The 56,808-nt window shown below is 59.9% G+C and carries 52 protein-coding genes (2 of these 52 only partly in view); 24 read left to right on the top strand and 28 right to left on the bottom strand.

The annotated features are described in order from the left end of the window. The 3 genes in view from xdhB to guaD are tightly spaced (each overlapping or abutting the next) and all read left to right on the top strand, a layout consistent with a single transcriptional unit that may run on beyond the window. Positions 1–1,249, top strand: partial view of a xanthine dehydrogenase molybdopterin binding subunit gene (gene xdhB, locus DWB67_RS08560; protein WP_119807221.1) — the 3' portion only. 1,058 nt of this gene lie to the left of the window's left edge; the window shows 1,249 of its 2,307 coding nt (coding positions 1,059–2,307); its start codon lies off the left edge, out of view; it ends in the stop codon at positions 1,247–1,249. Continuing rightward, a complete protein-coding gene (xdhC, locus tag DWB67_RS08555) occupies positions 1,246–1,980 on the top strand; it encodes a xanthine dehydrogenase accessory protein XdhC (RefSeq protein WP_119807116.1) in 735 nt (244 codons plus the stop codon). Before xdhB ends, xdhC begins: the two co-directional genes overlap by 4 nt. After that, positions 1,968–3,248: a guanine deaminase gene (gene guaD / locus DWB67_RS08550; protein WP_119807115.1), complete on the top strand. Its 1,281-nt coding sequence runs from the start codon at positions 1,968–1,970 to the stop codon at positions 3,246–3,248. Before xdhC ends, guaD begins: the two co-directional genes overlap by 13 nt. Here guaD and DWB67_RS08545 read toward each other — a convergent pair. The 4 genes from DWB67_RS08545 to DWB67_RS08530 all read right to left on the bottom strand — a co-directional run bounded on the left by DWB67_RS08545 (position 3,240) and on the right by DWB67_RS08530 (position 7,811). Beyond that, positions 3,240–3,731: an isoprenylcysteine carboxyl methyltransferase family protein gene (locus DWB67_RS08545; protein ID WP_119807114.1), complete on the bottom strand. Its 492-nt coding sequence runs from the start codon at positions 3,729–3,731 to the stop codon at positions 3,240–3,242. The two genes, guaD and DWB67_RS08545, sit on opposite strands and share 9 nt — an antisense overlap. After that, the gene (locus DWB67_RS08540) at positions 3,731–4,792 is read right to left on the bottom strand and encodes a type III polyketide synthase (RefSeq protein ID WP_119807113.1); all 1,062 of its coding nucleotides are present in this window, start codon (positions 4,790–4,792) and stop codon (positions 3,731–3,733) included. The genes DWB67_RS08545 and DWB67_RS08540 overlap by 1 nt, the downstream gene beginning before the upstream one ends. A 95-nt stretch (positions 4,793–4,887) precedes the next feature. Next, entirely contained in the window at positions 4,888–6,204 is a 1,317-nt protein-coding gene (locus DWB67_RS08535) for a sigma-54 dependent transcriptional regulator (protein WP_119807112.1), read from the bottom strand. Beyond that, entirely contained in the window at positions 6,201–7,811 is a 1,611-nt protein-coding gene (locus DWB67_RS08530) for an ATP-binding protein (protein ID WP_255418603.1), read from the bottom strand. The genes DWB67_RS08535 and DWB67_RS08530 overlap by 4 nt, the downstream gene beginning before the upstream one ends. 258 nt (positions 7,812–8,069) lie before the next feature. Between DWB67_RS08530 and DWB67_RS08525 the strand changes: the two genes are divergently transcribed. After that, the gene (locus tag DWB67_RS08525) at positions 8,070–9,437 is read left to right on the top strand and encodes a dicarboxylate/amino acid:cation symporter (RefSeq protein ID WP_119807110.1); all 1,368 of its coding nucleotides are present in this window, start codon (positions 8,070–8,072) and stop codon (positions 9,435–9,437) included. Between the two features lie 47 nt (positions 9,438–9,484). Here the strand turns inward: DWB67_RS08525 and DWB67_RS08520 are convergent, their stop codons facing one another. Next, positions 9,485–9,946 carry a DUF302 domain-containing protein gene (locus DWB67_RS08520; protein WP_119807109.1) on the bottom strand — a complete coding sequence of 154 codons (462 nt, stop codon included), beginning with the start codon at positions 9,944–9,946 and terminating at the stop codon, positions 9,485–9,487. Then, entirely contained in the window at positions 9,946–10,470 is a 525-nt protein-coding gene (locus DWB67_RS08515) for a redoxin domain-containing protein (RefSeq protein WP_119807108.1), read from the bottom strand. Before DWB67_RS08515 ends, DWB67_RS08520 begins: the two co-directional genes overlap by 1 nt. A 360-nt stretch (positions 10,471–10,830) precedes the next feature. Here DWB67_RS08515 and DWB67_RS08510 point away from each other — a divergent pair, with 360 nt between their 5' ends. From DWB67_RS08510 to DWB67_RS08500, 3 genes are all read left to right on the top strand, one after another. Then, positions 10,831–11,451: a GIY-YIG nuclease family protein gene (locus DWB67_RS08510; protein WP_182911531.1), complete on the top strand. Its 621-nt coding sequence runs from the start codon at positions 10,831–10,833 to the stop codon at positions 11,449–11,451. A 148-nt stretch (positions 11,452–11,599) separates the two neighbouring features. Continuing rightward, positions 11,600–12,751: an RsmB/NOP family class I SAM-dependent RNA methyltransferase gene (locus DWB67_RS08505; protein ID WP_119807106.1), complete on the top strand. Its 1,152-nt coding sequence runs from the start codon at positions 11,600–11,602 to the stop codon at positions 12,749–12,751. 86 nt (positions 12,752–12,837) lie between these two features. Next, a complete protein-coding gene (locus tag DWB67_RS08500) occupies positions 12,838–14,928 on the top strand; it encodes an ATP-binding protein (RefSeq protein ID WP_255418602.1) in 2,091 nt (696 codons plus the stop codon). A 6-nt stretch (positions 14,929–14,934) separates the two neighbouring features. Here DWB67_RS08500 and DWB67_RS08495 read toward each other — a convergent pair whose 3' ends face one another. After that, entirely contained in the window at positions 14,935–15,519 is a 585-nt protein-coding gene (locus DWB67_RS08495; protein ID WP_119807104.1) for a sulfotransferase family 2 domain-containing protein, read from the bottom strand. Positions 15,520–15,761: 242 nt separating this feature from the next. Here DWB67_RS08495 and recA point away from each other — a divergent pair, with 242 nt between their 5' ends. From recA to DWB67_RS08475, 4 genes are all read left to right on the top strand, one after another. Continuing rightward, complete coding sequence (recA, locus tag DWB67_RS08490; protein WP_119807103.1) at positions 15,762–16,835, top strand: recombinase RecA; 1,074 nt, start codon at positions 15,762–15,764, stop codon at positions 16,833–16,835. A gap of 169 nt (positions 16,836–17,004) precedes the next feature. Beyond that, positions 17,005–19,662: an alanine--tRNA ligase gene (alaS, locus tag DWB67_RS08485; RefSeq protein WP_119807102.1), complete on the top strand. Its 2,658-nt coding sequence runs from the start codon at positions 17,005–17,007 to the stop codon at positions 19,660–19,662. After that, a complete protein-coding gene (locus tag DWB67_RS08480; protein ID WP_119807101.1) occupies positions 19,659–19,958 on the top strand; it encodes a DUF1330 domain-containing protein in 300 nt (99 codons plus the stop codon). The genes alaS and DWB67_RS08480 overlap by 4 nt, the downstream gene beginning before the upstream one ends. A gap of 61 nt (positions 19,959–20,019) precedes the next feature. Next, a complete protein-coding gene (locus tag DWB67_RS08475; RefSeq protein ID WP_119807100.1) occupies positions 20,020–20,814 on the top strand; it encodes a class II glutamine amidotransferase in 795 nt (264 codons plus the stop codon). A gap of 4 nt (positions 20,815–20,818) precedes the next feature. On the opposite strand, the gene DWB67_RS08470 is transcribed toward DWB67_RS08475, so the two are convergent. Both DWB67_RS08470 and gatB read right to left on the bottom strand, forming a co-directional pair. Further along, positions 20,819–21,121 carry a hypothetical protein gene (locus tag DWB67_RS08470; RefSeq protein WP_119807099.1) on the bottom strand — a complete coding sequence of 101 codons (303 nt, stop codon included), beginning with the start codon at positions 21,119–21,121 and terminating at the stop codon, positions 20,819–20,821. Positions 21,122–21,202: 81 nt separating this feature from the next. After that, positions 21,203–22,714, bottom strand: a complete 1,512-nt coding sequence (gatB, locus tag DWB67_RS08465) for an Asp-tRNA(Asn)/Glu-tRNA(Gln) amidotransferase subunit GatB (RefSeq protein WP_119807098.1) — start codon at positions 22,712–22,714, stop codon at positions 21,203–21,205. A 225-nt stretch (positions 22,715–22,939) separates the two neighbouring features. On the opposite strand from gatB, the gene DWB67_RS08460 reads away from it, so the two are divergent. Next, complete coding sequence (locus DWB67_RS08460; RefSeq protein ID WP_255418601.1) at positions 22,940–23,632, top strand: transglycosylase SLT domain-containing protein; 693 nt, start codon at positions 22,940–22,942, stop codon at positions 23,630–23,632. A 53-nt stretch (positions 23,633–23,685) separates the two neighbouring features. On the opposite strand, the gene DWB67_RS08455 is transcribed toward DWB67_RS08460, so the two are convergent. Next, the gene (locus DWB67_RS08455) at positions 23,686–25,074 is read right to left on the bottom strand and encodes a dipeptidase (protein ID WP_119807096.1); all 1,389 of its coding nucleotides are present in this window, start codon (positions 25,072–25,074) and stop codon (positions 23,686–23,688) included. Between the two features lie 163 nt (positions 25,075–25,237). On the opposite strand from DWB67_RS08455, the gene hemA reads away from it, so the two are divergent. After that, complete coding sequence (gene hemA, locus DWB67_RS08450; RefSeq protein ID WP_119807095.1) at positions 25,238–26,467, top strand: 5-aminolevulinate synthase; 1,230 nt, start codon at positions 25,238–25,240, stop codon at positions 26,465–26,467. 109 nt (positions 26,468–26,576) lie between these two features. Then, complete coding sequence (locus DWB67_RS08445; RefSeq protein ID WP_119807094.1) at positions 26,577–27,887, top strand: helix-turn-helix domain-containing protein; 1,311 nt, start codon at positions 26,577–26,579, stop codon at positions 27,885–27,887. A 43-nt stretch (positions 27,888–27,930) separates the two neighbouring features. On the opposite strand, the gene DWB67_RS08440 is transcribed toward DWB67_RS08445, so the two are convergent. Further along, a complete protein-coding gene (locus DWB67_RS08440) occupies positions 27,931–28,980 on the bottom strand; it encodes a dipeptidase (protein ID WP_119807093.1) in 1,050 nt (349 codons plus the stop codon). 127 nt (positions 28,981–29,107) lie between these two features. Here DWB67_RS08440 and DWB67_RS08435 point away from each other — a divergent pair, with 127 nt between their 5' ends. Then, the gene (locus DWB67_RS08435; protein WP_119807092.1) at positions 29,108–29,440 is read left to right on the top strand and encodes an antibiotic biosynthesis monooxygenase family protein; all 333 of its coding nucleotides are present in this window, start codon (positions 29,108–29,110) and stop codon (positions 29,438–29,440) included. Between the two features lie 58 nt (positions 29,441–29,498). After that, complete coding sequence (parA, locus tag DWB67_RS08430; RefSeq protein ID WP_119807091.1) at positions 29,499–30,134, top strand: ParA family partition ATPase; 636 nt, start codon at positions 29,499–29,501, stop codon at positions 30,132–30,134. A gap of 3 nt (positions 30,135–30,137) precedes the next feature. Here the strand turns inward: parA and DWB67_RS08425 are convergent, their stop codons facing one another. Beyond that, positions 30,138–30,815 carry an NAD-dependent deacylase gene (locus DWB67_RS08425; RefSeq protein ID WP_119807090.1) on the bottom strand — a complete coding sequence of 226 codons (678 nt, stop codon included), beginning with the start codon at positions 30,813–30,815 and terminating at the stop codon, positions 30,138–30,140. Between the two features lie 9 nt (positions 30,816–30,824). After that, positions 30,825–31,127, bottom strand: a complete 303-nt coding sequence (locus DWB67_RS08420) for a hypothetical protein (RefSeq protein ID WP_255418600.1) — start codon at positions 31,125–31,127, stop codon at positions 30,825–30,827. Positions 31,128–31,329: 202 nt separating this feature from the next. Between DWB67_RS08420 and DWB67_RS08415 the strand changes: the two genes are divergently transcribed. From DWB67_RS08415 to lepA, 3 genes are all read left to right on the top strand, one after another. Further along, positions 31,330–32,025 carry an HAD family hydrolase gene (locus DWB67_RS08415; RefSeq protein WP_119807089.1) on the top strand — a complete coding sequence of 232 codons (696 nt, stop codon included), beginning with the start codon at positions 31,330–31,332 and terminating at the stop codon, positions 32,023–32,025. Then, a complete protein-coding gene (locus DWB67_RS08410) occupies positions 32,022–32,957 on the top strand; it encodes a DMT family transporter (protein ID WP_119807088.1) in 936 nt (311 codons plus the stop codon). Before DWB67_RS08415 ends, DWB67_RS08410 begins: the two co-directional genes overlap by 4 nt. Positions 32,958–33,133: 176 nt before the next feature. Then, positions 33,134–34,933 (top strand): translation elongation factor 4, encoded by a 1,800-nt coding sequence (lepA, locus tag DWB67_RS08405; protein ID WP_119807087.1) that lies wholly within the window; start codon positions 33,134–33,136, stop codon positions 34,931–34,933. A 43-nt stretch (positions 34,934–34,976) separates the two neighbouring features. Here lepA and DWB67_RS08400 read toward each other — a convergent pair whose 3' ends face one another. From DWB67_RS08400 to guaA, 8 genes are all read right to left on the bottom strand, one after another. Continuing rightward, entirely contained in the window at positions 34,977–35,360 is a 384-nt protein-coding gene (locus DWB67_RS08400; protein WP_119807086.1) for a hypothetical protein, read from the bottom strand. 171 nt (positions 35,361–35,531) lie between these two features. Next, positions 35,532–35,678 carry an entericidin A/B family lipoprotein gene (locus DWB67_RS08395; protein WP_119807085.1) on the bottom strand — a complete coding sequence of 49 codons (147 nt, stop codon included), beginning with the start codon at positions 35,676–35,678 and terminating at the stop codon, positions 35,532–35,534. A gap of 62 nt (positions 35,679–35,740) precedes the next feature. Further along, a complete protein-coding gene (gene rbsD / locus DWB67_RS08390; protein WP_119807084.1) occupies positions 35,741–36,124 on the bottom strand; it encodes a D-ribose pyranase in 384 nt (127 codons plus the stop codon). A gap of 4 nt (positions 36,125–36,128) precedes the next feature. Further along, entirely contained in the window at positions 36,129–37,313 is a 1,185-nt protein-coding gene (locus DWB67_RS08385; protein ID WP_119807083.1) for a dipeptidase, read from the bottom strand. A gap of 94 nt (positions 37,314–37,407) precedes the next feature. Then, entirely contained in the window at positions 37,408–39,231 is a 1,824-nt protein-coding gene (locus DWB67_RS08380; RefSeq protein WP_119807082.1) for a M3 family oligoendopeptidase, read from the bottom strand. Positions 39,232–39,319: 88 nt separating this feature from the next. Continuing rightward, entirely contained in the window at positions 39,320–40,120 is an 801-nt protein-coding gene (locus DWB67_RS08375) for a GNAT family N-acetyltransferase (RefSeq protein WP_119807081.1), read from the bottom strand. A 61-nt stretch (positions 40,121–40,181) separates the two neighbouring features. Continuing rightward, positions 40,182–41,705 carry a cryptochrome/photolyase family protein gene (locus tag DWB67_RS08370; RefSeq protein WP_119807080.1) on the bottom strand — a complete coding sequence of 508 codons (1,524 nt, stop codon included), beginning with the start codon at positions 41,703–41,705 and terminating at the stop codon, positions 40,182–40,184. 72 nt (positions 41,706–41,777) lie between these two features. Then, positions 41,778–43,337 (bottom strand): glutamine-hydrolyzing GMP synthase, encoded by a 1,560-nt coding sequence (gene guaA, locus DWB67_RS08365; RefSeq protein ID WP_119807079.1) that lies wholly within the window; start codon positions 43,335–43,337, stop codon positions 41,778–41,780. Between the two features lie 123 nt (positions 43,338–43,460). On the opposite strand from guaA, the gene DWB67_RS08360 reads away from it, so the two are divergent. Continuing rightward, complete coding sequence (locus DWB67_RS08360) at positions 43,461–43,976, top strand: CAP domain-containing protein (protein ID WP_119807078.1); 516 nt, start codon at positions 43,461–43,463, stop codon at positions 43,974–43,976. 33 nt (positions 43,977–44,009) lie between these two features. Here DWB67_RS08360 and DWB67_RS08355 read toward each other — a convergent pair whose 3' ends face one another. The 6 genes from DWB67_RS08355 to proS form a co-directional block, all read right to left on the bottom strand. Next, positions 44,010–45,341 (bottom strand): branched-chain amino acid ABC transporter permease, encoded by a 1,332-nt coding sequence (locus DWB67_RS08355; protein WP_119807077.1) that lies wholly within the window; start codon positions 45,339–45,341, stop codon positions 44,010–44,012. A gap of 13 nt (positions 45,342–45,354) precedes the next feature. Next, on the bottom strand, positions 45,355–46,362 hold the full coding sequence (locus tag DWB67_RS08350) for a branched-chain amino acid ABC transporter permease (protein ID WP_119807076.1): 1,008 nt from the start codon (positions 46,360–46,362) through the stop codon (positions 45,355–45,357). Between the two features lie 3 nt (positions 46,363–46,365). Then, positions 46,366–47,199, bottom strand: coding sequence for an ABC transporter ATP-binding protein (locus tag DWB67_RS08345; protein WP_119807075.1), 834 nt, complete (start codon positions 47,197–47,199; stop codon positions 46,366–46,368). Beyond that, entirely contained in the window at positions 47,196–47,978 is a 783-nt protein-coding gene (locus tag DWB67_RS08340) for an ABC transporter ATP-binding protein (protein ID WP_119807074.1), read from the bottom strand. The genes DWB67_RS08345 and DWB67_RS08340 overlap by 4 nt, the downstream gene beginning before the upstream one ends. Positions 47,979–48,092: 114 nt before the next feature. Next, positions 48,093–49,277 carry an ABC transporter substrate-binding protein gene (locus DWB67_RS08335; protein ID WP_119807073.1) on the bottom strand — a complete coding sequence of 395 codons (1,185 nt, stop codon included), beginning with the start codon at positions 49,275–49,277 and terminating at the stop codon, positions 48,093–48,095. Between the two features lie 184 nt (positions 49,278–49,461). Beyond that, positions 49,462–50,823 carry a proline--tRNA ligase gene (gene proS / locus DWB67_RS08330; protein WP_119807072.1) on the bottom strand — a complete coding sequence of 454 codons (1,362 nt, stop codon included), beginning with the start codon at positions 50,821–50,823 and terminating at the stop codon, positions 49,462–49,464. 153 nt (positions 50,824–50,976) lie between these two features. On the opposite strand from proS, the gene DWB67_RS08325 reads away from it, so the two are divergent. From DWB67_RS08325 to DWB67_RS08310, 4 genes are read left to right on the top strand one after another with little or no spacing between them, the layout of a single operon-like run. Then, complete coding sequence (locus DWB67_RS08325; protein WP_119807219.1) at positions 50,977–52,185, top strand: AI-2E family transporter; 1,209 nt, start codon at positions 50,977–50,979, stop codon at positions 52,183–52,185. 3 nt (positions 52,186–52,188) lie between these two features. Then, positions 52,189–52,902 carry a chromosomal replication initiator DnaA gene (locus DWB67_RS08320; protein ID WP_255418599.1) on the top strand — a complete coding sequence of 238 codons (714 nt, stop codon included), beginning with the start codon at positions 52,189–52,191 and terminating at the stop codon, positions 52,900–52,902. Positions 52,903–52,930: 28 nt separating this feature from the next. Next, the gene (locus DWB67_RS08315) at positions 52,931–55,096 is read left to right on the top strand and encodes an RNA degradosome polyphosphate kinase (protein WP_119807217.1); all 2,166 of its coding nucleotides are present in this window, start codon (positions 52,931–52,933) and stop codon (positions 55,094–55,096) included. 52 nt (positions 55,097–55,148) lie between these two features. Beyond that, the gene (locus DWB67_RS08310; protein WP_119807071.1) at positions 55,149–56,672 is read left to right on the top strand and encodes a Ppx/GppA family phosphatase; all 1,524 of its coding nucleotides are present in this window, start codon (positions 55,149–55,151) and stop codon (positions 56,670–56,672) included. A 126-nt stretch (positions 56,673–56,798) separates the two neighbouring features. On the opposite strand, the gene groL is transcribed toward DWB67_RS08310, so the two are convergent. After that, on the bottom strand, positions 56,799–56,808 hold the final stretch of the coding sequence (gene groL / locus DWB67_RS08305; protein ID WP_119807070.1) for a chaperonin GroEL. Its footprint extends 1,643 nt past the window's final position; only the last 10 of its 1,653 coding nucleotides appear in the window; its start codon lies beyond the right edge, outside the window; the stop codon is at positions 56,799–56,801.

Raw genomic sequence — 56,808 nt, 5'->3', positions numbered from 1 at the left:
CTTTGGCGGGCCGCAGGGTGTCATCGTGGCCGAACGCATGATCGAGGAAATCGCCTATGCCCTTGGCCGCGATCCTTTGGAAATCCGCCGTGCAAACCTGTATGAAAACGGGCAGCTGACGCCCTATCACCAATCGGTCGATGACCAGATCCTGCCGCGTATTTTGGATGAACTGGAGGCCAGCAGCGATTATCAGGCGCGGCGTCAGGCGGTGCTGGACTGGAACGCCAAGCGCGGGGTAATCCGCAAGGGCATCGCCCTGACGCCGGTGAAATTCGGTATCAGCTTTACCGCAACGTGGTTCAATCAGGCGGGGGCGCTGATCCATATCTATTCCGACGGCTCTATCGCGCTGAACCATGGCGGGACGGAAATGGGGCAGGGGCTGAACATCAAGGTCGCGCAGGTCGTGGCCGAGGCGTTCCAATGCGACATCAGCCGTATCAAAATTACCAAGACGACGACGGAAAAGGTGCCCAATTCCTCGGCCACGGCGGCGTCATCGGGGACCGATCTGAACGGCATGGCGGCGCTGGACGCTGCCAATCAGATCAAGGCGCGGCTGGTCGAATTTGTGGCCGAACGCTGGCAGGTCACACCCGATGCGGTAAGCTTTGTGCCCGGAAACATCATGGCAGGCGATACCGCCATCCCCTTTACCGAGGTGATCGCCGCTGCCTATATGGCGCGGGTGCATCTGTCGGCGGCGGGGCATTACAAGACGCCTAAAATCCACTGGGACCGTTCGACGGGGCGCGGCAGGCCGTTCTATTACTATGCCTATGGCGCGGCAGTGTCCGAGGTTTCAGTCGATACGCTGACCGGCGAATACATCATCGACCGCACCGATGTCTTGCATGACGTGGGGCGCAGTCTGAACCCCGCTATCGACAAAGGTCAGGTTGAAGGTGCCTTTGTCCAAGGTGCAGGCTGGCTGACGACCGAGGAGCTGTGGTGGGATGACAAGGGCCGCCTGCGGACCCATGCGCCATCAACCTATAAGGTGCCGCTGGCCAGTGATCGTCCGCGTATATTCAACGTCACGCTGGCCGATTGGTCCGTGGCTGCCGAACGCACCATCAAGCGGTCCAAGGCCGTGGGCGAACCGCCCTTCATGCTGGGCATCAGCGTGTTCGAGGCGATCAATATGGCCGTCGCCTCGATGTGCGATTACCGCGAACCTGCCCGCATCGACGCGCCTGCCACCCCCGAACGCGTGCTGATGGCCGTGGACCGCCTGCGCGGATGATCCGCGTTCGCGTCATATCCGCCCGTGGGTCCACCCCGCGCGATGTCGGGGCCGAGATGTTCGTCGGCCCCGATGCCGTGCAGGGCACGATTGGCGGCGGGCAGCTGGAATATATGGCGATCGACCGCGCGCGGGTCATGCTGGCGCAGGGCTTGGCGCTGGACCGGATGGATGTGCCGTTGGGACCTGAAATCGGCCAGTGCTGCGGCGGGCGGGTTGCGCTGGAACTGGACCGCCTTGGGCCAACGACGCAGGATCACCCCGACGCGCTGATCTTTGGCGCAGGCCATGTCGGGCGGGCGCTGGCATTGGCGCTGCAACCGCTGCCGGTGAATGCGAGTTTGATCGATCAGCGACCCGAGGAACTGGCGCTGGCCGCCAAGGGTGTCACCACCCATCTGACCCCGCTGCCCGAAGCGATGATCCGCGATGCCCGCGCAGGTACGGCGGTTGTCATCCTGACCCATGACCACGCGCTGGATTTCCTGCTGGCGACCGAGGCTTTGTCGCGCCCCGACCTGTCCTATGTCGGGATGATCGGCAGTGCGACCAAGCGCGCGCAGTTTCGTCGGTTCGCCAAGGGTATCGATACCTCGCGGCTGGTATGTCCCATCGGTGCGGGCCTGTCCCATGACAAGCGCCCCGAAGTCATCGCCGCCTTCACCGCCGCCGAACTGATCGGACGGCTGACCTCAGTCACTTTGCCAAGAAAAGACATATGCAACACCTGATCCGAGGCCGCGTTCTGGATTTTCACGCCGATCCGGCGGAATCCGACGACAACCACCGCTTTTGGGAAGACGGCGCGATTGTCGTTCAGGACGGCAAGATCATGGCTGTTGGGGATTATGCCGATCTGGCGCGTCCCGACCTGCCCGAAACCGACCACCGTCCGAACCTGATCCTGCCCGGTTTCATCGATCCGCATCTGCATTTCCCGCAGGTGCAGGTCATCGCCAGTTGGGGCGCGCAGCTGCTGGACTGGCTGAACACCTATACCTTCCCCGAGGAGGCGCGCTTTGCCGACCCCGATCACGCCACGCGCATGGCGGGTCTGTTTCTGGACCAGCTGACCGCGCATGGCACCACATCGGCGGTGGCCTTCTGTTCGGTGCATAAGACCAGCGCCGATGCCCTGTTCGCTGCCGCCCATGATCGCAATATGGCGATGGTTGCGGGCAAGGTGATGATGGACCGCAATGCGCCTGATGCGGTGCTGGACACGCCCCAGCAGGGCTATGACGACAGCAAGGCGCTGATCGGCGACTGGCATGGCAAGGGGCGGCAACGCTATGCCATCACGCCGCGCTTTGCGATCACCTCGACCCCTAAACAATTGGCAGCGACCGGCCAGTTGGCGCAAGAACACCCCGATTGCCACATCCAGACCCATCTGTCCGAGAATAGGGACGAGATCGATTTCACCTTAAGTCTGTATCCCAAGGCGCGGGATTATCTGGATATATACGAACAGAACGGTCTGCTGTCGGACAAGCTGCTGTTGGGCCATTCAATCCATCTTGAACCGCGTGAAATTGCGCGGATGGCCGAAACCGGCAGCCGCGCGGTCTTCTGTCCGACCTCGAACCTGTTCCTTGGATCGGGGCTGTTTGACGAGGCGGGCTTGCGGCAGGCCGGCATCGTCAGCGGGATTGCCAGCGATATTGGCGGTGGCACCAGCTATTCGATGCTTCAGACGTTGAACGAGGGGTATAAGGTTCTGCAGATGCGCGGGCAAAAGCTGCATCCGCTGACAGCCTTCCATTGGGCAACACGCGGCAATGCGGTTGCTTTAAGAATGCAGGACAGTATCGGCACTTTGGCGGTCGGGTCGGATGCCGATCTGGTGGTGCTTGATGCCCGCGCGACCAGCGCGATGGAATTGCGGATGGAGCGTGCCGAAACCTTGGCCGAGGAATTGTTCATCCTGCAGATCATGGGCGATGACCGCGCTGTCGCGCAGACCTATGTCGCCGGACGTCCTTGCAAGTCAGCGTAAAGGCGCTAGGGCGCGGTTTTCAGCCCTGATGCGGACATACAGCATCAGGGCATTCAGCACCGTGAACAGCGCGGCCACCCAGACTAGCCCCAACACCATTGGCGCGACGATAATCTCGGCCACGACAAGGGTGTAATTGGGGTGGCGCAGAAAGCGGAACGGCCCGCGTCGCACCAAGGGTTCGGGCAGGATGATGATCCGCGTGGTCCAGCGCGGCCCCAGTGTCCCCAAAATCCAGACACGCAGGAGTTGCAGGATGCCAAACAGTGCCAACCAGCCGTAATGAACCGGTTGATCATAGCCCCAGCCAATCAGAAAGATAAGCCACAGGGCATGCATGCCGACCATAAGCGGATAGTGAACCGCACCAATCTCATACGCGCCTTTGGTCAGCAAGCGGCGGGTGTTGATCCGTGCAATGACCAGTTCGGCCAGTCGTTGCAGCAGGACAAAGCCCAGAAACAGGATCGTTGCGGTCTGCATCAGGCAGCGCCCGAGACTTGGAAGGGCAGGAATGATCCGGTGAACCCCGGCCCAAGGGCGCAGGCCATCATCTGGCCGGTGGTTCCTGCCGCCAAAACCGATTTCATCACGAACATCACCGTCGGCGCAGACATATTGCCGGTGTCGCGCAGAACGTCGCGTTCGGCGTCCAGAATGCCGGATGGCAGGTCCAGCGCGGTCTCTATCGCCTCGACGACTTTGGCACCGCCGGGATGGCAGACATAGCGGTCGATCTGGTCGTGGCGCAATGATGATGCAGCCAGCGCTTGCCCCGCAGCATCTGCGAAATTTTCGGTCACAAAGGTGGGGATTGACCGGTCGAAGACCACGCCAAGGCCGGTTTCATCCACATCCCAGCCCATGATCTGCAAGGTATCGGGCCAGATTTTCTGATAACCCTTGCCTAGCTGCACAAAGGGGCCTGTGGCCGGATGATCCGCACTGATACATGCCGCGGCCGAGCCGTCACCGAATAGCACCGTCGCGATGATATCGGCCTTTTGCAGGCGGTCTGTGCGGAAGGAGAGGGAACAGGCCTCGATCACGACCAGCAGCACTTTTGGCGCGTCCTGTCCGCCCGCAATGGTTCGGGCGATCGACAGGCCCGACACACCGCCCGCACAGCCAAGGCCGAAGACAGGCACGCGCAGGATATCATCGCGAAAACCCATATCCGTAAAGACCCGTGCCTCGATCGTCGGCGTGGCGATACCGGTCGAGGAGACGGTGACGACGCAATCGACCTGATCGGCAGTCCAGCCCGCGTCGGCCAATGCGGCCGTCGCCGCGCGCAGGAACATATCCGAAGCCCCTGCCAGATAGGCATCATTGCGGTCCTTCCAGCCGTGATCCTGCGAAAACCAGTCTATCGGCATTACCGAATATCGCTGATTGATGCCGGATGTCTGGAAGGTCTTGGAAAGACGGTCGAACTGCGGATAGCGGTCCCCGAAAATCATCGCGGCACGGGCGGCGACGTCGTTCTGGTCAAGGCAATGGGGCGGCAGGGCGGTGGAAAGGCTGTGCAGGAAAACAGGCATCAATGATCCTTTCGCGCCACGGCGAAATGTTGTGATGAAATGCGGGGGTAATATCGACCCTTGGCGATAACCCCCCGTTATCGTCACGGGTTCCTTCACGTCCTGAAGTCTGCGGGGCGGATACCGTGACGGGTCAGCTTGTCATAGAAGGTCTTGCGCGGCAGCCCGAGGCGGGACATCGCCTCGGTCGCGTGGCCTTGGCATTCGCGCAGGGCATCGCGGATCAGCTCTGCCTCATAAGCCGCAACCATATCGGGCAGGGGCGGGCGGTCTTGGGGTTCCTGCGTGGTATTGGGGGTCAGGCCAAGGATGTGATGTTCGGCAAATGCTTGCAATTCACGCAGGTTGCCCGGCCACGGATGGGCTGACAGGCGGGCCATGACCAGATCGGTCAAGGGCGGCACGCCGCGCGACAGACGGTCGGCGGCAGTTTGCAGAAAGCTGCGGAACAGCGCGGGGATGTCCTGCATACGCTCTGACAGGGGCGGCACCCTCAGGACGGCGCGTGACAGGCGATAATACAGCCCCTGATGGAATGCCGCAGGATCATCATGATTTGCCGTTGCAATGATCTGGATGTCCAGCGGACGGGGCGCTGCGGTGCCTGCGGGCCAGTATTCGCCAGCCTCGATCAGGTTCAGAAGGCGGATTTGGGCGGCTTGGGGCAAGACGGTGACATCCTCAAGACACAGGATACCGCGATGCGCCTTTTCCAGCAGACCTGCGCTGCGGGGGTGGCGGGCGCCAAGGGCGGGCTGTTGCCCCAGCAGCATCGCCTCTAGCCCCGTGTCGGTGGTATTGGTGCAATCCAGCGTGACAAAGGCCTTGCTGCGGCGCGGACCCTGCCGGTGGATGGCGCGGGCAACCAGCGATTTCCCCGCACCACTTGGCCCAATAATCAGGGCATCGCTTTGCGCCTCGGACACGCGGGTCAGGGCGTCGCGCAGATGCACCATTGCCGGACTGTCCCCCATCAGCTGTGGATGCGCCAGCGCCGCATCATCGCCCACCTGCCGCAGGCGGCGGTTTTCCAGCACCAAGGCGCGTGTGGCCAATGCCCGTCGCAGGGATGCAGTCAGCACATCGCCGGCAATCGGCTTGGTTAGAAAGTCGTAGGCCCCCGCATGCAGTGCAGAGACCGCCATATCCACATCAGCGTGCCCTGTCAGCAGGATCACCGGCAGATCGGGATCCATGGCGTGTATGTGACGAAACAACTGGATGCCATCCATTCCGGGCATCCGCACATCGGTCAGCACAATACCGCGATAGTCGCGGTCCAGACCTGTCAGGGCGGATCTGGCGTCGGGAAAATCCTCGATCTCGATTCCTGCGATGTCCAGCATCTGGCGCTGGGCCATGCGCAGGTCGTCATCATCGTCGATAAGGCGGACGCGAAGGGAATTGGTCATAAGGCCCTCGGGATGGTCAGGCGGAAGGACGCGCCTTGGTTGGGTTCAGGTGGCAACAGGTCCAGTTCACCCCCGAAGTCGCGGGCAATATCACGCGAAATTACAAGCCCAAGCCCCATCCCCTGCGGTTTGTCGGTGGCAAAGGGGGTGAATATCTGCGTGGCCATATCGGGTGCGATGCCGGGGCCGTTGTCTGTAATGGTCAGGGTGACATCCTGCGCCGTCTGATCAACCCGCAGGCGGATCCACGGATCGGGGTGGCCTTCCTGTGCATCATGGGCATTGGTCAGCAGGTTGACCAATATCTGTTCCAGCCTGACGGATTCCGCCCGCACACATAGATTAGGTGGCAGCCGGGGCAGGTTGAACCGCATGGCGCTGGCACGGCGGCGGCTGGCCGTCAGCATCAGGGATGCCTGTATCGACTGATCCAGCGGCACAGCCTGCACCGCCCCGGTTGCCTTGCGTGAAAAGCTGCGCAGGCGCTGGGTGATGGTGGCGATACGGTCGGTCATGGCAACGATGCGGGACAGGTTGTCACGCGCGGGTTGGGGCGGCAGCAGATGGGTTCCGTTTTCCGCCAGCAGGCGGATGGTGGCCAAAGGCTGGTTCAGCTCGTGCGCGACGCCGGCGGTGATCTGGCCAAGGGTGGCCAGCTTGTTGGCCTGCACAAGGTCCGACTGCAAACGGATCAGGCGCTGTTCGGCGGTCTGGCGTTCGCGCATCTCGTCTGACAGATCGCGTGTGCGGGCGGCCACCGCGCGTTCCAGATCATCACGATAGGCGGCTTGGGCGCGGGCGATGCGGGCGGCGCGGCGCAAACGTGCCGTTACCAGCGCGGTCGCAATGCCGCCCAGCAGAACCACCAGAAAGGCGGTGCCTGCCGCCAGTCCTGCCAGCCGCTGCGCGCCGCTGTGGGGCGTCCGGACCACCAGCGTCCAGTCGCTGCGGCGAAGTGCGGCCTTGGTTGTCAGAAAACCCGATTGCTGCGGCAGCGGCTTAAACCGCAACGTGGGGGTGCTGGATATGACCACTGTCCCTTCGGCATCCAGAACATGGGTGTGGTCAGGGTCACGGGCCCATGCGGACTCTAGCGTGTCGAATTCGATCTTGACGACAATAACGCCGATCGGACGGCCATTGTCGCGGATGTCATGCGCCAGATAGAGGCCCGGTCGCCGGCTGACAGTGCCAAGGGCATATTCCTGACCTGTGCCATATTGCATCGCCTGCCGGAAATAGTCGCGGAACGCGTAGTCATAGCCCAGAAAGCTGGTCGGTTGGTCCCAGTTCGATGCAGCCACCGCGCGCCCTTGGGCATTAATCAGATAGACGACGCTGCTTTGGGTTTCTTCACGCAGCAAATCCAGTTTCGCCGATACGGCGTCATCGGCGGGGGTAACGTCGCGCAGGGTGGCGATCACCTGCTGGTCCACCGACAGGACAACCGCCACCGCGCGCTGGCGGTCAAGAATGCTGTCCAGTGCCAAGGCCCGGGTCTGCGCGCTGGCCATCGCCGCATCGTTCAACCGTGTCAGGGACGCGTCATAGGTGATACGTCCGACAATCAGTGGAACCGCGACCAATGACACGACCAGCAGCGCCACCCACAAACCCTTTCTGTGCAAAGGCTGATGCGAATCGTCCGGCTGTTGCATGGGGTCTGGCGCTTTCACGGGCTGTGTTTCGTTTTCCACACTAACAGTTCCGAACTGTGCGGGAAACCGCACATTCAGTCATGCGTCTGGTCTGCAAAAATATGTAAATTCAGATGGTTGTCCTAAATGCTGTCATCGCTTCGATGTGTTGTCAGAATGCCTATGCTGCGCGTCACATGACGACATATGCAGGTTGGAGGAGACCACATGCAGTTGGATCACACCGCGCAGCCCCATGCGCAGGGGTCAAAACCCGTTTACGCCCATCTCTATTTTCAGGTCATTTTCGCCATTATCTGCGGTGCGCTGATCGGGCATTTCTATCCCCAGACGGGCGAGGCGTTGAAGCCGCTTGGTGACGGCTTCATCAAACTGGTCAAGATGATCATCGCGCCGGTCATCTTCCTGACCATCGTGACCGGACTGGCCGGAATGGGCACACTGCGCGGCGTGGGGTCGGTTGTGGGCAAGGCTTTTGCCTATTTCCTGACGTTTTCAACGCTGGCGCTGGTTGTCGGGTTGATCGTGGCGAATGTTGTCCAGCCGGGCCGCGGGATGAACATCGACCCGACGACGCTGGATGCCAGCACGGTCACCGGATATGCCGAAAAAGCGCATGAGACGTCGCTGGTCGGCTTTGTCATGGATATCATCCCGACGACGCTGGTGTCGGCCTTTGTCGAGGGCAACATCCTTCAGGTGCTGTTCGTGGCAATCCTGTTCGGTATTTCGATGATCCTGATCGGTGATAAGGCAAAGCCGGTTCTTGCGGTCTTTGAAAGCGCCAGCCATGCGATTTTCCGTGTGGTCGACATCCTGATGAAGGCAGCACCCATCGGTGCCTTTGGCGCATTCGCCTTTACCATCGGCAAATATGGCATCAGCGCAGTTGCCAATCTGGCGGCACTGGTGGGGACGTTCTATCTGACCTCGGCCATTTTCATTATCGTGATTTTGGGGACCGTCTGCATGGTCAACGGATTCTCGATCTTCCGGCTGATCAGCTATCTGCGGACGGAAATTCTGCTGGTTCTGGGCACCTCGTCGTCGGAATCCGCCCTGCCGTCGCTGATGGAGAAGATGGAGAAGGCCGGTTGCGCCCGTCCCGTCGTGGGGCTGGTTGTGCCGACGGGGTATTCTTTCAATCTGGATGGCACCAATATCTATATGACGCTGGCGGCGCTGTTTATCGCGCAGGCAACCAATACCGACCTGTCGCTGCAACAGCAGGTGCTTTTACTGCTGGTGGCAATGCTGTCGTCCAAAGGTGCTGCGGGTGTGACGGGCGCGGGCTTTATCACGCTGGCCGCGACGCTGTCGGTTGTGCCGACGGTGCCGGTTGCGGGTATGGCGCTGATCCTTGGCGTAGACCGCTTCATGTCCGAATGCCGGTCGATCACCAATTTCATCGGCAACGCCGTGGCAACGGTTGTTGTCAGCCGGTGGGAAGGGGCTTTGGACCGAGACGCGCTGAATGCCGCACTTAGCGGTCGTGACAGGGGGCAAGTTGCGCCTGTTGCCGGTGTCCCGATGGCACCTGCCGGTTTGCAGGTCGGTGAAAGCAGCGCCGACTGAAACGGACAAAAAGGGGGCTGCGGTATGTCGCAGCCCCCTTTTCTATTCTATTCTTCGGCAATCGCCTTATCGGTCAACATGTTCAACGCATTCGACAGTTTATCCAATGCCTCGGTGGCGTCAGACAGGTCATAGCGTTCGGACAATGTTTCGGCTGACAGATAGCCAAGCTGTGTGCCATCGGCATCTTCCCAGATCAACACGCGGGCTGGCAGATCCATCGCGGATTTCGGATCGGCCTGCATCAGCGGCGTACCCAAGGCGGGGTTGCCAAAGATAAAGACAGTCGCCGGCTGCATTTCAAGTCCCGCATCTGTTGCGGACTGCTGGTGATCGACGCGGGCGACCAATGCGGCAGGGCTTCCCTCGATCACGCCTTCCAGACGGTCGGCGGTTTCCTGAACGTCATAGGGGCTGTGCTTGACGACCCATTCATCAGCCTGTGCGGTGGTTGCGGCCACCATCATGGCCGCCGCCGACATCATACAGCGCATCGGGGTCAACTGCATTATGCGGTCCCCCGGATCGGATAATCACGGCTAAGGATAAAGCCAAGACCGGTTAGCAGGTCATCCAGTGTGGGACGGGCGAAAGGAACGTTCTGCAGATAGAAGGCGAACAGGCGACCATCGGGCAGAACCAGCGCAATACCGGGTTCGGCAAACAGGGCAGGTTCGGCATCCTTCGATTTGGCGGACATATATAGACCCCATTCGCGGGCCGATGCTTCGCTCAGGTCATGGCCAATCGGCAGATTGCCGAATTTCCATTCTTCTTTCTGGCGACCATAGCGTTCTTCGTCGTCCATCGAGATGGCGGCAACCTCGACGCCCAGTTCCTTGAAATCATCCTGACGGCCTGCAAGTTCTTCGATCTGCTTATGGCACAGCGGGCAATGTACGCCACGGTAAAAGAAGATCGCCGTCATACGGGTATCGCCCGAAGTCGGAAGCGCAAAGGCATTGCCTTCGTCATTTTTGGCTTCGATCATCGGAACAAGTTGTCCGGGCATCAGCGTGCTATGACGGGTCATAAAGATCCTTTCAGGTTTCATTCAGTTGTATCGGTAACGTGGTTTGTCCATGCAGGTTTCGCAACCTTGATAACGTCGGTTCACGTTTCTGGGATGGTGCGTGCGTGTCAGCGTAATACAGCGCACAAACAATGCTGTGAATCGCGGGCTATGTTAACCATTTGTTCTTGCAGAGCAGCAAAGTTTTTTCTAATTCCACTCAAACCCCTATCGCCGGTTCCTGATACGTTCAAAGGCCGGTGGATAAAGGGAACAAGAAGACCCCCTGCGCGGGGGCGGAAGTGAAGGAAGCGGTCCTTGGCGATCAGAGGAAAAAAACTGAGGACGGTTCGTGGAAACTTCGATCTGTCCCGAACCGTAGTGGTCGGATCGCCGGCAAATCCCAATATCGTCTATGGCTATCGCTTTCCCAGCCACCCGCGCCGCATCAAGATCGGCTATTCCAGCCGCGGTTTGTCGCGTGTGGCAGAACAGGCAACCGCCTTTCCCGAAAAGCCCATCATCGAATTTGTCATCCATGACCGCCGCGCCCGCGCTATCGAAGGGGCGTTCCACCGCGCTTTGCGGGGACAACAGGCCGATACGATCGGCACGGAATGGTTCGATGCCTCTTGGGGGGATGTTCTGGCTGTCTCTCCGGCGCTGCGGAAAGCCAGCCTTGCCTATAGCATCGTGCTTGGCTGCAAGGTCGTGCTGTCAGGATTGCTAGGGATTGCGGGGCTGCTGGTCTATCCTGTTCTGCTGGCACTGATCGCAGCCATGCTGGCGGGGGCCGAGATCGGGCCGGTTTGGGACAACGGGCAGCGCTATCTTGGCGGTCTGGTCACCCGTGCGCCCTCGGCCAGCCTTGAAATGGCGCGCCACATGATCCGGCTGGCGGTCATGCGTGATGTGCCGGGTGTCATCCATGTGGTGGCACTGTTGCCGGTCCCTGCATTGATGTGGTGTCCGTTCGTAAGGTTGCGCGCGCAGGCGTTCTGACAAATAACGCGCCGTCCATCGTGATTTGCAGCTTTTCCGCGATTGAGCGCATGGTGACGCCCGTGATAAGCGGGACGACGTCCAGATCGGGCAAGCTGCAAGGGGGACAACTTATGTGCAACGGATTTTCGACCATCGGACCTATGCTATGACCCCCGCCGCCCGCGTTTCTGCGGCCATTTCGGTCTTGGATCAGGTTCTGTCGGGCATGCCTGCCGAACAGGCGCTGTTGCGCTGGTCGCGTGGCAGCCGTTTTGCGGGGTCCGGTGATCGCGCTGCCGTTCGTGATCTGGTTTTTGGTGCATTGCGCCAGCGCGACAGTCTGGCAGCCATCGGCGGATCGCTTGACGGGCGCGGGCTGATGATCGGTCATGCACGCCAGACGCAGCAGCCCTTGGGCAGCATTTTTTCCGGCGAAGGCCACGCCCCTCAACCGCTAAGCGCGGATGAGGCGGCTGTCACGCCCCCTGCCGATTTGCCGGACGATCTGCCCGATTGGGTCAGGCCGCAATGGGAAGCTTCGCTTGGGGATAATGCGCGGGCGGTGGCTGCAGCAATGGCGGATCGCGCGCCTGTCTGGCTGCGGGTCAATCTGGCATTGACCGATCCGGTCAAAGCCGCGCAGTCGCTGGCCGATGAAGGTATTCTGACCGAAGCCTTTGCCGATCTGCCATCGGCCCTGCGGGTTACGCAGAACGAACGACTGGTCGGGCGTTCGGCGGCCTATCGCGACGGTCTGGTCGAATTGCAGGATCTGTCACCCCAGCTGGCCTGTGCGTCGCTGCCCCTGCGGGCCGATGATCGCGTGCTGGATTATTGCGCGGGCGGCGGTGGTAAAACACTGGCGCTGGCCGCGCGCCAGCCCAAGGCGCGCTTTGTGGCCCATGACGCCTTGCCCGCCCGTATGGGGGATCTGCCGGAACGGGCCGAACGTTCGGGCGCACCGGTGCGTATAGTCCGCAAGCCGGAAGGGACCTTCGATCTGGTCGTGGCCGATGTGCCCTGTTCGGGCACTGGCACATGGCGCCGCACCCCTGATGCCAAATGGCGGCTGACACCGGAACAGCTGACCCGCCTGACCGAGGTTCAGGCCGAGATCATAGATCAGGTCGCCCGCCTGATCCGCGTCGGCGGGCATCTTGCCTATATGACCTGTTCGGTTCTGGATTCCGAGAATGCCGCGCAGGTCGCAGGCTTTCTGGAACGTCACCCCGGGTTTTCACTGGAAACGGACCAGTCGTGGACGCCACTGACGGCAGGGGACGGCTTTTATATGGCCGTTTTGGTGCGCAACGCCTGATGGCGCGGCAGCGCATCAAGGTTAACGCTCTTTTAAGGAAGGGTCGGATAGCAAGGGGATCGTCGCAGGGCAAAAGGACGATTCGGATGCTGCAGCTTGATGAAAAAGCGGGAATGCCCAAGGGCGCGCTTGCCGCACTGCCATTGCTTTTGACGCCGGTGGTTGCAGGGGCAGGGGTTCTGGCCGTTGCACCGGGCGCAGCCACCGGCTTGACGGCAGTGGCTGTCGGGACAGTCTCGGTCGCGTGGTATCTGCTGGGCGGGGCGGTGTCGTTGTCGCATCTGTCGCGTGGACTTGCTGCCCGCCGTGCCATGTCCGCCATCAAGGGTGAGGTTTCTGCCGCGCCTGAACCTGTCTGGCTGTGTGACAGCGACGGATTGGTCTTGTTCCAGAACCCCGCAGCGCATCACCGGTTCGAAGATATGACAGGCCGCAGCATCCTGTCGCTGATGGCGCGCCTGCGCGCCGATGCCCATGGGCAGTTGGCTGATATGACATCGCGTGCCATGCGGCTTGGCAATGCGGAAATGACGCTTGCAGATAACGATGTCCTGACGCTGAGCTGTCTGCCCGATGCACCCTTGCAGATCTGGTCCTATCGTCAGGCGGGCTATGCCGACACGGTACTGGCTGCACCCTATGATGAGGATGATGTTGATGATTTCGATGCCATCCCCGTGGCTTTGCTGCGGATCGAAACGGATGGCACCATCTGTCGTGCCAATATATTTGCCCGCAACCTGCTGGACGGTATGCTGACCGGCACCGGTGACCAGAATCTGGCTGAATTGCTGGATGGACCGGGGCGGCCCTTGCTGGATTGGCTGGCCGATATGTGCGCCGGGCGCGCCGTAAACCAGACCGAGATGCTGCGCCTGCGCCACCGCGACAGCCGAACGGGTGATATGCGCGACCGGCATTTTCAGGTCGGCCTTGCCCGCGACCCCCTTGATCCGGCCCGTATGATTGCTGTGCTGAACGACGCCAGCGCCCTTAAAACACTCGAGGCGCAATTTGCCCAAAGCCAGAAGATGCAGGCCATCGGACAATTGGCTGGCGGTGTCGCACATGATTTCAACAATCTGCTGACGGCGATCAGCGGGCATTGCGACCTGCTGATGCTGCGTCATGATAAGGGTGATCCCGATTTTGCCGATCTGGACCAGATCAGCCAGAACTCGAACAGGGCCGCGGCGCTGGTCAGCCAGTTGCTGGCGTTTTCACGCAAGCAGACGCTGAAAATGCAGACGCTGGATTTGCGTGACACATTGGCCGATCTGACGCATCTGCTGAACCGTCTGGTGGGGGAACGCGTCGGGTTGACCATCACCCATGATCCGGCATTGGCCGCCATGCGCGGGGACAAGCGGCAGCTGGAACAGGTGATCATGAATCTGGTGGTCAATGCCCGCGACGCCATGCCTGACGGCGGTGATATTACCGTCAGAACCCGCAATATCCGTCTGGCCGCGCCGGAAAACCGCGACAGTGTGACGCTGGCGCAGGGCGATTATGTTGCGATCAGTGTCAGCGACACAGGCTCGGGCATTGCGCCCGATCATCTGGGGAAAATCTTCGATCCGTTTTTCACCACCAAGCGTGCGGGCGAAGGAACGGGGCTGGGGCTGTCAACTGCCTATGGTATCGTCAAACAGACAGGCGGTTATATCTTCTGCGACAGCGAATTGGGGCGGGGCACGACATTCTCGATCTACTTCCCGGCCCATGCCATCACCGATATTGCGGCGAAGCCAGCCGCAGCCGTTGCGCCCGTCAAGCAATTCGTTCGCGGCAAAGTCCTATTGGTGGAAGACGAGGCACCGGTCCGTGCCTTTGCCGCCCGCGCGCTGAAACTGAAAGGCTTCGAGGTGGCCGAGGCGGCCTCGGGCGAGGCGGCGTTGGAAATACTGGAAAAGGGTGACCAGCAGATCGATATCTTCGTGACCGATGTCGTGATGCCGGGTTTGGACGGGCCGTCATGGGTGCGCGAAGGCCGCAAGCTAATGCCACAAGCCAAAGTCATCTTCATGTCCGGCTATACCGAGGATATTTTCGTGGATGGTCAGGTGCCTGTGCCCGACGCGGCCTTCCTTGCCAAGCCCTTCACCCTTAGCGAGTTGACCGAGCTGGTCCACCGGCAGCTGACGCGCCCCGATCAGGACGCGCCGCAAAGTTAGGGCAGGTCACAACGTATCGTATAGATCCAGATCGTTGGTCATGGCTTGCCGCAACTGGCGTTCGGATTGTGCATCCAGATGGACATCGACACTTGGTGGCACGTTGATGCGCGGCAGCTCGATCGCGCAATCCAGCCGGTTTTCAAGGAAATCGACGAAATCCTGAATACGCTCGTATTGGAACATGCAATCGACAGTACGCATGCGGTGGGTCAGGAAATCCGACTGGCTGGAAATGCCCAGCATCGGGCTGCCACCTTCCTGTGCGTATTCGGTGGCAAATTCCGAAAACGACATTCCGGCCATAGCGTGATGGGGATCTTCGTGATCATCACGCAATTTGAACCGATACCAGCTGCGCAGCCAGTCCACAGGTTCGCGCATCAGGGCGACTGTGGTGAAACGTTCGCCTGTCTGCGCCTCGAGCCACGGGCCAAGATGCTTGTTATAAGTACCGATATCGGTGTGTTTCAGCTGTGCAGGCCGCTGCAATGCCGCCGACGCCAAGGATTCAAGCGCCATTTCGACCGCACTAGAGCCTGTTTTGGGGTTCGCCAGAAAAACCAGCCGTTGGTCCCAGAATATCAGCATTCGCAGTCGCTCCGATCATATGGTTTGCTGCAATCGTGCCGTGGATACCGATACCGCCGCTTGGTGTAAACGCTTTGTTAACTGCTGCCGGATGATGATGCGGATAACGAATCGTTAATTAACCATGATGACCTTGAAAACCCGATGGGAATGGCGCATCTATGTGCGAACAGGACGTGAACATCCAGCCGGTTGAAGTGATTGCCCCGTCCGGTGGGCTGTGAAATAACGATGGGAATGACATGGCACAGGCGAGCATCTTCGACATGACCGACAAACGCACAGCAGATAAGCAAAAGGCTTTGGACAGCGCTTTGGCCCAGATCGAACGCCAGTTCGGTAAAGGGTCGATCATGAAGCTGGGCAAAGACAGCCCCGTGGCCGAGATCGAGGCGACCTCCACCGGTTCGCTTGGTCTGGACATCGCGCTTGGAATCGGTGGCCTGCCCAAAGGCCGCATCATCGAGATTTTCGGGCCGGAAAGCTCGGGGAAAACCACGCTAACGCTGCATGTCGTTGCCGAGGAACAGAAAAAAGGCGGCGTTTGCGCGTTTGTCGATGCCGAACATGCGCTTGACCCGCTTTACGCCAAGAAACTGGGCGTTAACTTGGACGAACTGCTGATCAGCCAGCCCGATACTGGCGAACAGGCGTTGGAAATTGTCGATACGCTGGTGCGGTCGGGCGCGGTCAATCTGGTTGTGGTCGACTCGGTTGCGGCCTTGACGCCGAAATCGGAAATCGAAGGCGATATGGGCGATATGCAGATGGGCAGTCAGGCCCGTTTGATGAGCCAGGCCATGCGTAAGTTGACCGCAAGCATCGGTCGCAGCAACTGCATGGTGATCTTCATCAACCAGATCCGCATGAAGATCGGCGTCATGTTCGGCAACCCCGAAACCACGACGGGCGGCAATGCGCTGAAATTCTATGCTTCGGTCCGTCTGGATATTCGTCGTATCGGCTCGGTCAAGGATCGGGATGAGGTTGTCGGCAACTCGACCCGCGTCAAAGTGGTCAAGAACAAGGTCGCACCACCTTTCCGTCAGGTCGAATTCGACATCATGTACGGCGAAGGTATCAGCAAGGTTGGCGAATTGATCGACCTTGGGGTGAAGGCCGGTGTCGTCGAAAAATCGGGCGCATGGTATTCCTATGGGGATGAACGCATCGGACAGGGTCGTGAAAACGCCAAGCAGTTCATGCGCGACCGTCCTGAAGTTGCCCATGCGATCGAGGATAAGATCCGCGCCAGCCACGGATTGGAGTTCGGTTCTGACGAAGGCGGCGACAATGATTCCCTGACCGAGGATTGATCGCAATTCTTCTTGGAGATGGAAATACAGCGCGCAGGGGCCATACCCCTGCGCGCTTCTTTATGTGCCGGACCTGCGATTGCTGGACAGGGATGCAGGCGGGCGATAGATAAACGTCAAGCCCGGCTTGACCGGAGACAGCAGAACATATTCGCGATGAAGGCCCGTCATGCCCAGTATGAACGACATCCGCTCTACCTTCCTTGGCTATTTCGAAAAGAATGGCCACCGTGTGGTGGACAGCAGCCCCCTTGTGCCGCGCAATGACCCGACCCTGATGTTCGCCAATTCGGGCATGGTGCAGTTCAAGAACTTGTTCACCGGTCTGGAAACGCGCGATTACAGCCGCGCCACGACTGCGCAGAAATGCGTGCGGGCAGGCGGCAAGCACAACGATCTGGACAATGTCGGCTATACCGCGCGCCACCATACGTTCTTTGAAATGCTGGGCAACTTCAGCTTTGGCGATTATTTCAAGACCGAAGCGATCCCCTATGCCTGGGAATTGCTGACCAAGGAATTCGACATCCCCAAGGACAAGCTGCTTGTTACTGTTTACCACAACGATGACGAAGCTGCCGATCTGTGGAAGAAAGTCGCCGGCCTGACCGATGACCGCATCATCCGCATCGCCACCAGCGACAACTTCTGGCAGATGGGGCCGACCGGTCCCTGTGGGCCGTGTTCGGAAATCTTCTTCGACCATGGCGACAAGATCTGGGGTGGCCCTCCGGGCAGCAAAGATGAGGACGGCGACCGCTTCATCGAAATCTGGAACATCGTTTTCATGCAGAACGAACAGTTTGAGGATGGCTCGATGCGGGCGCTGGACATGCAGTCGATCGACACAGGCATGGGGCTGGAACGCATCACGGCGCTGCTGCAGGGCAAGCACGACAACTATGACACCGACCTGATGCGTAGCCTGATCGAGGCCAGCGCAAATGTCACCAGCGCCGACCCGGACGGTCCGGGCAAGGTCCATCACCGTGTGATCGCTGACCATTTGCGCTCGTCCAGTTTCCTGCTGGCCGATGGCGTCATGCCCAGCAACGAAGGTCGTGGCTATGTCCTGCGCCGCATTATGCGACGCGCGATGCGCCACGCCCATATGCTGGGCGCGCAGGATCCGGTCATGCATAAACTGGTGCCGGAACTGGTTCGCCAGATGGGCGCGGCCTATCCCGAACTGACCCGCGCGCAGCCGATGATCGAGGAAACTTTGCGTTCCGAGGAAACCCGTTTCCGCCAGACGCTGGATCGCGGTCTGCGTCTGCTGGATGACGAACTCTCCAAGCTGCCCGAAGGCGCGAACCTGCCCGGTGAGGCGGCGTTCAAACTGTATGACACCTTCGGCTTCCCGTTGGACCTGACGCAGGATGCCCTGCGCGAAAAGGGCCGTGCGGTGGAAACCGAGGGTTTTGACAGCGCGATGGCCGAACAAAAGCGCATGGCACGTGCCGCATGGTCCGGTTCGGGCGAGGCTGCTGACGCCACCATCTGGTATGAACTGGCTGAAAAGCACGGAATTACCGAATTTCTGGGCTATGACACCGAAACCGCCGAAGGTCAGATCCTTGCCTTGGTGGCCGATGGTGCGGACGCCGCTGATGCCGCCGAAGGCAGCAAGATCAGCATCGTGGTGAACCAGTCGCCGTTCTATGCTGAAAGCGGTGGTCAGGTCGGCGATAGCGGTCTGATCAAGACCGATACCGGTGCCGCGCGTGTGACCGATACCAAAAAGGTCGCCGGTGTCTTTATCCATATGGCCGAAGTCACCATGGGCACGATCAGCCGCGGTCAGGGCGCGACCTTGACAGTGGATCATGACCGTCGCGGGGCGATCCGGTCCAACCACTCGGCCACGCACCTGCTGCACGAGGCGCTACGCCGCGCGCTTGGCGACCATGTGTCCCAGCGGGGCAGCCTGAATGCGTCGGATCGCCTGCGGTTCGATTTCAGCCATAACCACGCCGTCAGTGCCGAAGAAATGGCGCAGGTCGAGGCCGAGGTGAATGACTTCATTCGCCAGAACAGCGCCGTCGTGACCCGTATTATGACACCGGACAATGCACGCGGTATTGGCGCGCAGGCGCTGTTTGGCGAGAAATACGGCGATGAGGTGCGCGTCGTTTCGATGGGCCAGCACGATGGCAGCGGCAAAGGTGCCGACGGCCAGACCTATTCGCTGGAACTGTGCGGCGGCACCCATGTGGACCGCACGGGTGACATCGGGGCGTTCGCGCTGCTGGGCGACAGTGCCTCCAGCGCAGGGGTGCGGCGGATCGAGGCGTTGACCGGACAGGCCGCTATGGACCATCTGCGCGACGCAGACCGCAAGCTGATCGAAATTGCAGGCATCCTGAAGGCGCAATCCGCCGAGGTGGTGAACCGCGTCCGCGCGATGGCCGACGAACGCAAGGCCTTGGCCAATGAAGTGGCCCAGCTGAAGCGGCAGCTGGCCATGGGTGGCGGCGGTGCATCCGAGGCGAAAGAGATTGAGGGCATCAAGTTCATCGGTCGCAAGGTCGAAGGCGTCGGTGGCAAGGAACTTGGCGCGCTGGTTGATGACATGAAGGCCCAGCTGGGCAGTGGTGTCGTGCTGGTGCTGGCGGAATCCGATGGCAAGGCCACGGTTGCTGCCGGCGTCACGGGCGATCTGACCGACCGCGTCAGCGCCGTCGCCATCGTGCAGACCGCAACCGCAGCCCTTGGTGGCAAGGGTGGCGGTGGCCGTCCCGACCGTGCCCAGGGCGGTGCGCCCAGCCTTGATGCTGCCGATGCGGCATTCGCCCAAGTCGAACAACTGATCGGGGAAACCGTATGACCGCCCTCTGGATTGCCCATGTGACCGTCACCGACGCCGAGGCTTATGGCCGCTACGCCAAGGAGGCCGGTCCCGCCATCGCGCTTCACGGCGGCGTCTTCCTTGCCCGCGGCGGACGTTACCACCAGCTGGAGGGTAACGACCGTGCCCGCAATGTCGTCGCCCGCTTCCCCAGCCTTGAAGCAGCCGTTGCCTGTTATCATAGCACAGAATACCGAGCGGCGCTGACACATGCCAAAGGCGCAAGCGAACGTGACCTTGTGATCGTGGAAGAAACGCCTGCCCCTGCGGAATAAGGTGAACATGTCATACCTTTGTGCTAGATCTGTCTGAAATTAGTCACAAAGGGGCAGGGGCATGTGTCGTTGGGCGGCCTATATGGGCCAGTCGATCTTTCTGGAAGACATCGTCAGCCTGCCGGACCATTCGTTGATCCGGCAGAGCCAAGGCGCCAAACGCTGCCCCACACCTGTTAACGCCGACGGCTTTGGTATCGCGTGGTATGGTGAACGTGCCGAACCCGGCCTTTACCGCGATGTACTGCCCGCTTGGTCGGACCCGAATCTGCTGAACCTTGTGGGACAGGTGCGGTCGGGGTTGTTCATGGCGCATGTCCGCGCCTCGACCGGGACAGCGACCAGCCGCAACAATTGCCATCCCTTTGCCGTCGGACGCTGGAGCTTTATGCATAACGGCCAGTTTGGCGGTTATGACAATTTCCGCCGCCATGCCGACGCCTTGATCCCTGACAATCTGTATTGCCAACGCAAAGGTGCCACCGACAGCGAGGCTTTGTTCCTGATCGCGCTGGCCCAAGGGCTGGATGGTGACCCCAAAGGCGCGATGCAGCGTGCCATCGGCCTGATGGGGGACCTGGCTGTGGCTAAGGGCGAGGCACCGCATATCCGCGCCGCCTGCGCGATGTCGGACGGACAGCGCCTTTATGCGCTGCGTTACAGCAGCGACGATCAGGCGCCATCGCTGTATCACCGCTGGTCAGCCTCGCGGCAGGGCTGGGCGGTGGTGTCCGAACCGCTGGAAGGCGATCAAACCGATTGGAAAGAGGTGCCACCGGGCAGCTTTTGTGTGTTCGAACGCGATAAGGTCGAAATCACTAGCTTCTGCCCGGAGTTTCTGCAGGCCGCAGCCTGAGGGGTCAGAACTTCGGATCGATCGCGGGTTCCGCCTTGGGCTTCGGTGTCTGCTTTACCTTGGCAACCGCGCGACGGAAGACCAGCACATTGTGATAGACCGTCGTGCGACCGGTCAGGCCGCTGCGTTCTTCCGAAGGCAGAACATCGGCGCGCATATATTCCCAGCCTTGCGCCGCCATGCTGTTCAACTGGGCCGTCAGCGCCAGCGCATAGCGGTCGGTTGGGGTTTTCGCGTCCTTGTCCTTTTCACCACGCGCAGGCGCGGCGACGACCGAATATTCAAAGCCCGGTTCAGAAATGCCCATTGAAGTCCTGCCATTCACGAAAAAAGGGGCTGTGCCCGTGGGGATAGGAACAGCCCCGCCGCAAGGGCGGGGCTTGGTAAGTCACTGGGCCAGCTTTTTGGCGACCAGTTCGTTCACGGCAGCAGGGTTGGCCTTGCCGCCCGATGCCTTCAGAACCTGACCGACAAACCAGCCTGCCAGTTTCGGGTTGGCTTTGGCCTTTTCGACCTGCGCGGGGTTCGCGGCGATGATCTCGTCGACCACAGCCTCGATCGCGCCAAGGTCAGTGACCTGCTTCATGCCGCGATACTCGACGATCTGCGCGGGGTCGCCGCCTTCGGTCCAGAGGATCTCAAACAGGTCCTTGGCGATCTTGCCCGAAATATCACCCTTGGCGATCAATTCGACCACACCGCCCAACTGCTGCGCCGAAATGGGCGAGGTCTGGATGGTCATTCCTTCTTTATTCAGGCGACCGAACAATTCGTTGATGACCCAATTCGCGGCGGTCTTGCCGTCACGACCCGCGGCCACAGCCTCGAAGAAGTTGGCGTTTTCGACTTCGGCGGTCAGCACGCCCGCGTCATATTCCGACAGGCCCATGTCCTTGACAAAGCGGGCCTTCTTTTCATCGGGCAGCTCAGGCATTGCGCTTGCGATGTCATCGACCCAAGCCTGCTCGATTTCCAGCGGCAGCAGGTCGGGGTCAGGGAAATAGCGATAGTCATGCGCTTCTTCCTTGGACCGCATCGACCGCGTTTCACCCTTATCCGCATCATAAAGACGCGTTTCCTGCACAACCTTGCCACCATCCTCGATGATGGCGATCTGGCGGCGGGCCTCGTAATCGATGGCGGCCTGAATGAACCGCATCGAGTTCATGTTCTTGATTTCGCAGCGCGTGCCCAGATGGCTGAAATCACCGGTTTCGGCAAAGCGTTCGTAATCGCCCGGCTTACAGACCGAGACGTTGACATCCGCACGCAGGTTGCCGTTCTGCATATTGCCGTCACAGGTGCCCAGATAGCGCAGGATCTGGCGCAGCTTCACGACATAGGCGGCGGCCTCTTCGGGGCCGCGGATGTCGGGGCGGCTGACGATCTCCATCAGCGCCACACCGGTGCGGTTCAGGTCCACGAAGGACATGTTGGGGTCCATGTCGTGAATCGATTTGCCGGCATCCTGTTCCAGATGGATACGTTCGACGCGGACACGACGGGCCACACCCGGCCCCATATCGACGATGATTTCGCCTTCGCCCACAATGGGGTGATACAGCTGGCTGATCTGATAGCCTTGCGGAAGGTCCGGATAGAAATAGTTCTTGCGGTCAAAGGCGCTGCGCAGGTTGATCTGGGCCTTCAGGCCAAGGCCGGTACGGACCGCTTGTGCCACGCAGAATTCGTTGATGACGGGCAGCATGCCGGGCATGGCAGCATCGACAAAAGCGACGTTGCTGTTGGGTTCGGACCCGAACTCGGTTGAGGCACCCGAAAACAGCTTGGCTTTCGATGCGACCTGGGCGTGAACCTCCAGCCCGATCACAAGTTCCCAGTCGCTTTTGGCGCCTTGGATCACTTTCGGCTGCGGGGCGGTGAAGGTCAGGTCTAGCATTCAAATGCCTCATCATGCGTCGGATCGGTCTTTGCGCGGGTTTTAGGGCAAGGTCGCAGGATTGTCACGGCCTGCTGCGCCGATCTTTGCATGACATACGAATCAGCGATTTCGGCATCGAAAACGAAATGCCCGTGTTCTGACCCCGCTTTTTACAAGGCTGCGACCCTAGGTCGGCGGAAATCCGACCATATTGCAAAAGTATGGCGGCATGATCCTGCCGACGTGCGGCTGGATAGCTTGCGGCATTCGGGGCTTCGGCTAAGGCAGTATCTGACGAAACTGTCCCACGAGGTTCTAATGCGCGCTGCGCTGTCCCTGGCCGCTTTGGCCGTTCTTGCCGCTTGTTCCACAACGCCGGACGCCAAAAAGGCCGAAGGTGCCAAGTCAGAGGCGCGAGAGCTTGCTTTGGCCGCCAATCCGCCGATGCGGTGGGGCAGCAAAGGTGGGTCCGATGCATGGACCGCCGCAACAATGGCCGCGCTGGACCGCGAGGGGGCAACTTTCCTGTCCAAGGTTCCGCAGGACATCAACGAATTCTGCCCCAATTATCGCCAGCTGACCCAGACCGGTCGCAAAGCCTTCTGGGCGGGGTTGCTGTCTTCTGTCGCCAAGCATGAAAGCACCTATAACCCGCAAGCTGCGGGTGGGGGTGGTCGCTGGCTGGGTTTGATGCAGATCGCACCGATGACATGGCGGCATTATGGTTGCGTCGGAAACATACGCAATGGCGCCGACAACATGAGCTGCGCTGTCACCATCATGTCCCATCAGGTCGAACGTGATAATGCGGTTGCCCATGACGGCGACGGTTGGCGCGGCGTGGCGCGCGATTGGGCGCCACTGCGTAGTTCGAAAAAGCGTGCTGATATTGCCAATTGGACATCAAGCCAGACTTATTGCACCGCGAAAAGCTGATTTTCCTGCATCGCGGGCAAAGGGCGGCATCACTGATGCCGCCCTTTTTCGTATCAGCTCCGCAGGGCGGTCAGGATGCGCGCCCATGACCTTGCGCCTTTGGCAAAGCTCTCGACGTCATATTTCTCGTTCGGGGAATGGATGCGGTCGTCGTCACGGGCAAAGCCGATCAGCATCGAATCCATGCCAAGGATTTCCTTGAAGTCACCCGCGATCGGAATTGATCCGCCAGCGCCGATAAAGGCTGCCTCGCGGTCCCATTCGTCCGTCAGGGCCTGTTTGGCGGCGGCAAAGGCCGGATCGCTGATGTCCATGCTGCTGGCGGGGCTGGCGCCGTGGTCATGGAATTCGACACTGCAATCGGCAGGGATAAAGCTGCGGATATGCGCCTGGAAGGCATCGCGGATGGCATCGGGGTCCTGTTTGCCGGTCAGGCGAAAACTGACCTTGGCGCGCGCCTGCGCCGGAAGCACGGTTTTGAAGCCGTCACCGGCATAGCCGCCTGCAATGCCGTTGATTTCGGCGGTCGGTTGGTTCCAGACCATCTCCAGCGCCGTGCGGCCTTTTTCACCAATCGGGTCTTTCAGGCCGACGCGGCCCAGAAAATCGGCGGCATCAAAGCCAAGCGCCTGCCAGTCATTGGCCAGTTCCGGCGTCAGTTCGGCCACACCGTCGTAAAAGCCGGGCAGGGTGACGCGACCGGTGTCGTCTTTCAATGCGGCCAAAGCCTGCGACAGGATCATGATCGGGTTGGCGGCCAGTCCGCCGAAACTGCCGGAATGCAGGTCGCGGTCGGCGGCGGTGATCACCACCTCTTGGCCCACCAAACCACGCAGTTGGGTGGTGATGGCGGGGCGGCCATCAGCATAGCGGCTGGTGTCGCAGATCATCGCAACCGATGCGCGCAGGGCATCGGCATGTTCATGCAGAAACGGGCGGAGTGAGGGCGAGCCGGATTCTTCCTCGCCCTCGAACAGCAGGATCAGGTCGGATGGCAGGGTGCCGTGGACGGCTTTCCATGCGCGGAACGCCTCGACAAAGGTCATCAGCTGGCCTTTGTCATCGGATGCGCCGCGTCCGCGGATGACGGGACCGTCGGGGGTATCCTCGATCGCCGGTTCGAAAGGCGGGCTGTTCCACAGCTCCAGCGGATCGACCGGCTGCACGTCATAGTGGCCGTAAAACAACACTGGCCGCGCATCGGCTTTCGGGGATGACGCAACGACCATCGGGTGACCCGGGGTGTCATGGACTGCCGTCTCAAACCCAAGGTCGCGCAGCTGTGCAGCCAGCCATTCGGCGGCGTTGCGGACATCGCCCTTATAGGCCGGATCGGTTGAAATCGAAGGGATACGCAGGAATTCCAGCAATCTGTCCAAGGCACTGTCCAGCCCTGTGTCCAACTGCGTCAGCACGTCCTGCATTTTTGCTGAATCCACCATTTTCCCGCCTTTCCGAGCAGAATTGTCGACTTTTAGACTAGGCATTTTGTCCTAGTGCGACGTTTTTGACCTGTCATTTTCGCGTCTTACCGCCTATCTAGGGCTTGCCGCGCGTGGTCGGACCATGATCGCACCCAGCCAGCTATGCAAGGGAACGCCCGCAATGAAATATGATGCCGCACTGGATCAGGCGATTTCGCGTCTGCACGAAGAAGGTCGCTATCGCACCTTTATCGATATCGAACGCGCGAAAGGCCGCTTCCCGCAGGCCATCTGGAACCGTCCGGATGGTGAAAAGCAGGAAATCACTGTGTGGTGCGGCAATGATTACCTTGGCATGGGCCAACACCCTGTCGTTCTGGAAGCCATGCACGAGGCGTTGGACGCCACGGGGGCCGGTTCGGGTGGCACGCGCAACATCAGCGGCACCACGGTCTATCATAAGCGGCTCGAGGCCGAGCTGGCGGATCTGCACGACAAGGAAGCGGCTCTGGTCTTCTCCAGCGCGTATATTGCTAATGACGCGACGCTTTCGACCCTGCCCAAGCTGTTTCCGGGGCTGATCATCTATTCTGACGCATTGAACCACGCCTCGATGATCGAGGGGATCAAGCGCAATGGTGGTGCCAAGCGCATCTTCCGCCACAATGACGTCACCCATCTGCGCGAACTGCTGGAGGCCGATGATCCCGCAGCGCCCAAGCTGATCGCGTTTGAATCGATCTATTCCATGGACGGCGATTTCGGCCCCATCGAGGCGCTGTGCGATCTTGCCGATGAATTTGGCGCGCTGACCTATCTGGACGAAGTGCATGCAGTTGGCATGTATGGCCCGCGTGGTGGCGGTGTGGCCGAACGTGACAATCTGTCGGGCCGTATCGATATCATCAACGGCACGCTGGGGAAAGCATTCGGCGTTTTCGGCGGATATATCGCGGCCAGTGACAAGATGTGTGACGCGATCCGGTCCTATGCGCCCGGCTTTATCTTTACAACCTCGCTTCCGCCGACTGTTGCTGCAGGTGCTGCGGCATCCATTGCCTTCCTGAAAACGGAAGACGGCCAGAAGCTGCGCGATGCCCAGCAGTTGCATGCGCGTATCCTGAAAATGCGCCTGAAATCGCTGGGGATGCCGATCATCGACCACGGTAGCCATATCGTGCCGGTCCATGTGGGTCATCCTGTCCACTGCAAGGCGTTGTCGGACATGATTTTGCGCGATTACGGCATCTATGTGCAGCCGATCAACTTCCCGACAGTGCCGCGCGGCACCGAACGTCTGCGGTTTACGCCATCACCGGTGCATGATCCGAAGCAGATTGACCATCTGGTCCGCGCTATGGATACCCTGTGGTCCCATTGCGCGCTGAATCGCGCCGAATTGAGCGCATAGGCAAATCCGTCCGTGAACTGCTCTCGCCTGCGTGATAACGTATGGGTAAAGAAGCAGTGGAGTTGTCCGATTCGGACGACCCATATAAAATTCGGATGAGGCAATCGGAATGAACAGGCTGCGGGCACATGATCCGGCAGAGGAGTTCGTGCAGGTGGAGGATAGTTTCCTCGACGATGACACGCGTCTGGGCGACCTGATGCGCGGTGAACGGGCAACATTGGGCAAGTCATTGCTTGATGTGCAACGTGAACTGCGGATTCGTGCGTCCTATGTTGCTGCAATAGAAAATTGTGACATTTCGGCTTTCGATACGCCCAGTTTCATTTCGGGTTACGTGAGATCCTATGCGCGATATCTTAGCATGGACCCCGATTGGACGTTCCGCAGGTTCTGTGTCGAATCCGGATTTTTGCCGACCCATGGTATGGCTGCCTCTGCTTCGGGGCCAAAGCCGACGCGACGGCCCTCTGATCCTGCCGAAGCTTTGGCAAACCCCCGTGCATTGTTTATCCCGCAGGAACAAAGCTTCTGGTCCGAAATCGAACCGCGTGCCGTTGGCGCGATCTTTGTATTGATGGCCCTGATCGGTGGTTTGGCCTATGGCGGATATTCGGTTCTGCAAGAGGTTCAGCGCGTCACCTTGACCCCCGGCGACGATATGCCGGGTATTGTGACGGAACTGGACCCGACACAGGGTGCCGGACTTTCGGGACCGGCGCTGGACGCCGAAAGCAGCATCGTTGCGCGTAATCTGCCCCAGCCCGAGGCATTAGACCGCCTGTATCGTCCGCAAATTCTGGAAGCGCCGGTGTTGACTGCGCGTGACGGACCGATTGCGTCGATTGATCCGGGCTTGCTGGATGGCGGCCCGACAATTGATTCGATCATCGCTTCGGCGGGGCAGGTGACCCAATTCCCGCAACCTGCCGCCGGACCGCAGTTGTCTGCGGCCCAGCAGGGCGATGATGCGACTTTGGCCCTTGGGCCGCGTGTTCCCGCCGACGATCAGACGCAGACTGCGGCAGCTGACAGTGTTGTGCGGACTGTTGCCCCTGATGCAGCCGAGGTTGCCTTGATGGCGGTGCGTCCGGCTTGGGTGCGTGTCACCTCGGCTGATGGCACGGTTTTGCTGGAAAAGATCATGGACGCGGGGGAACGCTTTACCCTTCCCAAACTGGAAGGCGCGCCGACCTTGCGGACAGGTAATTCCGGTGCGGTCTATTTCGCGGTGAACGGGCAGACCTATGGTCCGGCAGCGCCGGGCGCACAGGTTGTCAGCAAAATCGAACTGTCGACCGATAGTCTGACCGAACGCTATGCCTTGGCGGATACCAGCTCGGATCCCGAACTGGCACAGATGGTGGCGGTGGCGCAGATCGCCCCTGATCCGGCACAGCCCGTCGAACAGGTCGAATAGGATGCACTGCCGGGCCAATCGCCCGGCAGTTTTCGTTTCAGCCTTAGGCTTTCCACGTCCGTTTCAGCAGCCCGATCCAATTGTCGCAGGCGATCTTGTTGATCAGCGCCTTGTCATAGCCATGATTCTGCATGGCGGTGATCAAGTTCGGCAGGCCGGCGGCATCGGGGATATCACGCGGCATCAGCGCCCCGTCAAAATCGGAGCCAAAAGCAACCCCGTCTTCGCCCAAGATCGACAGAAGGTGGTCCAGATGGCGCAGCATGACATCCAGATCATCCAGCACGATGCGACGCCCGTCCGGCCGCAAAAAGCTAGAGGCAAAGTTCAGCCCGACCAGACCCTGACTGTCGGCAATCTGGCGCAGCTGACGATCGGTCAGGTTGCGGGAACTTTTGCTGATGGCGTGGACGCCACTATGGCTGGCCACCAACGGGGCATCCGACAGGGCGGCGATATCATTCACGCCAGCCTCGTTCAGGTGTGACAGATCCAGCATAATACCAAGGGCGTTGCATTCGCGGACCAGATCACGACCGGCGGTGGTCAAGCCGCCACCGATGTCAGGCGAAGCGGGAAAGGCGAACGGCACCCCTTCGGCATAACGGGTGGGACGCGACCAGACCGGTCCAAGCGACCGCAGACCTGCAGCATGCCACAGATGTAGCGCGTCCATGTCGCTGATCGCCTCGGCGCCCTCCATATGCATAATGGCGGCGATACGGCCCTGATCGATGCTGTCGGTCAGATCAGCGGCTTTGCGCGCAATGGACAGCGTTCCTGTGCGTTCCAGCGCTAGCAGCGCGGATGCCTGTGCAAAGGCCGAAGGAAGTGCCTCGATGTCCGAAATCTGCGGGGGAAGAGGCATATCGAAGGGCGGGTTTTCCATCTTGCTTTGCGCGTCGGGGTCACTGAACCCTGAAGGTAAGGGAATCCAGATCGCAAAGAACCCGCCGACCAGACCGCCCTGTTTCATGCGCGGCAGGTCCAGATGTCCGGTGCCGTCGCCCTTCAGCCACAGATCGGTCCCGCCTTGTCCGGCAGCCACCACGCGTTGCAGAAAATCGTTATGTCCATCAAAGATGCGGACCATTTGCATACCCCTGTCAATTGTGGCGGCAGGATGCACAGCGTGCAGGTCAGGCGCAATGCCGCATAGGGGCTTTGCGAATTCCTTGGGCAGGTCTAGGCTGTTTCCATAGTTAATGGAGGGGAGAGCCATGCCGAAAATCACCACCGGTTTCAGCGGCCAGACGGTCATCACCACATTCGAGGTCACACCGGGCAGCGCGCATGACGTGCTGGAACTGCTGACCGATGCATGGGATCATGTCATCAGCCGGCAATCGGGCTGCCTTGGTGGTGCCATTCATCTGAATGATGCACAGACCCGCATCGCCACTTATTCGCAGTGGCAGGATCGCAATGACTATCAAGCCATGTTGCGCAGTCCGGAAATGCGACGCCGCAACCGCGAAATCCACGATATGTGCAAAAGCTTTGAACCGGTGATGTACGAGGTGCAGAGCGTTTTCGATCCCGCATTATCTTGATGCAATCACCCGCGCGCCTGTTAACCTTGTTCCAGCGGGTTAGCAGAAGGATTGGCGCATGGCGGGACGCATCATCACCGTTGCCCAGCAAAAGGGCGGTTCGGGGAAAACGACCTTGGCTGTAAATCTTGCCGTTGCCCTGCATGCGCGGGGCCATTCGGTTGCTTTAGTCGATACCGACCCCCAAGGCAGTATGGGCCGCTGGTTCATGGAACGCATGCAAGCCCACGGAGAGGACGAGGCGATGGATTTTTCCACCTCTTCCGCTTGGGGGGCCAGTTACGAATCCGAAAAGCTGAAGAAGCGTTTCGATTATGTCATCATCGATACGCCTCCCAAGATTGACAGTGATCTGCGTCCTGCCCTGAAGGTGGCCGATCTGGTGCTGGTGCCAGTGGCGACAAGCCATGTCGATCTTTGGGCAACGGAAGGGGTGCTGGACCTTGCCCGTCGGGAAAAAGCGGATGTGCTGGTGGTCTTGAACCGGTCACGTCCCAATACCCGATTGTCGACCGAGGTGACCGAAAAGGCCCAGGAACTGGGTGTGTCAGTCGCGCAGGTGCAGATCTCCAATCGTGTGGTTTATGCCGAAACACTGGGGCAGGGACTGGGGGCAATGGAAAAAGCACGGACCAGCCCCGCGCGGGACGAAATTAACGCGCTGACCGATGAGGTGCTGACGCGACTGGGTTAATCCTTAACAGAGGTCGCCCACCCATCGCGGAACGGTTTCACTGGCAGGTCCAAGAATTTGCCGGTCGAAATCATCGGCATTCATACTGCTGTCCAGATTAAGCTCCAGACAGGTTGCGCCGCGCCGTCCTGCGTGTTGGGCGAAACCCGCCGCGGGATAGACATTGCCCGACGTGCCGATTGCCACAAACAGTTCGCTTTCCTCCAATGCCTGCCAGATGCGTTCCAGATGATAGGGCATCTCTCCGAACCAGACGATGTCTGGGCGAGTCGTCGGCTGGCGACAGGCGGGGCAAAGGTCTTCGGGGGTCATCACGATAGGTGCTGGCCAATCATGCCCGCAGGCGGCGCAGAGGGCGCGGTTCAGCGCCCCGTGCATATGGATAACATCCCTGCTGCCCGCGCGTTCATGCAGATCATCGACATTCTGGGTGACCAGCGTAACATCGTGATGACCCTCAAGGCGCATCAGTGCCAGATGGGCGGCGTTGGGAACTGCGTCCAAAGCCGCCTTTCGCCGCATGTTATAGAAGGCATGGACCAGCGTAGGGTCTTTGGTAAAGCCTTCGGAGGTGGCGACATCCTCGATCCGATGGTTTTCCCATAGACCGTCACTGGCGCGGAAGGTCGCAAGACCGCTTTCCGCGGAAATACCTGCACCTGTCAGGATGGTAATACGCATATAGGTGGGTTACCGGCAAAGACGCTCGGCCTGAGTGGCAAAGCTGCGATAGCGGCGCCAGAACGAGTTGTCGGAATCACGCTTCGAGGTGCGGACCTCTTGTGCGCGGTGGGGGTCGCGGAAGAAGCTGGCGGCTTTGCGCTGGTCAGAACGCGACAGGGTCTGGTTGGCGACCTGCTGGATGCATCCACACAGGGGGGCATTCCCGCGCGCACGGTCCGACCGCACACAGGCGCTGTCGATAGGTCCGGCCATGGCCATAGGGGTGGTCAGCATAACGGTGGCTGCTGCGATCACGAAACGGTTCAGCATGGGGCTGTCTCCTCGGTTCTCGTCCTCATATGCCGGGATGCCGGTTGTGTTTCCGGTCTTTTCTGCCCGACGGGTTCCCGATCAATACCAAAAAGGTGCCATTTCCTCAATCACGTTTGCGAAGGGTCGGGGTTGCTTTGGCAATTCCAAGCCTGCATGTCCTGAAAAAGCCCTGATTCCCTATGAATGCAAGAGGACGCAGATGATCGATGCCATCGGACTGGATGCGGATGACACCCTATGGGAGAACGAGACATTCTTCCGTGTGACCGAGGCTGAATTCACGGCCCTGCTGTCGGATCACGGGGATGCCGATATGATCGCCAGTAGGCTCTATGATGTCGAACGGGCGAACCTTGCGCGCTATGGCTATGGCATCAAGGGGTTTACGCTGTCGATGGTGCAGACAGCCATCGAATTGACGGATGGTGCAGTGGACGGTCGCACCATAGGGCGGATACTGGAAATGGGGCAGGATATGCTGGCGCATCCGGTCCATCCCTTACCCCATGTCGAAACGGCGCTGGGCAAATTGCAGGGGCGGCGGCTTATCCTGATTACCAAAGGGGATCTGATGGATCAAGAACGCAAGGTCGCAGCCTCCGGTCTGGCCGAAATGTTCGAGGTGGTCGAGATTCTGGCCGATAAGACGCCCGAAGCCTATTCCCGTGTCATGAACAGTCATGGCATTGCACCGGACCGTTTCCTGATGGCGGGAAATTCCATGAAAAGCGATGTGATCCCTGTGCTGGATATCGGGGGGTGGGGTGTCTTTATCCCCCATGGTCTGACATGGATTGCCGAACATGCCGAAACCCCCGATCACCCCCGTCTGAGAGAGCTGGAGACCATCGCCGGACTGCCCAACCTTGTTGCCGAACTGGAGAGGCGGGGATGAGCCTTTGGTCGGGACTGTCGGATAACGGACGTGCGTCCCTCTCCATGAGCGGGGCAATGGCATTCTTTGCGCTTGAGGATGCTTTCCTGAAGACCCTGACCCTGTCTATGCCGATCTGGCAGTTACTGGCCATGACAGGCCTTGCGGCTATGTGTGTCTTCTGGGTGCGTCTTCTCATACGGGGGCAGGCGCTGTGGACCCGTGCGTTGATGCATCCCATGGCCCTGCTGCGCAACGTCGGAGAGATTATCGGTGCATTCGGCTTTGTCACTGCATTGGCGCTGGGCGAACTGGCCTCGACCTCGGCCATTTTGCAGGTCTTGCCGCTGACGCTGGTTCTGGGGGCGGCACTGTTTTTTGGGGAAAAGGTCGGATGGCGGCGTTGGCTGTCAGTGGCCATCGGTTTTGCGGGTGTGCTGTTGATCCTGCGGCCCGGAACGGCATCTTTCCATCCGTCGATGCTTTGGGCGGTGATGGGGGTTGCGGGGCTGACATTGCGCGATCTGGCAACACGACTGATTCCCAAGGGTGTGCCTTCGGATCAATTGTCCGCCTCGGCCTATGGGGCGATGATACCTGCCGGTCTGGTCATGGCTGCGCTGGGCGGTGAACCGGCAGTGATACCAGATCAGATGCAATGGGCGATGTTGGCAGGCACGTTGGTCTTCGGCGTGGTGGGATATACCGCGCTGGTCACAGCATCACGCATCGGCGAAGCCTCGGTTGTTGCGCCGTTTCGTTATTCCCGTCTGGCCTTTGCGCTGGTTGTGGCATTCGTCGTCTTTGGTGAACGTCCCGATCTGCCGATGCTGGCAGGCGCGGCCTTGATTGCCGGTGCAGGCGGATATGCCATGTGGCGCGAGGCAGGTTTGCGCCGCCGCAGCAGACCCGTTTCCGGCACAATCCGCCCCGGCGACGCTCCGTTGTCCTAAGACGGGCCAGCCTGCGATTCCCCCATCGAGGGGGCATCGCAGGCTGCGTATCCCGCAGGGGATACGCGGTCCTTTTACCGCAACGGATGTGATTGATTTTATCGCCGGTGAAAACAAACGTCGTACGGCAGCGAAAGCCCCTTTTCGTAGCCCTTGGAACCCAGTATAGCCCGCCTATGACAGAGCTGTCCCTCATTCGCAATTTTTCGATCGTGGCCCATATCGACCACGGCAAATCCACCTTGGCCGACCGGCTGATTCAGCTTACGGGGACTGTCGCTGAACGCGACATGAAGACCCAGATGCTGGACAGCATGGATATCGAGCGTGAACGTGGAATCACCATCAAAGCCAACACGGTGCGTATTTCCTATCCTGCAAAGGACGGAAACACCTATGTGTTGAACCTGATCGACACGCCGGGCCATGTCGACTTCGCCTATGAAGTCAGCCGCTCTATGCGCGCGGTCGAGGGTTCGCTGCTGGTCGTTGACGCCACACAGGGTGTCGAGGCGCAGACGCTGGCCAATGTCTATCAGGCCATTGATGCCGACCACGAAATTGTGCCGGTCCTGAACAAGATCGACCTGCCCGCATCCGAACCAGATCGCGTCAAGGCGCAGATCGAGGATGTGATTGGCATCGACGCAAGTCAGGCCGTGTCCATCAGCGCCAAGACCGGTGTGGGCATTCCCGACGTTCTGGAAGCCATCGTCACCCGTCTGCCCGCACCGACCGGCGACCGCGATGCGCCCTTGAAGGCGATGCTGGTGGATAGCTGGTACGACAGCTATCTGGGCGTCGTCGTGATGATCCGCGTCATGGATGGGGTCGTCCGCAAGGGCGATCAGGTCAAGATGATGCAGACGGGCGCGACCTATCGTCTGGACAAGCTGGCCGTACTGACGCCTGCGATGAAGGACATCGCGGAACTTGGTCCGGGTGAGATCGGTGTTTTCACCGCATCCATCAAGCAGGTGCGCGACACCCGCGTCGGCGACACGATCACGACCGAAAAGAAGGGTGCTGACAAGGCGCTTCCGGGTTTCAAGCCTGCACAGCCGGTGGTGTTCTGCGGATTGTTCCCCGTTGATGCGAATGACTTTGAACCGCTGCGCGACGCCATCGAAAAGCTGGCCCTGAACGACGCCAGCTTCAGCTACGAGATGGAAACCTCGGCCGCGCTTGGCTTTGGCTTCCGCTGCGGCTTCCTTGGGCTGCTGCACCTTGAGGTGATCCGCGACCGTCTGGAACGCGAATACGATCTGGATCTGATCACCACCGCGCCAAGCGTGGTCTTCAAGCTGCATATGCGCGATGGCGAGGTTATGGACCTGCATAACCCCGCGGATATGCCCGATCCCTCGATCATCGACCACATCACCGAGCCGCGCATCAAGGCGACCATCATGGTGCCGGATGAATATCTGGGCGATGTGCTGAAGCTGTGTCAGGACCGTCGCGGCATCCAGATGGATTTGACCTATGCGGGCAGCCGCGCCATGGCGGTCTATGACCTGCCGCTGGCCGAAGTTGTCTTCGACTTCTATGACCGCCTGAAATCGGTGACCAAGGGTTACGCCAGCTTCGACTACCAGATCAGCGAATACCGTGAGGATTATCTGGTCAAGATGTCGATCCTTGTGAACGACGAACCGGTCGATGCGCTGTCGATGATGGTGCACCGTGACCGCGCCGAAAGCCGTGGCCGCGCAATGGTCGAAAAGCTGAAAGAGCTGATCCCGCGGCATATGTTCAAGATCCCGATCCAGGCCGCCATCGGCAGCCGCGTGATCGCGCGGGAAACACTTTCCGCGATGCGTAAGGACGTGACGGCCAAATGCTATGGCGGTGACGCGACGCGGAAAAAGAAGCTGTTGGAAAAGCAGAAGGCCGGTAAGAAGAAAATGCGTCAGTTCGGCAAGGTCGAAATTCCGCAGACCGCCTTTATCCAGGCGCTTAAGATGGACAGCTGATCAAATGGCCCCGGTTTTCCGGGGCCTATTTTTTGAAGACGTCTTAGCGTTCCTGTTCAGGCACAACGGTCTGGCAATGCGAACCCACCGCCTGACCGACAGAAATCGCCTCGTCCTTTGCACCCGATCCGAATTGCGACAAACCGGCACCTTCGGCCATATTCGCCTGCTTCAGTGTAAATGTAATGCCTTCGCCCGACCCGCGCGGTTTCGGGCTGGCGCGCCACAAACGGGTGTTGACCGGAAGATGCATTTCCCGTTGCGCCAGATCACCTGCCGCGCACCAATATCCGGTGGCAAGGCTGCCGGGTTTATAGGGAACCTTAATTTCGGTCGGGCTGACTTGACGGGCAACCATTCCGTTTTGCGCGGTAAAAGCGCTGGCGGGGAAAGGTAAGGCCATCAGCATCACTGCAACGAAACGCATAGGGTGATCTCCTTCTGTTGAAATGGGCGGTATTTCCGGTGAACGATTCCACAGCTTTTGAATCGTTGCAAATCACGCACAGATGATCAGGTATAACGGACGGAAAAACCTTATAAAAAAGCCCCCTGCAGTTTGCATGCAAAGGGCTTTTCCTGTCTGGAATGGGTCGGATTACATGCCAGCTTGGGCTTGCGCACTTTCCTGCTGGACGACAGATCCGGCGGTCGAAATGTCACGACCGGCGCCCTGCACGGTCTCGCATGCCGACAATGCCATCATGGCCAGAACGGCGGTCAACCCGAGGATTTTCTTCTGCATGGCTTCGTCTCCTGTTGATAACGATCTGGAATTGCAACGCTATCAAATGCCAAGGGTTCCCCTCAAAATGCGACGCCGGACCATAGGCTGATATTTGCATATGGTGTGCATTCGCCAGTGCGGATAACGGCCCGTGCCGAGGCCATGCCCTGCTTGAAATCATCATGGCTGACAAAGCCGAGTTGCCCGATATCACGGGCTTTGAATTCATCGACCAGTTCCGGCGCAGCCTGTTGCGCGACAGAAGACCGTTCGACGACCAGTTCGCTTAGAACAGCGTCCAGAACCTGCATGACGCTTGGGACGCCGCGGGTGACCGCCAGATCGATACAGCGCACACCGGCTGGCACAGGCAGACCCGCATCACCAATGACGATCAGATCGCCATGGCCCATCGCAGCCACCAGTCCCGACAGTTCCGCATGCAGCAGGGCAGTTCGTTTCATTCCGTTATCCTTCTTGGGGCAGGACGCTTGCCAGATAGGCCATCATATTCCCGCCCATCACTTTCGCGATCTGACCCGAGGTCAAGCCCTGATCGATCAGCGCCTGTGTCAGCGCCGGAAGATGCGCCGCGTCAAAGGGGGTGTCGACCGATCCATCCCAGTCCGATCCCAAGGCGACATGGTCTTCACCCGCAATCTGGATCGCTGCAGCGATGGCACCGGCAATATCGGCAGGAGTTTTTCCGCAAACAACGTCGGACCAGAAGCCGATACCGATCAGGCCACCCGCCTGCGCGATGTCACCCACCAGTTCGTCGGACAAATTGCGCGGGCTGGGGCAGTGGGAATAGATGCCGCCGTGGGACAGGATCGGGCGCGTATCTGGAATTGCCAGCACGTCTTTCACCATCGCTGGCGAGGCATGCGCCAGATCAATGATCATGCCCCGCCGGACCATATCCTGAACCACCTGATGACCAAAACCGGTCAGGCCTGAAGCGGCCCCCTCTTGTCCGTGCAGGCTGCCGCCCAATTCATTGTCGAAGAAATGTGTCAGGCCGATCAGACGGAAGCCTGCGTCGTAAAGCACATCCAGATTTACCAGATCACCATGCAGCGGATGGCCCCCTTCAAGGCCAAGAAGCGCGCCTAGCGCCTGCTTGCCTTGGTCACGCTCTGAAAGCACGGATGCCAGATCCTGACGCGTGCGAATGATGCGTAAGGTTTCAGGCGCACTTTCAGCAGCCTTTGCAAGCGCCGCCGCCTGAACCAAGGCCCGTTCGCGCAGTGAAAACCACGACCGCATCGGACGTAACTGTCCCATAAACAGCGGCGTGATATTATCGCCAGCCTCACTGCTGTTATGGTCGTAATTCTGCCCGCGCGGGCTTTTTGTTACGGTTGTGAAGACCTGAACGGCAATATTTCCCTGCAACAAACGGGGAATATCGGTATGACCGTGATCGACACGGCGCAGCAGATCCCTGTCCCAAAGCAGTGAATCGGCATGTAGATCACCTATCGTCAGACTTTGATGCAAGGCCAAAGCCTGATCCGATACGGGCCAGCCGTCTTCCGGCATGGTCACAGGGTTCATCGAGCTTTCGACATAGGCAGGTGCAAACGCGAAGAATGCGGTCAACCCGCATACCAGAATTACAGCGCCGCCCAGTAACAACTTTTTCCACATATAACACACCCTCCGACAAGGGCAGCCTGCTGGGAAAAAACGGTTTGGGCAAGCGGCCAATAAGGGTGGATGTCCCTATTGGCCGCCGGTGTACTTACTGTTCCAGCGCTTCCAGTTCGTCGATGAAGCCTTCGATCATCGACAGCCCCTTGTCCCAGAAGGCGGGGTCCGAGGCATCCAGCCCGAAGGGGGCCAGCAGTTCCTTATGGTGCTTGGAACCGCCTGCCGACAGCATGTCGAAATACTTGGACTGGAAGTCGGGCAAGCCGTCTTCATAGGCCGCATAAAGCGCGTTCACCAAACCGTCGCCGAAGGCATAGGCATAGACGTAGAAGGGCGAATGCACGAAATGCGGGACATAGGTCCAGAAAGTCTCATACCCCGGCATGAATTCGAAGACCGGCCCAAGGCTTTCGGCCTGCACGGACATCCATAGGGCGTTAATATCGTCGGGGGTCAGTTCGCCCTCGGCACGCGCCGCATGCAGTTTGCATTCGAAGTCATAGAAGGCAATCTGGCGGACGACGGTGTTGATCATGTCCTCGACCTTGCCGGCCAGCAGGGTCTTTTTCTGCTGGGGATCGGTGGTCTTAGCCAGAAGCGCGCGGAAGGTCAGCATTTCACCAAAGACCGATGCCGTTTCGGCCAAGGTCAGGGGCGTCGATGACAGCAATTCGCCCTGACCCGCGGCCAGACGCTGGTGAACGCCGTGGCCCAACTCGTGTGCCAAGGTCATCACGTCGCGCGGCTTGCCCAGATAGTTCAGCAGAACATAGGGATGCGCGGTGCTGACGGTGGGATGGGCAAAGGCGCCCGGTGCCTTGCCCGGCGTCACGGCAGCGTCAATCCAGCCGTGGTCGAAGAAAGGCTCGGCCAGTTCGGCCAGCTTGGGGTCGAAACCGGCATAGGCGTCAAGGACGGTGCTGCGGGCCTCGGGCCAGTCGATGGTGCGTGGGTTTTCGGTCGGCAGGGGTGCGTTGCGGTCCCAGACCTGCAGCTTGTCCAGCCCCAGCCATTTTGCCTTCAGCGCATAATAGCGATGCGACAGGCGCGGATAGGCGGCGGTGACGGCATTGCGCAGCGCCTCGACGACCTCGGGCTCGACATGGTTCGACAGATGGCGACCGTATTGCGGGGTCGGCATCTTGCGCCACTTGTCCTCGATGGCTTTTTCCTTGGCCAGTGTGTTGTGGATGCGAGCGAACAGAACGACATTTTCGCCGAATACCTTGGCCAGCGCCTTGGCACCCGCCTCGCGCTTTGCGCGGTCATGGTCGGTCAGCAGGTTCAGCGTGGCTTCCATGCCCATCGTCTCGCCCTCGACATCAAAGGTCAGCGCCGCGGTGGTTTCATCGAAAAGACGGTTCCAGGCCGAGGCACCGACGACCGAATTGTCATGCAGGAACTGTTCCAATTCGTCCGACAGCTGGTGCGGGCGCATGGCGCGCATCCGGTCGAAGACGGGGCGGTAGCGGGCAGGTCCGTCAGGGGCGTCGAACATTGCCTGATAGGCGGCTTCGGGGATGCGGTTGAATTCGAGGCTGAAGAACACCAGCGGCGTCGTCATATCGGTGATGCGCGCCTGCAGGTCGCCCATCTGTTTGGCACGGGTCGGATCGGTGGTGTTCTGGTAATAGCGCAGCCCGATATATGACATCAACTTGCCGGCGATGATGTCGATCTGCTGATAGGTCTCGATGCATTCCAGCATCTGGGGGGGGGTCAGATCGGCCAGCTTGCCTTGGTAATCGGCGGCAAAGCCCTGCACCAGCTTTTCCAGCTGCGCCAGATCATCGTTCAGCTGCGGGCTGTCGGGGGCGGGATAAAGGTCGGTCAGATCCCATTCCGGCAGCGCACCCAGATCGGGGGTATTTGCCTTTGCGGGGTCCGCTGCGTCGAAAACCAGTTCATCTGCCATTTTCTGTCCTTTTCCGTCTGTTGGCACAGATGTGGACGTTGCATGGGGCAGGTGCAAGATGCTCACGTGGGTTTGCACAGAATCGGGGTTAAAGTTCCATGAATGCGGCAGGATAGGTAATGGCGCTGCCTGTCCGCAGATCGCCAAAGATTTGCAATGCAGGCCGTGCATAGGGCGATTGCAGGTCTGCAGGCCGGAACCCCGCGCGGCCATAGAACGCAGGATCGCCCAGAACAACGACCGGACGATCACCCGCCGCTTGCAGCGCCATATGCAACAAGGCTGTCCCAAGCCCGCGCCGCTGCAGCGCCGGATGGACGGCCAGGGGTGCTAACGCCAGTGCGGGACGTTCGGCTGACAGGCGCGACAGGGCAATATGGCCCACGGGGGTGCCTTGGGCATGGGCCACCAACGAGATTTCCAGATCGCCGTCCTTGCGCAAGCGGCGCAGCATCCCAGCCTCGGCATCGGTGCCGAAGGCTTGGGTCAGCAGGCCGTCCAGGGCAGAGTGATCGGCGGCAGCCTCGGGGCGGATCAGGGGGTGCAGGTCGTGTTGATGAAAATCACGCGCCATTCCGGCGCTGTCGCGGCCCCATGTGCTGTCTGCAGTGCGGGTTTGATGGGCGGCAAAGGCAGCCGCATCGGTGAACACCTCGGACAGGGACCAATGCAGGGGGTCGTCGTCCTGCGCGATGTCAAAGCGCAGGCAGCCAGCCTCGGACCGGCTAAGGGCGATGTGATCGGGCAGCAGGGACAATGCAGTCATCATCTGGCCGACATCGGAACACAGCAGCTTTCCATGCAGCGCCACCATCGGAGTGGACAGAGGCGCAGGCGTCCCGCTGTCATCGGCGATGGTGGGGTGGTGATGTCCGCAGGCGCAATCCATGGTCGTCCTTTCCGAAGGCTGACACAGCTATCCTTGGCGCGGCTGCCATCGTCAAGCGGGACTAGACCGTTTCCCCCGCCTGCATGCGGTCCAGAAACTGCGCGGCATCCGCGCGGATGGCGGTTTTCTTATCGTCCTGCATCCGGTCCCACGTCACATAGGCGCGGCTGATACGAGGGTTATTCTGAAACCGGTCGCGGTGGCGGATCAGGAAGTCCCAATACAGCAGATTGAACGGGCATGCCTTGTCACCGGTCTTGGCGGTGACGGAATAGCTGCATCCTTTGCAGTAATCCGACATCTTGTTGATGTAATTGCCGGAACTGACATAGGGCTTGGACCCGACCAGCCCGCCATCTGCAAATTGGCTCATCCCGATGGTGTTCGGGGCTTCGACCCATTCATAGGCGTCGATATAAACCTCTAGGTACCATCCATGGACCTGCGCGGGGTCGATCCCGGCCAGCAGGGCGAAGTTGCCCGTGATCATCAGGCGCTGGATGTGATGGGCATAGGCATGGTGCTGTGTCTGGCCGACGGCATGGGACAGGCAGTTCATCCGCGTCTCTGCGCCCCAGTAAAGCGGGGGCAGGTCGCGGCTGTGTCCAAGTGCGTTGCGGCTGGTGTATTCCGGACCTTCAAGGAAATAGATGCCGCGCATGAATTCGCGCCAGCCAAGAATTTGCCGAATGAAGCCTTCGGCTGAATTCAGGCGCACCTTTCCCGACTGATAGGCATCGGCGGCGGCCTGACAGACCTCGGAAGGGGACAGCAAGCCGGTGTTGATATAGGGCGACAGGATTGAATGGTGCAGGAAGGGATCATCCGTCAGCATTGCATCCTGATAGGGGCCAAACAGATCAAGCGAGTGTTCGATGAAGTGGTCCAGAACCTTCAGTGCGCCCTTGCGGTCGGTGGCAAAGTCGAAGGGCAGCAGATCGCCGAAGTTATCGCCAAAGCGGTCCTGCACCAGATCCAGTACCTTCTGGGTGATTGCATCAGGCGCGAAACGCGGTGACTGGGGGTGGAACAGGTCAGGTGCGGCGGGTTTGCGGTTGTCATGGTCATAGTTCCACTGGCCGCCCAAGGGCTGGTCATCTTCCATCAGCAGTCCGGTCTTGCGACGCATCTGGCGATAGAACCATTCCATCCGCAATTCCTTGCGGTCGTTCGCCCAGTCCTGAAATTCGACGTGGGTCGCAAAGAAGCGGTCGTCGGGCAACTGACGGACCTTGATCGGCAAATGGGTCAGCAGGTCGATCAGCCGCCATTCGCCTGCCTCGGTCGTAATAACATCCTGCGCGTTATATTCCGCAGCACGGCGTAACAATTCGCCGCCGATGTTGTGGCTGTTGGCGGGATCATCCAGTTCGGTATAGGCGACCTGCCAGCCCTTATCGCGTAATTCGGCGGCAAATTTACGCATGGCGGCAAAGATCAGGGCGATCTTTTTGGGGTGGTGGCGGACATAGCTGGCCTCGGCCATTACCTCGGCCATGACGATGATATCGTCTGGGGCGGCGGCGCGAAGGGCAGCGATGTCGTGGGACAGCTGGTCGCCCAAAATCAGGATCAAGTTCGGCATATCACCCCCAAAACGCGAAAACGCGCAGGTTTCCCTGCGCGTTCCCGTATCACGATGCGGCCTGCTGCCGCATCATTCCCATTCGATCGTGCCCGGAGGCTTTGACGTGATGTCATAGGTGCAGCGGTTGATGCCCTTAACCTCGTTGATGATGCGGGTCGCAGTTTCACCAAGGAATTCATGGGTGAAGGGATAGTAATCCGCCGTCATGCCATCGACCGAATTCACCGCGCGCAGGGCACAGGCAAAGTCATAGGTCCGGCCATCACCCATCACACCCACGGTGCGAACCGGCAGAATGGCCACAAACGCCTGCCAGATATCGTCATAGAGACCATGCTTGCGGATCTGGTCGATAAAGACCGCGTCGGCCTTGCGCAAAATCTCCAGCTTTTCGCGGGTGATTTCACCGGGGCAGCGGATGGCAAGACCCGGGCCGGGGAAGGGATGGCGACCGATAAAGCTGGCGGGCAGGCCCAGTTCGCGGCCCAATTCGCGGACTTCGTCCTTGAAGAGTTCACGCAGAGGCTCGACCAGTTTCAGACCCATCTTTTCGGGCAGACCGCCGACATTATGGTGCGACTTGATCGTGACCGAGGGGCCACCGCTGAAGCTGACGCTTTCGATGACATCGGGATAGAGCGTGCCTTGGGCAAGGAAATCCGCGCCCTCGATCTGGGTGGCGTATTTCTGGAAGACGTCGATGAACAAGCCGCCGATGATCTTGCGCTTGGTTTCGGGGTCGGAAACCCCTTCCAACTGGCCAAGGAACAGATCGGCTTCGTCGGCAGCAATCAGCGGGATGTTGTAATTGTCGCGGAACATCTTGACGACTTCGTCGCCTTCGTTCAGCCGCAGCAAGCCGTGATCGACAAAGACGCAGGTTAGCTGGTCGCCGATCGCTTCATGGATCAGGACGGCAGCCACTGACGAATCGACGCCGCCCGACAATCCGCAGATGACCTTGCGGTCGCCCACCTGTTCGCGGATCTTGCGGATCGCTTCGTCCTTATAGGACGCCATCGTCCAGTCGCCGGTGAACCCTGCCAGACGGACAAAGTTTTCCAGCATGGTGCGACCGTTCGGGGTGTGATGCACCTCGGGGTGGAACTGGACGGCATAGAAGTGGCGCGTCTCATCCGCGATCATCGCCATGGGCGCGTTGGGCGATGTTCCGATCACTTCGAATCCGGGGGCCAGACTGGTGACGCGGTCACCATGGCTCATCCAGACTTCTTCGCGGCCGGTGTCGAACAACCCCGAGAAGATGCCGTCGGCCTTATGGCCGGGGGCGGGGGCGATGAAGGCACGGCCATATTCGGCGTGGTGCCCCGCCTCGACGCTGCCGCCCAGCTGTTCCATCATGACCTGTTGGCCATAGCAGATGCCGAAAACGGGGACGCCCATGTCGAACACCGCCTGGGGTGCGCGGGGGCTGTCGTCCTGCGTCACGCTGGCCGGTCCGCCGGACAGGATGACCGCTTGCGGGGCCATCTCGCGCAGCGACGCATCGGTCACCGAATTGAAGGGGTGGATTTCGCAATAGACATTCAGTTCACGCAGGCGACGCGCGATCAGCTGCGTCACCTGGCTGCCGAAGTCGATGATCAAAAGGCGCTGGTGCTGGGTCATGACTGCGCTTTAAGCGCGGATTTACGTTCTTGCAAGAGTTTCGCTGGCACAGTGGGACAGGAACCTGCAAAACAATGATGCGTTAGCATAAAATTTCTTCTTTCTCTGTATAAGGGTGTCATTATGAACAAGCTTTCCCTGTCTGCCGCTGCCGCCGTGATGGCACTCTCTGGTTGTTTCACCGGCACTACGGCGTTCAACCAGCCTACCGGTGCCCAGCAGCAGGCGTTCGTGCCGCAATGCACAGGGGATGCGCCCACTGCGGAACGGCTGCGGACATTGGTGGCAGCGTCCCGCGCCGCGCAGGGCAAAGAGGCATTGACCCAGAATGCCCTGCTGGATCGTATTGCACTTTACCACGCTTGTGACATGGCACGGACGGGGCGTGCCGATGTGGCGGGGTCTGACGGATCGAATGTCGTCGATCGGGCACGTGGTGTCGGCTATCCGACTTGTGGTGTGACGCAGCTGGTTGCCGTGGGGGGCACGGCCGATGGCACACTTGCCACATGGCTGGGACAAGAGGCGCAGCGCGCGCAAATCCTTGGACAATCCGATGAGGAGATCGGAAGCGGTGCCGCCCGTGGCGCCGATGGCCGTATCTGGCACAGTGTCGTTCTGGGCGACAACTGCCGCTGATATGGAAAGGGGCGCCACTGGCGCCCCATCGTTCTACTTTTCGGGCAGCAGACCCCTTGGCGCAAATCGCAGCACCAAAAGCAGCACCAGCCCCATCGCGATAAAGCGCATATGCGGCGCGCTATCCAGCAGATGCATCTTCAGATCGCCATCGGGCATGGGCGCTGTCAGCATGCCGATCAGGGCAGGGCCCCAGACCTCGACCTTGATCCATAGGAACCAGATGGTCACGGCCCCCAGAACGGCACCCCAGTTGTTGCCCGACCCGCCGACGATGACCATCACCCAGATCAGGAAGGTATAGCGCAGCGGGTTATAGCTGGTGGGCGTCAGCAGCCCGTCCAGCGTAACCATCATCGCGCCTGCAATACCAATCACTGCCGACCCCAGAATGAAAACCTGCAGATGGCGGCGGGTGACATCCTTGCCCATCGCCTCGGCTGCGGTTTCATTGTCGCGGATCGCGCGCATCATCCGGCCCCAAGGCGATTTCAGCGCCAGTTCGGCCAGCAGGATCAGCACCAGCAGCACAACCAGAAACAGCGACATATAGGACAGCTTGACCCAGATGCCCGAGGCTTCGGCGGCCTGAAAGCCCCAGTCCTTCGCAACTGCGACAAATTCTGCATTGTTTTGCAGATCGACTTCATATGCGACGGGGCGCGGGATCGAGGTGATGTTTTTCACCCCCCGTGCCAGCCAATCCTCGTTTTTCATGACGGCCACAATGATTTCACCGATGCCAAGCGTGGCGATGGCCAGATAATCCGAACGCAGGCCAAGTGCGACCTTGCCGATGGCCCAGGCCGCCGCTGCCGCGAACAGGCCACCCACGGCCCATGACAACAGCACTGGCAACCCGAGGCCACCGATATTGCCGTGACGGGCGGGGTTGTTGTTTTCGATAGCAATCACTGCCGGATCGAACAGGAAGCGATAGGCAAAGAAACCTGCCAGCAGGATCACGGCAATTGCGATCCCGCTGCGGGTGCGGGTCCAGACCAGCTTGGCGATGGCCAGCACGCCGACGCCCACGGCCAGCGCCGCCAGCAGGCGCGGGCCGCCAGCCTGCCATGCCCCTTCGACCGGCGGCAGGGACACCAGCACGGGCGCCAACGCACCCATCGCCAGAAAGCCGACGACGCCAACGTTGAACAGCCCCGCATAGCCCCATTGCATATTCACGCCCAAGGCCGTGATCGCGGATAACAGCCCCATATTCAGGATCGCGAGCGATGTGTTCCAACTGCCGGAAAACATGGTGTTATTGACCGTACCTTCCAGCACGAACAACACGGCAAGGATCGCGAACAGGACAGGCGCGCGCCATGCGCTGTAACCTGCGGATTGACGAGTGTTTGACATATCCGTTTCCCCCTTATGCCGATTTGCCGCGGAACAGCCCTGTCGGGCGGAACAGCAGGACCACGATCAGAATGACAAAGCTGACGGCGAATTTATATTCGGTCCCCAACAGCTGCATCAGGCCGCTTGGTTCGTACCACGGCGCGATATATCCGACGATCTTGACCCAAGGATAGGTCACGGCCACCTCGGAAAACGCGACCAGAAAGCCGCCTGCAATGGCGCCTAACGGGTTGCCCAGCCCGCCCACGATAGCCGCCGCAAAGATCGGCATCAGGATCTGGAAGTAGTTGAACGCTTTGAACGACTTATCCAGACCATAAAGCGTGCCTGCAATCGTCGCCAGACTGGCGGCGATGATCCATGTCATCCGCACGACGCGTTCGGGATCAATGCCCGACAGCAGGGCCAGATCCTCGTTATCGGAATAGGCGCGCATGGCTTTGCCCGATTTGGTACGGTTCAGGAAATAGAACAGCGCGATGACGACGATCACCGCAACCACCAGCGTCAACGCCTGCGTGCTGCGCAGGGCCAAACCTTCGGGAAGGCCGCTCCATTCGCGGAAATCACGTACGTTGATGATAAAACGCTCGCCATCGTCAAAGCGGTATTCGCTGACGCCAATCAGCAGACGCGTCAGGCCGTTCATCACGAACATCACCCCGACCGAGGCCATCACAAGGATGATCGGCGCGGCCTTTTTGACGCGATAGAATTTATAGACCGCCTTATCAGTCAGCAGCACCAGCATGGCCGTGGCTGCAATGCCAAAAGGCAGCGCCAGCAGCGCGGTTGGCAACGGCCCCAGCGATATTCCCATCGCCTGCAAACCCCACGTCACCAGAATGACGACCGCGGTGCCGAACGCCATGGTATCGCCATGGGCAAAGTTCGAAAACCGCAGGATGCCATACACCAGCGTGACGCCAAGCGCGCCCAATGCCAGCTGCGCGCCATAAGCCGCTGCCGGAATGAAAACAAAGTTCAGAAAAACCACGAGGGCATTCAGGAAATCCATGGCTCAGCCCCCCAGGAAGGTGCGGCGCACCTCGTCATTGGCCATCAGTTCGGCACCGGTGCCAGTATGGGCATTCGCGCCCTGCACCAGCACATAGGCCTTATCGGCGATGTTCATCGCCTGCTGCGCGTTTTGTTCCACCATCAGCACGGGCATACCACCGCGCGCGATGGCGATGATGCGGTCGAACAATTCGTCCATGACGATGGGGCTGACGCCCGCAGTCGGTTCGTCCAGCATCAAAACCTTGGGTTGGGTCATCAGCGCGCGGCCCACGGCCACCTGCTGACGTTGTCCGCCCGACAATTCGCCCGCCGCCTGTTTGCGTTTTTCGGCAACAGCGGGGAACAGCTCATAGACCTGCTGCATGGTGTGGCGGATATCGTCGTTGCGAATAAAGGCCCCCATTTCCAGGTTTTCCTCGACCGTCATCGACGGGAAGATGTTGTTCACCTGCGGCACGAAACCCATGCCCGCCTTGACGCGGTCCTGAGGGTTCAGCGCGGTGATGTCCTGACCGTTCAGGCGCACGCTGCCCTGACGCAGGTTCAGCATGCCGAAGATTGCCTTCATTGCGGTGGATTTACCCGCACCGTTCGGACCGACAATCACCGCGATCTGGCCCTGTTCGACGGCGATGGTGCAGTCATTCAGGATATCTGCGCCCTTGCCGTATCCGCCGGTCATGGCCTCGCCGATCAGGAAGGGATCGCCCGCACGTCCTGCGCCGACCGGACCAGATTTGCGAGTGCCGTCAATGGTGCCCATGCCTTTGGTGTTGACGACCGAGGCATCGCGGTTGCCGCGATTGCCGAAGCTTGCGTTCTGATCGCTCATGCGCCCACCATGTCCTTGTTCTTCAGGCCGGTGCCCAGATAGGCCTCGATCACCTGTTCGTTCTGCATGATGTCCGATGCGCTGCCTTGGGCCAGCACCTTGCCTTCGGCCATGACGATGACCGGATCGCAAAGCTTGCCGATGAAATCCATGTCATGTTCGATCACACAGAAGGTATAGCCGCGTTCCTTGTTCAGCCGGATGATCGCATCGGCGATGGTCATCAGCAGGGTGCGGTTCACGCCTGCGCCGACCTCGTCCAGAAAGACGATCTTGGCATCGACCATCATGGTGCGGCCCAGCTCCAGCAGTTTCTTCTGGCCGCCCGACAGGTTGCCCGCATGTTCATTGGCAAGATGGCGGATCGTCAGGAAATCCAGAACCTCATCGGCCTTTTTGCGCAGCTCGGCTTCCTCGCGGGCGATGCGGCCGCGTTGGAACCATGTTTTCCAGATGGTTTCGCCGGACTGCATGCCGGGCACCATCATCAGGTTTTCGCGCACGGTCATGCTGGCGAATTCATGCGCCATCTGGAAGGTCCGCAAAAGGCCCTTGTGGAACAGGTCATGCGGGGGCAGGCCGGTGATTTCCTCGCCGTCCATGAACACCCGACCCGATGTCGGGGGAAGCACGCCCGCAATCACGTTGAACAGCGTCGATTTTCCCGCGCCGTTCGGGCCGATCAAGCCGGTGATCGAGCCGGTCTCGATCGTCAGGCTGGCGCCATCGACGGCGCGGAATCCGCCGAAATGTCTGTGAAGGTCTTCGACCCTGATCATGTTATCTGTTTCCCTGTCTTCACGTCGTTGGCGAAGAACTGCCTGCAACAGGCTATTATCGTTACGAAAAGACCGGCACCTGACGATGCCGGTCCTTGCAGTCCTGAAACCGGATCAACGATAGCCGACGATTTCCATCTTGCCGTCCTTGAACTCGATCTCGCGGTAGGTGCCCGAGGATTCGCCCGGCTCGATCAGTTCGACCGCGGTCGCGCCGACGTAATCGACATCGCCGCCGCCATTGATGATTTCCAGCGCCTTGGCCAGTTCGCCGGGCAGGATTTCCTCGCCGGGGGCGTTGGCGACATCCATGACGCTGCCCTTGTAGGTCGCGGGATCGGATGAACCCGACTTGGCCATTGCCAGCAGCATCAGGGCAGCGGCGTCATATGCCTCGCCCGAGAATGCGCCCGAACCGTCGAAGCCCGCTTCGGTAGCCATGGACAGGAAGGTTTCGCGGCCCGGACCGTCAGCAGCGGGGTTCTGGCCGAAGCTGCCGTCGATTTCCGAACCGAAATTTTCTTCAAGCGCGGAACCGACCATGCCGTCGGGGAAGACGAAGGTTTCGAACGCACCGGTATCCAGCGCTGCGCGGACAACACCCGAACCGCCCTGATCGACATAGCCGACCACGACCAGCGCATCACCACCCGCGGCTGCCAATGCGGCAACCTCGGCTGAATAATCGCCCTTACCGTCGTCATGCGCGCTGTTGACAGTAACCGTGCCGCCCTTTTCTTCGAAGGCATTGGCAAAACTGTCTGCCAGACCTTTGCCATAGTCGTTGTTGGTATAGGTCACAGCGACCGTTTCGATCCCGTGGTCCATGACGATATCGGCCATCACGTCACCCTGACGGGCGTCCGACGGGGCGGTGCGGAAGAACAATCCGTCATCCTCGATCGTGGTCAGTGCAGGCGAGGTGGCGGATGGCGAAATCATCACCATGCCGTTCGCCTTGGCGACGTTTTCCAGGGATGCGATGGTTTCACCCGAGCACATGCCCCCCATGATGCCCTTGACGCCTTCGGCGGCAATCAGACGTTCGACGGTGGCGGTGGCCGCAGCGGCATCGATGCAGGTGCTGTCGCCGGTGACCGACACGACGGTCGAGCCGTCCATCAGCAATCCGCTGTCGCTGACTTCCTTCATCGCCATTTCCGCGCCCTGCTGCATGGCAGGGGCCATCGATTCCAGCGGTCCGGTAAAGCCAAGCGAAACGCCCAGCTTGATTTCTTCAGCGCCAGCTGCACCGGCCAGTAATGCGCCAGCGGCGGTCGCAAGAAGAAGCTTTTTCATGATCGTCTCCCAGTTGGAACGTTGTCCTGCGGGTTACGTTAGAAGCGGGTTTCTGAAAATGAAAGCACGATATCGTGCCGTTTTGCATCGTTTCCCGTCAGATCGATCAGGTGACGTTGCGCCAGCTTTGCATCCGCTGATGGGCAACCGGCGGAGGTTCATCCGCCGGTTGAAGACCCGTGTGTTACTTATCCTGAACGCTGTGGTTCAGGACGGGTTTATAGACTGCGACGACACGGGCAATCGCGTCGGCGGGGGCGGTCTCGACCGTTTCGCCAGTGCGGCGGTTGGTCAGTTCGACCATATTGTTGGCCAGACCACGCGGGCCGACCGTGATACGCCAGGGTGCACCGATCAGATCCATCGAGGCGAATTTCGCCCCCGCCCGTTCGTTGCGATCATCATAAAGCGGATCAAGACCACGCGCTTGCAGATCGGAATAGATCGACTCGCAGGCGTTATCGGTCGATGCGTCGCCCTGTTTCAGGTTGACGATGGCGATGTGGAAGGGGGTCACACCTTCGGGCCAGATGATGCCCTTGTCGTCGTGGTTCGCTTCGATGATGGCGCCCAGAAGGCGGCTGACGCCGATGCCGTGGCTGCCCATATGGACGGGCACGCGCTGGCCGTCAGGGCCAACGACCGTCGCGCCCATCGGTTCGGAATATTTGGTGCCGAAATAGAAAATCTGGCCGACCTCGATCCCGCGTGCGGTGCGCCGGCGTTCCTCGGGGACCTGATCGAAGACCGCCTGATCGTGGGTTTCATCCGTGCGGGCATAGCGGCTGGTGAATTCATCCATCACCGCCTGGCATTCTTCGACACTGTCGTAATCGATCGCACGGTCGCCGAATTTCAGATCGGTGATCTCGCTGTCATAGAACACCTCGGATTCGCCGGTTTCGGCCAGCACAAGGAATTCATGGGTATCGTCGCCGCCGATCGGGCCGCTGTCGGCGCGCATTGGGATCGCCTGCAGACCCATGCGTTCATAGCTGCGCAGATAGGTCACAAGGTGACGGTTATAGGCGTGCAGCGCGTCTTCCTTGGTCATGTCGAAGGTATAGCCGTCCTTCATCAGGAATTCGCGGCCCCGCATCACGCCGAAACGCGGGCGGATTTCGTCGCGGAATTTCCACTGGATGTGGTACAGCGTCAGCGGCAGCTCTTTATAGCTGTTCACATGGCTGCGGAACACATCGGTGATCATTTCCTCGTTCGTGGGACCGTACAGCAGATCACGCTTCTGGCGGTCGGTCACGCGCAGCATCTCTTCGCCGTAATCGTCATAGCGTCCGGATTCGCGCCACAGATCGGCGGGCTGAAGGGTCGGCATCAGCATCGGGATATGGCCGGCGCGCTGCTGTTCTTCATGGACGATCTGTTCGATCCGTTTCAGGACCTTGTAACCAAGCGGCAACCAGGAATAGATTCCCGCCGCCTGTTGCTTAATCATCCCCGCGCGCAGCATCAGCCGGTGGCTGACGATCTGCGCCTCTTTGGGGTCTTCCTTCAGTACGGGCAGGAAATAACGCGACATGCGCATGGGGAACGGTCCTTCAAAGCGGTTTGGCGAAGGGTTACCGGATCAGGGGTGACTTGCCAAGAACCTGTGCGTGCCCGCGACCGTATCAGACTTGCAACCGGCGTGATGCGCGGTCACATTCGGATCTGTATTTCAAACGATAAGGGCTGGTTCATGCGCGTCTCCGTTCGCAAGCAGATGATGTGGTGGGGAGTGGCTGCAATTGCCCTGCTTCTGACGCTGTGGTTGCTGGGGCAAGCAGTCCTGCCGTTTATCCTCGGGGCAGGGGTTGCCTATCTTCTGGACCCCGTCGCGGACCGGCTGGAACGCCTTGGCCTGTCGCGCACGATGTCTGTTGTGGTGATTACCGTCGTTGTCGTGGTGATTTTTGTGGCAGTTGTTCTGCTGATCGTGCCTGTTCTGGTCCGGCAGGCCAGTGCGCTGGTCGAAACCGCGCCACAGATGCTGGATCAGGCACGGGCCTTTATCGACACGCGTTTCCCCGGCACAATTCCGCAAGGTGCGGGTCTGGAAAAGACGCTTGCCGATCTGCAAACGGCCATTGGCGAGCGCGCAGGTACCTTTGCCTCGACCATCCTTGGATCGGTTCGCGGTATGATCGGCGTCGTGGCCTTGCTGGTCATTGTTCCGGTGGTGGCGTTTTACCTGCTGCTGGATTGGGACAATATGGTTAGCGCCATCGACCGCCATCTGCCGCGCGAACATGCAGGCACGGTCCGGCATCTGGCATCCGAAATCGATGAGGCATTGTCCGGTTTTCTGCGCGGGCAATCGCTGGTCATTCTGATCCTTGGTATCTGGTACGCGCTGGCACTGATGTTTGTGGGGCTGCCGTTCGGGTTCTTTATCGGCATTATGGCGGCCTGCCTGTCCTTCATCCCTTACGTCGGCGTGCTGATCGGTGGGGCGACGGCCATCGGCGTGGCGTTGTTCAGCTTCTGGGGCGAGCCTGTTTGGATCGGCGCAGTCGTTGCCATCTTCGGCATCGGTCAGGTGGTCGAGGGGAATTACCTGCAACCCAAGATCGTCGGCGGCCATGTGGGTCTGCATCCGGTCTGGTTGTTGCTGGCCTTGTCGGTCTTTGGTGCGTTGTTCGGCTTTGTGGGTCTGGTGATGGCTGTTCCGATGGCTGCGGCCTTGGGTGTTCTGGCCCGCTTTATGATCGCCCGTTACCGCGAAAGCCCGCTGTATACGGGGCAGGGCACACCGTCAGATCCTGCACAGCCGATTCTGGTCGAACTGGTGCCGTCGGGTACGGTGCAAAGCACCCTGATGTCGGAACGTCTGGCCGCCGACCGCGCCCGTGGCCAGCAAGAGATCGAGGTGATGCAGGAAGATCTGTCCCGCCGCCCGCCCGAGTAGACGATGCAGCAGGAACCCCCGTATCCCCTGTCCCGCCAGCTGACGCTGGATCTGACGACGCCGCCTGCCCATTCGCGCGCGGATTTCCTGCCTGCCCCCGCGAACAGGGCGGCGCTTGCGGCGCTGGACGCGCCTTTGTCATGGCCGAACGGCAGGATGTTGCTGATCGGCCCCGAGGGGGCGGGAAAATCCCATCTTGCGGCCTTCTGGGCGGCAGAAAACGGGGCGCGGCGTATCCATGCCGCCGGATTGCGGCCCGATGCCGCCGATCTGCTGGCCTCGGAAGGCGGGGCGGTCATTGTCGAGGATGCAGACCATTCCGGCAGTGCCGCAGGTGCCGAACAGGCCTTGTTCCACCTGTGGAACCTATGCGCCCCACGCGATTGCCTGTTGCTGATGACGGCAAGGCGTCCCCCGCGTGACTGGGGCCTTGGGCTGCCGGATCTGCAATCGCGCATGGATGCGATGCCGCAGGTCCATCTTGGCCCGCCGGACGAGGCTTTGCTGGCGGCGGTTCTGGTCAAGCTGTTCGCCGACCGGCAGCTGGCGGTGCCTGCGGGTCTGATCGACTGGCTGGTTTTGCATATGGACCGTGACCTTGGGCTGGCACGCAGGCTGGTTGCGGCTATGGATCACGCCGCAATGGCACAGAAAGGCCCCGTGACCCGCCGCATCGCCGCCGACCTGCTGGACAAGCTGTCCGAGGGTGACGCATGATCATATCTTGTTTTGTTGCCGGATTATCATGACACAAGCCGATTTCCTTCGTTCACCGTTTTCACCCCCCAAAGACCTTGCCGGTGGCGTCCCGCAAGGGCAGTCGCGCTTTTTCAACCGTGAACTCAGCTGGCTGTCGTTCAACTGGCGCGTTCTGGACGAGGCGCGCAACCCCCGCGTTCCCCTGTTGGAACGGCTGCGGTTTGTGTCGATCAGCGCGACCAATCTGGACGAATTCTATACCACCCGTGTGGCCGGTCTGCGCGAACTGGTCCGCGAAGGCAGCACGACCCCATCCGACGACGGTCTTTCCCCTGCCGAACAGCTGTCATTGATCAACGCCGATGCTCGACGTCTGATGGCGGCGCAGCAAGGGGTCTGGAACAACATCCGCAAGGAAATGGAACAGGCGGGCATTGTCATCCTGTCGCGCCAGCGCCTGACCCGCGCCGAAGAAGAATTCCTGCACCAGTATTTTGAAAACCGCGTTTTTCCGGTCCTGTCGCCGCTGGCCATCGACCCCGCGCATCCGTTTCCCTTTATTCCGAACACCGGCTTTACACTGGCGCTGGAACTGGCGCGCGAAACCGATGGCCGCCAGATGCAGGCCCTGCTGCCGATCCCCGCGCAGCTGCCGCGTTTTGTGCCCTTGCCGGGCGGGGAACGTTTCCTGCGGCTGGAAGATCTGCTGTTGATGCATCTGACCAGCCTGTTTCCGGGCTATCGCGATGTCGGACATTGCAGCTTCCGCGTGCTGCGTGACAGCGATCTTGAGGTCGAGGAAGAAGCCGAGGATCTGGTCCGCGAATTCGAAACAGCCTTGAAACGCCGCCGCCGTGGCAGTGTCATCCGGATGAAGATCACCTCGGGGGCGCCGGACCGCCTGCGCCGCCTGATCATGGCCGAACTGGAAATCACGCGGGACGAGGTGATCGAGGTCGAGGGCCTTCTGGGCATGGCCGATCTGTCCGAACTGGTGCTGGACAGCCGCCGCGAATTGCTGTGGCCGGCCTTTACACCGCGCGTGCCCGAAAGGGTGCAGGATCACGACGGGGATATGTTCTCGGCCATCCGGCAGAAGGATATGCTGCTGCATCATCCCTATGAGACATTCGACATGGTGGTCCGCTTTCTGGCGCAGGCGGCGCGCGACCCCGACGTGCTGGCCATCAAGCAGACGCTCTATCGTACCAGTCGTGACAGCCCGATCGTCGATGCCCTTTGCGAAGCCGCCGAGGCGGGCAAATCGGTCACCGCGCTGGTCGAACTGAAAGCCCGCTTCGACGAGGCTGCGAACATCCGCCAGTCCCGCCGTCTGGAACGTTCTGGCGCCCATGTGGTCTATGGTTTCGTAAACTATAAAACCCATGCCAAGATCAGCACCGTCGTGCGCCGCGAGGGCGAGGCCCTTGTCACCTATACCCACTACGGGACCGGAAATTATCACCCTATTACGGCGCGTATCTATACCGATATGTCGCTGTTCACCTGTGACGGGGCCTTGGGGCGTGACGCGACCAAAGTCTTCAACTATCTTTCGGGATATGTGCAGCCGTCAGGGTTGGAAAACCTGTCGATTTCCCCCGCTGAAATGAAATCGCATCTGATCGACCTGATCGGACAAGAGGCCAAATTTGCCCGTGAAGGTCGTCCTGCCGCGATCTGGGTCAAGGTCAATTCATTGACCGAAAAGGACGTGATCGAGGCGCTTTATGCCGCCAGCGAGGCAGGCGTGAAAATCAGCCTTGTTGTTCGCGGCATTTGCGGGATCAGACCCGGCATCAAGGGTCTTTCCTCGAACATCCGCGTAAAATCCATCGTCGGACGCTATCTGGAACATTCGCGGATCGTGTGTTTCGGGAATGGCTATGGCCTGCCTTCGATCAAATCGCGGGTTTTTATCAGTTCTGCCGACTGGATGGACCGGAACCTGAACCGGCGCGTTGAAACTTTGGTGGAATGTCGTAATGACACCGTCAAGGCGCAGATCGTGAATCAGGTGATGGCAGCGAATATGGCGGATGAGGCGCAAAGCTGGCTGTTACAGCCCGATGGCAGGTTCCTGCGATATTTGCCACAGGGGCGTGATGATCTGTTCAACTGTCATCGTTTCTTCATGGAAAACCCGTCGCTGTCGGGTCGGGGAACAGCAGGGGCACGTGATGTGCCCGCGCTGACCCATTCCGCAGAATGACGCACGGACATGGATAAGCTATGAGACATGACGACAAGCAAGAGGCGCGAATATGAACGGGGTGCGAACCACCAGCGGACAGAAGATCGAGCCATTCGGTCGTAAATTCAGTAAACTTCCCAAGCGGGCGCTAAAGCGGGTCGGGGTGGTCGATGTCGGCTCGAACTCGATCAGGCTTGTGGTGTTTGATGGCGCGGCAAGGTCGCCGGCATACTTTTATAATGAAAAGGTCATGGCGGGTCTGGGGCAGGATATGGCCCGCACCGGTCGTCTGAACCCTGCGGGGATCGAACGCGGCTTTTCGGCCTTGGCGCGTTTCGCGTCACTGGCAAAAAGCATGGATATCGAACCGCTGACCTGCGTAGCCACCGCCGCGGTGCGCGAGGCAGAGGATGGCCCCGCCTTCCAAGCCCGGGTCGAAAAAGCGACTGGCCTGAAGCTGTGGGTCATTGACGGTCAGGAGGAGGCACGCTTGTCCGCGCAAGGCGTGCTACTGGGCTGGCCCGATGCCAGGGGGCTGGTTTGTGATATCGGCGGCAACTCGTTAGAGCTGGCGGTCGTTGAAAACGGCAAAGTTGGCAAGCGCGTGACATCGCAGCTTGGTCCGTTCCGGCTGCAGCAGGTCGAACCGGAAAACCTGCGGGATCATATTGCAAAAATTCTTGCCGGTCTGGCCGAGCAGGTCGGGACCGGCCACGAACGTATCTATCTGGTCGGCGGGTCATGGCGTGCCATCGCCCGTTTGGATATGGAACGCAGCGAATACCCCATGACGGTTCTGCATGAATACCGCATGACGCCGGAAGCTGTCGGAAAGACAGTAGACTGGATCGCCGATCACGACATGAATACCCTGCGCAGTAAGGTCGGCATCTCATCCTCGCGGATGGAGTTGGTGCCGTTGGCCAGTCAGGTCCTGTCGCAATTGATCGATGTTTTTGCCCCGACCGAACTGGCGATTTCCAGCTATGGCATCCGTGAAGGGTTGCTGTACGAACATATGTCGACAACCCTGCGCCGTCGTGATCCGCTGTTGGAAGCGGCGCGGTTTACCGAAAAGCAGATGGCGCGTTTGCCGGGTTTCGGCAAAAAGCTGTACCACTTTTTGCTGCCGCTGTTCCCTGATCTGACCCCTGAACGCGACCGTCTGATGCATGCGGCCTGTCTGCTGCACGACACCGCATGGCGCGCCCACCCGGATTATCGGGCCGAGGCGTGTTTCGACAATGTCACCCGCGCCAATATGGCAGCGCTAAGCCATCCCGAACGGATCTATCTGGGTCTGGCTTTGTTGCACCGCTATCGCAACAACCGCGCGCAGGTGCAGATGGCACCGCTGTTCGACCTGCTGAACGAAGAAGAAATCCTTGCCGCTGAGGTTCTGGGAAAGGCCATGCGCTTCGGGGCGATGTTCGCGATCGAGGATCCTTCGAATGCCGCGTCTTTGCGGCATGTTCCGGGCAAAACCCTTGATCTGCATCTGACGCGAACCGGACGTGCCCTGATGGGCGAGGTTGCCTTGTCGCGCTTCCAGTCCTTGTGCAAATCCATGAAGATCGAAGGACGGGTGAAGTAGGCATCCCCATACGGATTGAAGGCCCCCGAATGATTTTCGGGGGCCTTTTTCTTTGACCTTATCCAAAATGCAAAAAAGGCGTCCCGAAGGACGCCCTTTCCGTGTCTGCCAGTGGCAGGCGGATGATTACATCATG

The organism is Paracoccus sp. JM45 (assembly GCF_003590715.1).
In the GTDB taxonomy this organism is placed as follows: domain Bacteria; phylum Pseudomonadota; class Alphaproteobacteria; order Rhodobacterales; family Rhodobacteraceae; genus Paracoccus.
The sequence above is the reverse complement of the archived record's forward strand: the minus strand, read 5'-3'. Positions and strand labels throughout refer to the sequence as shown.

What these genes read in the sequence shown, in the direction of transcription:
- DWB67_RS08320 (WP_255418599.1), top strand. Translation starts at nt 52,189, where the DNA reads ATGCAGCAGGAACCCCCGTATCCCCTGTCCCGCCAGCTGACGCTGGAT.
- parA (WP_119807091.1), top strand. Translation starts at nt 29,499, where the DNA reads ATGGCGGGACGCATCATCACCGTTGCCCAGCAAAAGGGCGGTTCGGGG.
- DWB67_RS08355 (WP_119807077.1), bottom strand. Translation starts at nt 45,341, where the DNA reads ATGTCAAACACTCGTCAATCCGCAGGTTACAGCGCATGGCGCGCGCCT.
- DWB67_RS08440 (WP_119807093.1), bottom strand. Translation starts at nt 28,980, where the DNA reads ATGGTCCGCATCTTTGATGGACATAACGATTTTCTGCAACGCGTGGTG.
- proS (WP_119807072.1), bottom strand. Translation starts at nt 50,823, where the DNA reads ATGCGCATGTCGCGTTATTTCCTGCCCGTACTGAAGGAAGACCCCAAA.
- DWB67_RS08435 (WP_119807092.1), top strand. Translation starts at nt 29,108, where the DNA reads ATGCCGAAAATCACCACCGGTTTCAGCGGCCAGACGGTCATCACCACA.
- hemA (WP_119807095.1), top strand. Translation starts at nt 25,238, where the DNA reads ATGAAATATGATGCCGCACTGGATCAGGCGATTTCGCGTCTGCACGAA.
- DWB67_RS08370 (WP_119807080.1), bottom strand. Translation starts at nt 41,705, where the DNA reads ATGCCGAACTTGATCCTGATTTTGGGCGACCAGCTGTCCCACGACATC.
- DWB67_RS08495 (WP_119807104.1), bottom strand. Translation starts at nt 15,519, where the DNA reads ATGCTGATATTCTGGGACCAACGGCTGGTTTTTCTGGCGAACCCCAAA.
- DWB67_RS08425 (WP_119807090.1), bottom strand. Translation starts at nt 30,815, where the DNA reads ATGCGTATTACCATCCTGACAGGTGCAGGTATTTCCGCGGAAAGCGGT.
- DWB67_RS08335 (WP_119807073.1), bottom strand. Translation starts at nt 49,277, where the DNA reads ATGAAAAAGCTTCTTCTTGCGACCGCCGCTGGCGCATTACTGGCCGGT.
- DWB67_RS08380 (WP_119807082.1), bottom strand. Translation starts at nt 39,231, where the DNA reads ATGGCAGATGAACTGGTTTTCGACGCAGCGGACCCCGCAAAGGCAAAT.
- gatB (WP_119807098.1), bottom strand. Translation starts at nt 22,714, where the DNA reads ATGCTAGACCTGACCTTCACCGCCCCGCAGCCGAAAGTGATCCAAGGC.
- DWB67_RS08470 (WP_119807099.1), bottom strand. Translation starts at nt 21,121, where the DNA reads ATGGGCATTTCTGAACCGGGCTTTGAATATTCGGTCGTCGCCGCGCCT.
- DWB67_RS08525 (WP_119807110.1), top strand. Translation starts at nt 8,070, where the DNA reads ATGCAGTTGGATCACACCGCGCAGCCCCATGCGCAGGGGTCAAAACCC.
- alaS (WP_119807102.1), top strand. Translation starts at nt 17,005, where the DNA reads ATGCCCAGTATGAACGACATCCGCTCTACCTTCCTTGGCTATTTCGAA.
- DWB67_RS08500 (WP_255418602.1), top strand. Translation starts at nt 12,838, where the DNA reads ATGCTGCAGCTTGATGAAAAAGCGGGAATGCCCAAGGGCGCGCTTGCC.
- DWB67_RS08545 (WP_119807114.1), bottom strand. Translation starts at nt 3,731, where the DNA reads ATGCAGACCGCAACGATCCTGTTTCTGGGCTTTGTCCTGCTGCAACGA.
- DWB67_RS08505 (WP_119807106.1), top strand. Translation starts at nt 11,600, where the DNA reads ATGACCCCCGCCGCCCGCGTTTCTGCGGCCATTTCGGTCTTGGATCAG.
- guaA (WP_119807079.1), bottom strand. Translation starts at nt 43,337, where the DNA reads ATGACCCAGCACCAGCGCCTTTTGATCATCGACTTCGGCAGCCAGGTG.
- DWB67_RS08325 (WP_119807219.1), top strand. Translation starts at nt 50,977, where the DNA reads ATGCGCGTCTCCGTTCGCAAGCAGATGATGTGGTGGGGAGTGGCTGCA.
- rbsD (WP_119807084.1), bottom strand. Translation starts at nt 36,124, where the DNA reads ATGAAACGAACTGCCCTGCTGCATGCGGAACTGTCGGGACTGGTGGCT.
- DWB67_RS08350 (WP_119807076.1), bottom strand. Translation starts at nt 46,362, where the DNA reads ATGGATTTCCTGAATGCCCTCGTGGTTTTTCTGAACTTTGTTTTCATT.
- DWB67_RS08455 (WP_119807096.1), bottom strand. Translation starts at nt 25,074, where the DNA reads ATGGTGGATTCAGCAAAAATGCAGGACGTGCTGACGCAGTTGGACACA.
- DWB67_RS08315 (WP_119807217.1), top strand. Translation starts at nt 52,931, where the DNA reads ATGACACAAGCCGATTTCCTTCGTTCACCGTTTTCACCCCCCAAAGAC.
- DWB67_RS08535 (WP_119807112.1), bottom strand. Translation starts at nt 6,204, where the DNA reads ATGACCAATTCCCTTCGCGTCCGCCTTATCGACGATGATGACGACCTG.
- DWB67_RS08400 (WP_119807086.1), bottom strand. Translation starts at nt 35,360, where the DNA reads ATGCGTTTCGTTGCAGTGATGCTGATGGCCTTACCTTTCCCCGCCAGC.
- DWB67_RS08420 (WP_255418600.1), bottom strand. Translation starts at nt 31,127, where the DNA reads ATGCTGAACCGTTTCGTGATCGCAGCAGCCACCGTTATGCTGACCACC.
- DWB67_RS08360 (WP_119807078.1), top strand. Translation starts at nt 43,461, where the DNA reads ATGAACAAGCTTTCCCTGTCTGCCGCTGCCGCCGTGATGGCACTCTCT.
- DWB67_RS08310 (WP_119807071.1), top strand. Translation starts at nt 55,149, where the DNA reads ATGAACGGGGTGCGAACCACCAGCGGACAGAAGATCGAGCCATTCGGT.
- DWB67_RS08515 (WP_119807108.1), bottom strand. Translation starts at nt 10,470, where the DNA reads ATGACCCGTCATAGCACGCTGATGCCCGGACAACTTGTTCCGATGATC.
- DWB67_RS08445 (WP_119807094.1), top strand. Translation starts at nt 26,577, where the DNA reads ATGAACAGGCTGCGGGCACATGATCCGGCAGAGGAGTTCGTGCAGGTG.
- DWB67_RS08375 (WP_119807081.1), bottom strand. Translation starts at nt 40,120, where the DNA reads ATGGATTGCGCCTGCGGACATCACCACCCCACCATCGCCGATGACAGC.
- DWB67_RS08540 (WP_119807113.1), bottom strand. Translation starts at nt 4,792, where the DNA reads ATGCCTGTTTTCCTGCACAGCCTTTCCACCGCCCTGCCGCCCCATTGC.
- DWB67_RS08520 (WP_119807109.1), bottom strand. Translation starts at nt 9,946, where the DNA reads ATGCAGTTGACCCCGATGCGCTGTATGATGTCGGCGGCGGCCATGATG.
- DWB67_RS08340 (WP_119807074.1), bottom strand. Translation starts at nt 47,978, where the DNA reads ATGATCAGGGTCGAAGACCTTCACAGACATTTCGGCGGATTCCGCGCC.
- DWB67_RS08415 (WP_119807089.1), top strand. Translation starts at nt 31,330, where the DNA reads ATGATCGATGCCATCGGACTGGATGCGGATGACACCCTATGGGAGAAC.
- DWB67_RS08345 (WP_119807075.1), bottom strand. Translation starts at nt 47,199, where the DNA reads ATGAGCGATCAGAACGCAAGCTTCGGCAATCGCGGCAACCGCGATGCC.
- lepA (WP_119807087.1), top strand. Translation starts at nt 33,134, where the DNA reads ATGACAGAGCTGTCCCTCATTCGCAATTTTTCGATCGTGGCCCATATC.
- xdhC (WP_119807116.1), top strand. Translation starts at nt 1,246, where the DNA reads ATGATCCGCGTTCGCGTCATATCCGCCCGTGGGTCCACCCCGCGCGAT.
- DWB67_RS08385 (WP_119807083.1), bottom strand. Translation starts at nt 37,313, where the DNA reads ATGTGGAAAAAGTTGTTACTGGGCGGCGCTGTAATTCTGGTATGCGGG.
- DWB67_RS08480 (WP_119807101.1), top strand. Translation starts at nt 19,659, where the DNA reads ATGACCGCCCTCTGGATTGCCCATGTGACCGTCACCGACGCCGAGGCT.
- guaD (WP_119807115.1), top strand. Translation starts at nt 1,968, where the DNA reads ATGCAACACCTGATCCGAGGCCGCGTTCTGGATTTTCACGCCGATCCG.
- DWB67_RS08475 (WP_119807100.1), top strand. Translation starts at nt 20,020, where the DNA reads ATGTGTCGTTGGGCGGCCTATATGGGCCAGTCGATCTTTCTGGAAGAC.
- DWB67_RS08410 (WP_119807088.1), top strand. Translation starts at nt 32,022, where the DNA reads ATGAGCCTTTGGTCGGGACTGTCGGATAACGGACGTGCGTCCCTCTCC.
- recA (WP_119807103.1), top strand. Translation starts at nt 15,762, where the DNA reads ATGGCACAGGCGAGCATCTTCGACATGACCGACAAACGCACAGCAGAT.
- DWB67_RS08395 (WP_119807085.1), bottom strand. Translation starts at nt 35,678, where the DNA reads ATGCAGAAGAAAATCCTCGGGTTGACCGCCGTTCTGGCCATGATGGCA.